The 57,509-nt window shown below is 58.7% G+C and carries 49 protein-coding genes and 1 pseudogene; 21 read left to right on the plus strand and 29 right to left on the minus strand.

Features of this window, described 5'->3' with window-relative positions:
* Window positions 1-181 precede the first annotated feature (181 nt).
* A complete protein-coding gene (azu, locus tag EYC95_RS01775) occupies window positions 182-628 on the plus strand; it encodes an azurin (protein WP_131058829.1) in 447 nt (148 codons plus the stop codon).
* A gap of 166 nt (window positions 629-794) precedes the next feature.
* Here azu and nadE read toward each other — a convergent pair whose 3' ends face one another.
* From nadE to EYC95_RS01795, 4 genes are all read right to left on the minus strand, one after another.
* Window positions 795-1,622 carry an ammonia-dependent NAD(+) synthetase gene (gene nadE, locus EYC95_RS01780; RefSeq protein ID WP_131058830.1) on the minus strand — a complete coding sequence of 276 codons (828 nt, stop codon included), beginning with the start codon at window positions 1,620-1,622 and terminating at the stop codon, window positions 795-797.
* Between the two features lie 4 nt (window positions 1,623-1,626).
* Window positions 1,627-2,862 carry a nicotinate phosphoribosyltransferase gene (pncB, locus tag EYC95_RS01785; RefSeq protein ID WP_131058831.1) on the minus strand — a complete coding sequence of 412 codons (1,236 nt, stop codon included), beginning with the start codon at window positions 2,860-2,862 and terminating at the stop codon, window positions 1,627-1,629.
* A gap of 383 nt (window positions 2,863-3,245) precedes the next feature.
* Complete coding sequence (locus tag EYC95_RS01790; protein ID WP_256656897.1) at window positions 3,246-3,431, minus strand: hypothetical protein; 186 nt, start codon at window positions 3,429-3,431, stop codon at window positions 3,246-3,248.
* 131 nt (window positions 3,432-3,562) lie between these two features.
* Window positions 3,563-5,023, minus strand: coding sequence for a sodium:alanine symporter family protein (locus tag EYC95_RS01795; RefSeq protein WP_131058832.1), 1,461 nt, complete (start codon window positions 5,021-5,023; stop codon window positions 3,563-3,565).
* Between the two features lie 170 nt (window positions 5,024-5,193).
* On the opposite strand from EYC95_RS01795, the gene EYC95_RS01800 reads away from it, so the two are divergent.
* Complete coding sequence (locus EYC95_RS01800) at window positions 5,194-6,003, plus strand: helix-turn-helix transcriptional regulator (protein ID WP_131058833.1); 810 nt, start codon at window positions 5,194-5,196, stop codon at window positions 6,001-6,003.
* A 199-nt stretch (window positions 6,004-6,202) separates the two neighbouring features.
* Here EYC95_RS01800 and EYC95_RS01805 read toward each other — a convergent pair whose 3' ends face one another.
* A complete protein-coding gene (locus tag EYC95_RS01805; protein ID WP_131058834.1) occupies window positions 6,203-7,114 on the minus strand; it encodes a LysR family transcriptional regulator in 912 nt (303 codons plus the stop codon).
* 175 nt (window positions 7,115-7,289) lie between these two features.
* Between EYC95_RS01805 and EYC95_RS01810 the strand changes: the two genes are divergently transcribed.
* The 8 genes from EYC95_RS01810 to EYC95_RS01850 all read left to right on the plus strand — a co-directional run bounded on the left by EYC95_RS01810 (window position 7,290) and on the right by EYC95_RS01850 (window position 17,261).
* Window positions 7,290-8,780, plus strand: a complete 1,491-nt coding sequence (locus tag EYC95_RS01810; protein WP_131058835.1) for an aldehyde dehydrogenase family protein — start codon at window positions 7,290-7,292, stop codon at window positions 8,778-8,780.
* Between the two features lie 127 nt (window positions 8,781-8,907).
* Window positions 8,908-10,191, plus strand: coding sequence for an FAD-binding oxidoreductase (locus EYC95_RS01815; protein WP_131058836.1), 1,284 nt, complete (start codon window positions 8,908-8,910; stop codon window positions 10,189-10,191).
* 365 nt (window positions 10,192-10,556) lie between these two features.
* Window positions 10,557-11,690: an ABC transporter substrate-binding protein gene (locus EYC95_RS01820; protein WP_131058837.1), complete on the plus strand. Its 1,134-nt coding sequence runs from the start codon at window positions 10,557-10,559 to the stop codon at window positions 11,688-11,690.
* Window positions 11,691-11,862: 172 nt separating this feature from the next.
* Window positions 11,863-12,777, plus strand: coding sequence for a branched-chain amino acid ABC transporter permease LivH (locus tag EYC95_RS01825; protein ID WP_131058838.1), 915 nt, complete (start codon window positions 11,863-11,865; stop codon window positions 12,775-12,777).
* 3 nt (window positions 12,778-12,780) lie between these two features.
* Window positions 12,781-14,064 carry a high-affinity branched-chain amino acid ABC transporter permease LivM gene (gene livM / locus EYC95_RS01830; RefSeq protein WP_131058839.1) on the plus strand — a complete coding sequence of 428 codons (1,284 nt, stop codon included), beginning with the start codon at window positions 12,781-12,783 and terminating at the stop codon, window positions 14,062-14,064.
* On the plus strand, window positions 14,061-14,936 hold the full coding sequence (locus tag EYC95_RS01835) for an ABC transporter ATP-binding protein (protein WP_131058840.1): 876 nt from the start codon (window positions 14,061-14,063) through the stop codon (window positions 14,934-14,936). Before livM ends, EYC95_RS01835 begins: the two co-directional genes overlap by 4 nt.
* Entirely contained in the window at window positions 14,933-15,649 is a 717-nt protein-coding gene (locus EYC95_RS01840; protein WP_131058841.1) for an ABC transporter ATP-binding protein, read from the plus strand. The genes EYC95_RS01835 and EYC95_RS01840 overlap by 4 nt, the downstream gene beginning before the upstream one ends.
* Window positions 15,650-16,490: 841 nt before the next feature.
* On the plus strand, window positions 16,491-17,261 hold the full coding sequence (locus tag EYC95_RS01850) for an SDR family oxidoreductase (RefSeq protein ID WP_131058842.1): 771 nt from the start codon (window positions 16,491-16,493) through the stop codon (window positions 17,259-17,261).
* 119 nt (window positions 17,262-17,380) lie between these two features.
* Here EYC95_RS01850 and EYC95_RS01860 read toward each other — a convergent pair whose 3' ends face one another.
* From EYC95_RS01860 to EYC95_RS01890, 7 genes are all read right to left on the minus strand, one after another.
* Entirely contained in the window at window positions 17,381-18,508 is a 1,128-nt protein-coding gene (locus EYC95_RS01860; RefSeq protein ID WP_131058844.1) for an AGE family epimerase/isomerase, read from the minus strand.
* Window positions 18,509-18,689: 181 nt separating this feature from the next.
* Window positions 18,690-19,262: a HupE/UreJ family protein gene (locus EYC95_RS01865; protein ID WP_131058845.1), complete on the minus strand. Its 573-nt coding sequence runs from the start codon at window positions 19,260-19,262 to the stop codon at window positions 18,690-18,692.
* A 29-nt stretch (window positions 19,263-19,291) separates the two neighbouring features.
* Window positions 19,292-19,906 carry an urease accessory protein UreG gene (ureG, locus tag EYC95_RS01870; RefSeq protein ID WP_131058846.1) on the minus strand — a complete coding sequence of 205 codons (615 nt, stop codon included), beginning with the start codon at window positions 19,904-19,906 and terminating at the stop codon, window positions 19,292-19,294.
* Window positions 19,907-19,929: 23 nt separating this feature from the next.
* Window positions 19,930-20,604 carry an urease accessory protein UreF gene (locus EYC95_RS01875; protein ID WP_131058847.1) on the minus strand — a complete coding sequence of 225 codons (675 nt, stop codon included), beginning with the start codon at window positions 20,602-20,604 and terminating at the stop codon, window positions 19,930-19,932.
* Window positions 20,601-21,101, minus strand: a complete 501-nt coding sequence (ureE, locus tag EYC95_RS01880) for an urease accessory protein UreE (protein WP_131058848.1) — start codon at window positions 21,099-21,101, stop codon at window positions 20,601-20,603. The genes EYC95_RS01875 and ureE overlap by 4 nt, the downstream gene beginning before the upstream one ends.
* 267 nt (window positions 21,102-21,368) lie before the next feature.
* Entirely contained in the window at window positions 21,369-22,001 is a 633-nt protein-coding gene (locus EYC95_RS01885; RefSeq protein WP_010464134.1) for a TetR family transcriptional regulator, read from the minus strand.
* A gap of 172 nt (window positions 22,002-22,173) precedes the next feature.
* On the minus strand, window positions 22,174-22,560 hold the full coding sequence (locus tag EYC95_RS01890) for a hypothetical protein (protein ID WP_131058950.1): 387 nt from the start codon (window positions 22,558-22,560) through the stop codon (window positions 22,174-22,176).
* 385 nt (window positions 22,561-22,945) lie between these two features.
* On the opposite strand from EYC95_RS01890, the gene EYC95_RS01895 reads away from it, so the two are divergent.
* A complete protein-coding gene (locus EYC95_RS01895; protein ID WP_131058849.1) occupies window positions 22,946-25,021 on the plus strand; it encodes an AsmA family protein in 2,076 nt (691 codons plus the stop codon).
* Window positions 25,022-25,124: 103 nt separating this feature from the next.
* Here the strand turns inward: EYC95_RS01895 and EYC95_RS01900 are convergent.
* Both EYC95_RS01900 and EYC95_RS01905 read right to left on the minus strand, forming a co-directional pair.
* Window positions 25,125-25,514: pseudogene (locus EYC95_RS01900) on the minus strand (bacterioferritin); the annotation flags it as partial.
* 14 nt (window positions 25,515-25,528) lie between these two features.
* Window positions 25,529-26,431 carry a LysR substrate-binding domain-containing protein gene (locus tag EYC95_RS01905; RefSeq protein WP_131058850.1) on the minus strand — a complete coding sequence of 301 codons (903 nt, stop codon included), beginning with the start codon at window positions 26,429-26,431 and terminating at the stop codon, window positions 25,529-25,531.
* Window positions 26,432-26,554: 123 nt separating this feature from the next.
* On the opposite strand from EYC95_RS01905, the gene EYC95_RS01910 reads away from it, so the two are divergent.
* From EYC95_RS01910 to EYC95_RS01920, 3 genes are all read left to right on the plus strand, one after another.
* Complete coding sequence (locus tag EYC95_RS01910) at window positions 26,555-27,193, plus strand: FMN-dependent NADH-azoreductase (RefSeq protein ID WP_131058851.1); 639 nt, start codon at window positions 26,555-26,557, stop codon at window positions 27,191-27,193.
* Window positions 27,194-27,499, plus strand: coding sequence for a multidrug efflux SMR transporter (locus tag EYC95_RS01915; protein WP_007947555.1), 306 nt, complete (start codon window positions 27,194-27,196; stop codon window positions 27,497-27,499).
* Between the two features lie 108 nt (window positions 27,500-27,607).
* A complete protein-coding gene (locus EYC95_RS01920; RefSeq protein WP_131058852.1) occupies window positions 27,608-28,498 on the plus strand; it encodes a triacylglycerol lipase in 891 nt (296 codons plus the stop codon).
* Between the two features lie 126 nt (window positions 28,499-28,624).
* On the opposite strand, the gene EYC95_RS01925 is transcribed toward EYC95_RS01920, so the two are convergent.
* Window positions 28,625-29,512 carry a DMT family transporter gene (locus tag EYC95_RS01925; protein WP_131058853.1) on the minus strand — a complete coding sequence of 296 codons (888 nt, stop codon included), beginning with the start codon at window positions 29,510-29,512 and terminating at the stop codon, window positions 28,625-28,627.
* A gap of 99 nt (window positions 29,513-29,611) precedes the next feature.
* On the opposite strand from EYC95_RS01925, the gene EYC95_RS01930 reads away from it, so the two are divergent.
* The 4 genes from EYC95_RS01930 to EYC95_RS01945 all read left to right on the plus strand — a co-directional run bounded on the left by EYC95_RS01930 (window position 29,612) and on the right by EYC95_RS01945 (window position 36,624).
* Window positions 29,612-30,394: a helix-turn-helix transcriptional regulator gene (locus EYC95_RS01930; protein ID WP_178083811.1), complete on the plus strand. Its 783-nt coding sequence runs from the start codon at window positions 29,612-29,614 to the stop codon at window positions 30,392-30,394.
* A gap of 147 nt (window positions 30,395-30,541) precedes the next feature.
* The gene (locus EYC95_RS01935; RefSeq protein WP_256656898.1) at window positions 30,542-34,960 is read left to right on the plus strand and encodes a dermonecrotic toxin domain-containing protein; all 4,419 of its coding nucleotides are present in this window, start codon (window positions 30,542-30,544) and stop codon (window positions 34,958-34,960) included.
* A 98-nt stretch (window positions 34,961-35,058) separates the two neighbouring features.
* Complete coding sequence (locus tag EYC95_RS01940) at window positions 35,059-35,364, plus strand: PsiF family protein (protein ID WP_131058855.1); 306 nt, start codon at window positions 35,059-35,061, stop codon at window positions 35,362-35,364.
* Between the two features lie 246 nt (window positions 35,365-35,610).
* A complete protein-coding gene (locus EYC95_RS01945) occupies window positions 35,611-36,624 on the plus strand; it encodes an AI-2E family transporter (RefSeq protein ID WP_131058856.1) in 1,014 nt (337 codons plus the stop codon).
* Between the two features lie 135 nt (window positions 36,625-36,759).
* Here EYC95_RS01945 and EYC95_RS01950 read toward each other — a convergent pair whose 3' ends face one another.
* Window positions 36,760-38,034, minus strand: coding sequence for an Hsp70 family protein (locus EYC95_RS01950; RefSeq protein WP_033055595.1), 1,275 nt, complete (start codon window positions 38,032-38,034; stop codon window positions 36,760-36,762).
* 297 nt (window positions 38,035-38,331) lie between these two features.
* On the opposite strand from EYC95_RS01950, the gene EYC95_RS01955 reads away from it, so the two are divergent.
* Window positions 38,332-39,282, plus strand: a complete 951-nt coding sequence (locus EYC95_RS01955; protein WP_131058857.1) for a DnaJ C-terminal domain-containing protein — start codon at window positions 38,332-38,334, stop codon at window positions 39,280-39,282.
* A 23-nt stretch (window positions 39,283-39,305) separates the two neighbouring features.
* Window positions 39,306-39,611: a chaperone modulator CbpM gene (locus EYC95_RS01960; protein WP_131058858.1), complete on the plus strand. Its 306-nt coding sequence runs from the start codon at window positions 39,306-39,308 to the stop codon at window positions 39,609-39,611.
* Window positions 39,612-39,768: 157 nt separating this feature from the next.
* Here EYC95_RS01960 and EYC95_RS01965 read toward each other — a convergent pair whose 3' ends face one another.
* Window positions 39,769-40,896 carry a sensor histidine kinase KdpD gene (locus EYC95_RS01965; protein WP_131058859.1) on the minus strand — a complete coding sequence of 376 codons (1,128 nt, stop codon included), beginning with the start codon at window positions 40,894-40,896 and terminating at the stop codon, window positions 39,769-39,771.
* Between the two features lie 236 nt (window positions 40,897-41,132).
* Here EYC95_RS01965 and EYC95_RS01970 point away from each other — a divergent pair, with 236 nt between their 5' ends.
* On the plus strand, window positions 41,133-46,421 hold the full coding sequence (locus EYC95_RS01970; protein WP_131058860.1) for a dermonecrotic toxin domain-containing protein: 5,289 nt from the start codon (window positions 41,133-41,135) through the stop codon (window positions 46,419-46,421).
* Between the two features lie 48 nt (window positions 46,422-46,469).
* Here the strand turns inward: EYC95_RS01970 and ureC are convergent, their stop codons facing one another.
* The 12 genes from ureC to EYC95_RS02040 form a co-directional block, all read right to left on the minus strand.
* A complete protein-coding gene (gene ureC / locus EYC95_RS01975; RefSeq protein WP_131058861.1) occupies window positions 46,470-48,170 on the minus strand; it encodes an urease subunit alpha in 1,701 nt (566 codons plus the stop codon).
* A 141-nt stretch (window positions 48,171-48,311) separates the two neighbouring features.
* On the minus strand, window positions 48,312-48,617 hold the full coding sequence (locus EYC95_RS01980) for an urease subunit beta (protein WP_008146494.1): 306 nt from the start codon (window positions 48,615-48,617) through the stop codon (window positions 48,312-48,314).
* Window positions 48,617-49,150 carry a GNAT family N-acetyltransferase gene (locus tag EYC95_RS01985; protein WP_131058862.1) on the minus strand — a complete coding sequence of 178 codons (534 nt, stop codon included), beginning with the start codon at window positions 49,148-49,150 and terminating at the stop codon, window positions 48,617-48,619. The genes EYC95_RS01980 and EYC95_RS01985 overlap by 1 nt, the downstream gene beginning before the upstream one ends.
* A 6-nt stretch (window positions 49,151-49,156) precedes the next feature.
* Window positions 49,157-49,690, minus strand: coding sequence for a GNAT family N-acetyltransferase (locus EYC95_RS01990; RefSeq protein WP_131058863.1), 534 nt, complete (start codon window positions 49,688-49,690; stop codon window positions 49,157-49,159).
* Window positions 49,691-49,699: 9 nt separating this feature from the next.
* A complete protein-coding gene (gene ureA, locus EYC95_RS01995) occupies window positions 49,700-50,002 on the minus strand; it encodes an urease subunit gamma (RefSeq protein ID WP_131058864.1) in 303 nt (100 codons plus the stop codon).
* Between the two features lie 138 nt (window positions 50,003-50,140).
* The gene (locus EYC95_RS02000) at window positions 50,141-50,980 is read right to left on the minus strand and encodes an urease accessory protein UreD (protein WP_131058865.1); all 840 of its coding nucleotides are present in this window, start codon (window positions 50,978-50,980) and stop codon (window positions 50,141-50,143) included.
* Between the two features lie 30 nt (window positions 50,981-51,010).
* Window positions 51,011-51,709 carry an urea ABC transporter ATP-binding subunit UrtE gene (gene urtE, locus EYC95_RS02005; RefSeq protein WP_131058866.1) on the minus strand — a complete coding sequence of 233 codons (699 nt, stop codon included), beginning with the start codon at window positions 51,707-51,709 and terminating at the stop codon, window positions 51,011-51,013.
* Between the two features lie 133 nt (window positions 51,710-51,842).
* Window positions 51,843-52,712, minus strand: coding sequence for an urea ABC transporter ATP-binding protein UrtD (gene urtD / locus EYC95_RS02015; RefSeq protein WP_131058952.1), 870 nt, complete (start codon window positions 52,710-52,712; stop codon window positions 51,843-51,845).
* Window positions 52,712-53,788: an urea ABC transporter permease subunit UrtC gene (gene urtC / locus EYC95_RS02020; RefSeq protein WP_131058868.1), complete on the minus strand. Its 1,077-nt coding sequence runs from the start codon at window positions 53,786-53,788 to the stop codon at window positions 52,712-52,714. Before urtC ends, urtD begins: the two co-directional genes overlap by 1 nt.
* Window positions 53,788-55,290 (minus strand): urea ABC transporter permease subunit UrtB, encoded by a 1,503-nt coding sequence (urtB, locus tag EYC95_RS02025; RefSeq protein ID WP_131058869.1) that lies wholly within the window; start codon window positions 55,288-55,290, stop codon window positions 53,788-53,790. The genes urtC and urtB overlap by 1 nt, the downstream gene beginning before the upstream one ends.
* A gap of 180 nt (window positions 55,291-55,470) precedes the next feature.
* Window positions 55,471-56,736 carry an urea ABC transporter substrate-binding protein gene (gene urtA / locus EYC95_RS02035; RefSeq protein ID WP_131058871.1) on the minus strand — a complete coding sequence of 422 codons (1,266 nt, stop codon included), beginning with the start codon at window positions 56,734-56,736 and terminating at the stop codon, window positions 55,471-55,473.
* A 254-nt stretch (window positions 56,737-56,990) separates the two neighbouring features.
* Entirely contained in the window at window positions 56,991-57,362 is a 372-nt protein-coding gene (locus EYC95_RS02040) for a DUF6124 family protein (protein WP_131058872.1), read from the minus strand.
* Between the last annotated feature and the right edge of the window lie 147 nt (window positions 57,363-57,509).

Consider the following 57,509-nt stretch of genomic DNA (forward strand, 5'->3'; position numbering starts at 1 on the left):
GATGAGGGATGACGCCCTGATGATAGGGCCGGGCCAGACGTCTGGCTGGTAGATTGTTTCGATAGGTGTCATAGCCCGAAAGTTGTATACAATTTTTGATTCAGGTCATAGGAACTTGCGAAGTTTTCAGGCAGTCTTCTGTCCATTCGCACTTTTGTTAACCCTGCCTTGGAGATTCACCATGTTTGCCAAACTTGTTGCGGTATCCCTGCTGACACTGGCCAGCAGCCAACTGATGGCTGCCGAATGCAAGGTCACTGTCGACTCCACCGATCAGATGTCCTTCAACACCAAGGCCATCGAAATCGACAAAAGCTGCAAGACGTTCACCGTTGAACTGACTCACTCCGGCAGCTTGCCGAAGAACGTCATGGGCCATAACTGGGTGCTGAGCAAAGAAGCTGATATGCAGCCGATCGCCACCGCGGGCCTGGCCGCTGGCATCGACAAGCAATACTTGCCGGAAGGTGATGCTCGCATCATCGCCCACACCAAAATCATTGGTGCCAAGGAAACCGATTCGGTGACCTTCGACGTGTCGAAGCTCGATGCCAACGAGAAGTACGGCTTCTTCTGCTCATTCCCGGGCCACATCTCGATGATGAAAGGTACGGTTACCCTGAAATAATCGATTCGAGCTCATAAAAAAGCGTCCCGATCGGGACGCTTTTTTTGTGCCTGATATTTGACCGTGTCATTGTTCTTCGCGGGCAAGCCTCGCTCCTACAAGGACAGCGCTGTACCTGTAGGAGCGAGGCTTGCCCGCGAAGGCGTCGGTACAGACGCCACCGCCCTTATGGCGCGAACGGCATCACCCGCTTGTGATGCGTCTTTTTATACGTATCACAAATAATCTTGAACGCTTCCTCCCGCACCGGCTGGCCGTGCAGGAATGCGTCGATCTCGGCGTAGGTCACGCCGTGGGACGCTTCGTCCGGTTTGCCCGGTGAAAGGTCTTCAAGGTCGGCCGTCGGGATTTTTTCCACTAGCGATTCCGGCGCGCCGAAACTGCGGGCGATGTCTCGAACCTGGTTTTTCACCAGACCGCTCAACGGGGCCAGGTCGCAGGCACCATCACCGAACTTGGTGAAGAAACCCATCACCGCTTCCGCCGCGTGGTCGGTTCCGATCACCAGGCCCTGTGCCGCGCCGGCGATGGTGTACTGGGCGACCATGCGCATCCGCGCCTTGGTGTTGCCGAGTACGAAATCCACCGAGACCGCGTGCTTGCCTTCGAAGGCCGCCACTTCATTGGCCAGGTATTTCACTGCCGGGCCGATGTTCACGGTGTGACGTTCGTCCGGGGCGATGAAATCCACCGAGGCCTGGGCGTCGTGTTCGTCGAACTGGGTTTCGTACGGCAGACGCACGGCGATGAATTTGTAGCTTTTGTCGCTGGTTTGCTCGCGCAGTTCACGCATGGCGCGTTGGGCCAGCAGGCCGGCGGTCAGGGAGTCGACGCCGCCGCTGATGCCGAGGACCAGGGTCTTGAGCCCGGAATTGACCAGGCAATCCTGAATGAAGCTGATACGCCGGGCGACTTCGGCCTCGAGGGCGGCATGGTCGGCGAACGGCGGTTGAACGTTAAGCTGCTCAGCAATCTCACGCTGTACGGCTTGCATGAATTCACTCCTTGCTAGTTGTGCCAAATGTGCTGGAAAGGGCGGCAGGTACTTTGAAAACGTGTCGCAAATAGGCGACGAAATTCGGGTCTTTGCAGTGAGTCTTGCCAGGCTCATCGGAAATCTTTGCCACGGGCTGGCCGTTGCAGGCCGCCATTTTAAGCACGATGCTCATCGGTTCGACACCCGGAATATCGCACGTCAGGTTAGTCCCGATACCGAAACTGACATTGATCCGCCCGCGCAACGCCCGGAATATTTCCAGAGATTTGGGCAGTGTCAGGCTGTCGGAGAACACCAGCGTCTTGCTCATCGGGTCGATGCCGAGCTTGTGGTAGTGAGCGATGGCCTTTTCCGCCCAGATCACCGGGTCGCCGGAATCGTGGCGCAAACCGTCAAAAAGCTTGGCGAAATACAGGTCGAAATCGTTGAGGAAAGCATCCGTGGTAATGCAGTCGGTGAGGGCGATCCCCAGCAGGCCGCGGTACTCGCGGACCCAGCAATCGAGGGCGGCAATCTGGCTGTCGATCAGCCGAGGGCCGAGTTGCTGGTGCGCCATGATCCATTCGTGGGCCATGGTGCCCAAAGGCTTCATGTCCAGCTCCCGTGACAGATGCACGTTGCTGGTGCCGACGAAACGCCCGGGGAAATCATGCTTGAGCACGTTCACCACTTCTTCCTGCACGCGGTACGAAAAGCGCCGACGGGTGCCGAAATCGGCTACCTGCAATTCGGATAATTCGTCCGCACTGGCGTTGGCGGTGAGCCAGTCGAACTTGCGGTAGAGCTGCTCGCGGGCCTGTTCCAGAACGATTTCGCGGTAGCGATAGCGGTTGCGCACTTCGCTGACGATGGACAGCAGCGGCACTTCAAACAGGATCACATGCAGCCATGGCCCGCGCAGACGGATGAACAGCTCGCCGTTTTCAATCCCGGTGTGAACGTAGCGCAGGTTGAAGCGGAACAGCCCGAGAAAACGCAAGAAGTCCGGCTTCATGAAGCTGATGCGCTCCATGAAACTCAACTGGTCGGCGCTCAGGCTCAACTCGGCCAGCCGCTCGATCTGGAAGCGGATCTCCGCCAGATACGGACGCAGATCCTCACTGTTGCGGCAACGAAACTCCCATTCGACGTCCACGTTCGGGTAGTTGTGCAGCACCGCCTGCATCATCGTCAGTTTGTAGAAGTCGGTGTCGAGCAGGTTCTGCACGATGCGATCGCCAAACACGCTCTCGCTCATAACGCGGTTCTCCAGACGGGCCGCGCGTTGCGCGGTATCAATCAATGGCGCTAGTGGCGCATATCCCACGTGAAGATTGCCAGCGATTTTTTGTTTTGCGCCGGCTCTTGCCTCTGACGCCATCTATGCTTTGCTGCCAGAAGCCTCGTCCGTTTCGGTATACCCATCAAGCGCGGCTTGAATGACGGCCTCAAGACGCTCCCAGCTGTTCAATACTCTGCGAGCAGGGAATGGCGAGGAACGAGGTTTGTTTCAACCGCTTTGATCATTGCTGCCCTGAGCATTTCATAAGTTGCTGTTTCAGGCATGGGTGAACTTCCCCTTGAAGGTGATTTGCTCCATTGCGTCCACTCCATCCTGAAGTAACACATAAACGGGAAGTATCAGCGATACAGATCCGAGTCGTTGGTGTGCTTGATGGTTACGGACGTCAACGTGTCCAGAAGGCCGACAGCCGCGCGAATTCTGAAAAAGGCATCTTCGAATAACTGGTTGGGTGCGGCATGTGAGTCTATGAAGTAAGTGGGTGTATCGGTCGCATTGGTTTTAAGTGGGAAATAGCGATTCATGTCGAGACATCCTCAAGATTTTTTTGACGTCATAAATCAAAGAACGGTTTGTTCTTCAATAAGAGTTGATAGGGGGCATTTACTAAGTTGCTGAGCCATTACTGAAACGAATGGCTCAGCAGTCGGCTAACTCAAGCAGATTGCGTGCTTGCTCCGCTGGAAACCGGCGTTGCACTGCGATTTGCCATGTGTGGAGCTCCTGACTGCGGGGGCCACGCCAGAGGATCGAGGTCCAGATCAAGAAACTTGCTGGAATCGAAGATCGGCGTCTTTATCCCGGCGCGACGCTGATTGTCGTAATCTCGCAAGATTCGCATGCAAATTTTAAACAGCAGCGCCATGGCTACAAGATTGACCAGCGCCAGCAAAGTCATGGTGATGTCGGCGAAAGCGAGTACGGTCGAAAGATCTTCGACCGATCCCCAGAACACCAAGACCAACACCATCGAGCGATATAACAACAATGTTTTTCGAGGGGTGCCAAACATAAACCGGAGGCTGTTCTCCCCCAGGTAATAGTTGTAAAGCATTGCCGTGAATACGAACAATGCCAGCACCACGCTGATGAACATGCGCCCCCATTCACCGACCACTGCAGCCAACGAATTTTGTGCCAGCGCGACTCCGTCGCCTTCAAATCCCGGTGAGTAGAAACCTGAAAGCAAAATGAGTAATGCAGTGCAGGTGCAGATCACGAATGTGTCGACGAACACGCTGAATGCTTGCACCACACCTTGTGCTGCCGGATGGTCGATTTTCGCCACCGAAGCAACATTGGGAGCGCTACCTAGTCCCGCCTCGTTGGAAAACACACCACGCCTTACACCCATGATGATTGCGCTCCCGAGCAATCCACCAAAAACCTGATCCAGACCGAATGCGCTTCTTATGATAGTCATCAGCATTGCGGGAACCTGATCAAACTGCAGCACGATCACGTACCCCGTCACTCCGATGTAAGCGAGCACCTTCAGGGGGACTAACAAGTCGGCCACCGAAGCTATTCGCTTTATCCCTCCAATAAAAACTGCTCCGAGCAGCAACGACAACGCGAGCCCCGACCACATGGGCGCCAAGCCGAAAGCGTCTTTGAGGGAGTGCGATACTGCATGAGATTCAAGACCATTGATTGCAAATCCAAACGTCACCAACAGTAGAAGCGCTGCAATGATTCCGAGCCCGCGTTTGTTTAGCCCGTGCTGGATGTACCAGGAGGGTCCACCTCGATACAGGCCATTTCCATCGCTGCGTTTGTAGAGCTGGCCCAGCGTACATTCGAAGAAGCTGCTCGACATGCCTAGCAAGGCTGTCATCCACATCCAGAACACCGCGCCGGGCCCGCCCATGCTCACGGCAATCCCGACCCCGACGATATTGCCGGTACCCACCCGCCCGGCAAGACTGAGGGTCAATGCCTGAAACGCGCTCAAATGATGGCCACCGGTGCGCCAACTGCCCTGCAGGACAGAGAACGCATGCAGGAAGTATCTGAACTGGACGAATCTTGATCGTATGGTGAAGTAGCTACCCAGTCCGAGGACTACAGGAATCAAAACCTTTCCCGAGAGAAAGTCGTTGATGACGTCTAGCATTCAAAGCTCCTTGCTAAGTGCTGGCGAGTTGTTGGCATAGCCAAATCCCGAAGCCTTTCGGGACCCGTAATATCCAGCCATATTTCCCTGAGCGCAATTTCGCTAGTTGCTTAAAAGTGATGCGAGTTGCTGCTATGGTTGCGCCTTCTCAACCTGTTTCAAGGATATTTATGGGGGAGTTTCTTCCTGCCAACTTAAAGCTTCTGTGTAGTCACTACAGATCTGTCGCAGAAGTCTGTAGGAAGATTCGAATTAATCGTGGTCAATTTAATAAGTACCTTTGTGGGAATAGCGTTCCTACACCTTTTAATCTGAAACGTATCTGTGATTTCTTTGGGGTTGAGGCGTTTGAAATAACACTTCCAACCGAGCAATTCATCACGTTGATTGGTGTGAAATCGAGGAAGACCAGCCACTCTGGTGAGGGCACGGAATCACAGAAAATGCTCGAACACCTGCGTCGAAAATCCTCTCCAGAACTCAAGGCCCACATCGGTTATTACTATGAGTACTATCACGCAATGACGGAGCCCGGCTCCATCTTGTGCTCGTTGGTGCATGTCCGTGTAGACGGACCGGACGTGGTCTACGAGCGAAACGAGCGCTTGCAGATTGCCGGGGTGGAAGGCGAATTTGAGCGGTATCGATACGTCGGCACTGCTTATTATCTGCGAGATCGCCTGTTTCTCATCGATTACGAGTCACTGACCTCAAACGAAATCAGCCAAACCATTCTCATACCGAGCTTCAAAAGCTGCATCACACGGCTTAATGGCCTGAAGATGGGCGTTTCGGCCGCAGATCATCGAGCCCCCGCATGCTCGAGAGTTGTTTGGGAGTATCTGGGGCAGGAAATCAACCGGAGCGATGCCTATCGACGGGTGCGTCTGTATGACGTTAATGACCCGGCTATCGATGAAGACCTGCGTGCACGACTCGCTCAAGCCATGGTTGTCCATGGGCTGTTTGTTATTGCGTGACGGATGTTGTTTGGGAACGCTGCGCAATCCTGCAAATCGGCTTTTGTAGCTGTCGAGTTATTGCCAGCGATTTTTTGGACAGTGCACATTCCTGTGGGAGCGGGCTTGCTCGCGAAAGCGTAATGCCAGCCAACATTGATGTTGAATGTACTGGCGCCTTCGCGAGCAAGCCCGCTCCCACAGGGAGTTGTGTGAAGCTTCAAATGGGTGGCGTGTCCGGGCTATCAATCTGCTCCAGCATCCACTTCACAAAATCCCGCACTTTTGGCACTTCCGCCGAATGCTCGGGATATGCCAGGTAATAGGCATCGGTGCTGGGCATTGCGTGCTGCCAGGGTATGACCAGTTTGCCGTCGGCCAATTCCTCTTCCACCAGGAAGCGCGGCAACAACGCCACGCCGCAGCCGACCTGGGCTGCGCGGATGCACATGTAAAAGGTTTCGAAGCGTGGGCCGTGGTAGCTGTGTTCGGTGTGGTAGCCCTGACTGTCGAACCAGTCGTGCCAGGCCTGGGGCCGCGAGGCGTTTTGCAGCAGGACCAGGTCGGTGAGTTGTGTAGGATCGGTGAACGGCGTGTCCGGCAGACTGCCGGGGGCGCAGACCGGCACCAGCTCCTCGCCAAACAGCTTCAGGCATTCGGTGCCGGGCCGCGAGCCCTGGCCGAAGTAGAACGCCAGGTCGCTGCGACCTTGCAGCAAGTCATCGGCTTCCTGCTCGCTGCACAGGTCCAGATGGATTGAGGGATGGCGCAGACGCCAACCTTTCAAGCGTGGCACCAGCCAGCGTGCGCCGAAGGTCGGAGGCGTTGAAACGCGCAAGACTTCGGTCTCGCCGCCGTAGGAACGCAGGTAATGGGTCGACATCTCGACCTGTGTGAGGATTTTTCGTACCTCCACCAGGTACAAATCACCGGCCGGAGTCATTTGCAGGCGTCGGCGCACCCGGCGAAACAACAGGTGCTGCAGCAACTCTTCAAGTTGCGCGACCTGTTTGCTGACGGCGCTCTGGGTCAGGTTCAGCTCTTCGGCGGCCCGGGTGAAGCTCAAATGCCGGGTGACGGCCTCGAAACACTGCAGTGCGGTGATCGATGGCAAGTAGCGTTTATTCAGCATGGACGGTCCTTTTTCTTGTTTCTTTTACTGCCAGCAATTCAAAGCATGAATAAACGGAATGATATCTCTCTTAAAGGTCGTTTGTTGGGTAACCTCCGGGGAGCTAAAACTACAGGTCTGATCAGCCGTGAATATCCGGCTGTACGTTTTCTGTTTTTTGCTTGAGGAGTGACCCATGGTTGCCGCATTGCTTGATCGTCTTGGTGTGAACCCGGCCCTGTACCAGAACGGCAAAGTGCCGGTGCATTCGCCGATCGATGGCAGCCGGATCGCCGCCGTGAACTGGGAAGGCGCCGCTGAAGTCGAGCAGCACATCAGTCGTGCAGATCATGCGTTCGAATTGTGGCGCAAGGTCCCGGCCCCGCGCCGTGGCGAACTGGTGCGCCAGCTGGGTGACATCCTGCGCGAATACAAGGCCGACCTCGGCGAGCTGGTGTCCTGGGAAGCGGGCAAGATCACTCAGGAAGGCCTGGGTGAAGTTCAGGAAATGATCGACATCTGCGATTTCGCCGTCGGCCTGTCCCGTCAACTGTACGGTTTGACCATCGCTTCCGAGCGTCCTGGCCACCACATGCGCGAAACCTGGCACCCGCTGGGCATCGTCGGTGTGATCAGTGCGTTCAACTTCCCGGTCGCGGTCTGGGCCTGGAACACCACGCTGGCGCTGGTCTGCGGCAACCCGGTGATCTGGAAACCGTCGGAGAAAACCCCGCTGACCGCACTGGCCTGCCAGGCGCTGTTCGACCGCGTACTGAAGAACTTCAGCGACGCCCCTCCACACCTGAGCCAGGTGATCATTGGCGGCCGCGATGCCGGTGAGGCCCTGGTCGATGACCCGCGTGTCGCGCTGATCAGCGCCACCGGCAGCACCCGCATGGGCCGTGAAGTAGCGCCGAAAATTGCCGCACGTTTCGCCCGCAGCATTCTGGAGCTGGGCGGCAACAATGCCATGATCCTCGCCCCAAGCGCCGACCTCGACATGGCCGTTCGCGCCATCCTGTTCAGCGCTGTCGGCACCGCCGGTCAGCGTTGCACCACCCTGCGTCGTCTGATTGCCCATGAGTCGGTGAAGGAAGAAATCGTCACCCGCCTCAAGGCTGCCTACTCCAAAGTGCGCATCGGCAATCCGCTTGAGGGCAACCTGATCGGTCCGCTGATCGACAAACACAGCTTCGACAACATGCAGGACGCGCTGGGACAAGCCTTGAGCGAAGGCGGCCGGGTGTTTGGCGGCAAGCGTCAGCTGGAAGACAAATTTCCTAACGCTTACTACGTCTCGCCGGCCATCGTTGAAATGCCGGAGCAGAGCGATGTGGTCTGCAACGAAACCTTCGCGCCGATCCTGTACGTAGTCAGTTACAAGGACTTCGACGAAGCCCTGCGCCTGAACAACTCGGTGCCACAAGGCCTGTCCTCGTGCATCTTCACCACCGACGTGCGTGAAGCCGAGCAGTTCATGTCGGCTGTGGGCAGTGACTGCGGCATCGCCAACGTCAACATTGGCCCGAGCGGCGCGGAAATTGGCGGCGCGTTTGGGGGTGAGAAAGAAACGGGCGGTGGTCGTGAGTCCGGTTCCGATGCATGGCGCGGCTACATGCGCCGTCAGACCAACACCGTGAACTATTCGCTGGAGTTGCCGTTGGCTCAGGGCATTACGTTCGACTGATAGGCCCCTTCGCGGGCAAGCCTCGCTCCTACAGTGACGGTGCGGTATGACACCGAATCTGTAGGAGCGAGGCTTGCCCGCGAAGCTTTTGCTTTGTTGTTTGTTAGGTTTCTGTTGGAGTCTGGCAATGCCGTTACGCGAAGAGTGTCTGTGGGAAAAACTGACGCCGCAAAGGCCTGACAACGCGGCGCTCAAAGGCGAAGTGAAGGTCGATGTCTGCGTCATCGGCGCCGGCTTCACCGGTCTGTCGGCGGCGGTGCATCTGCTGGAAAAAGGTAAAACGGTCTGCGTGCTGGAAGCCCATCGCGCTGGTCATGGCGGTTCGGGACGCAACGTCGGGCTGGTCAACGCCGGGATGTGGATTCCACCGGACGAGATCGAAGCCGGGTTCGGCGAAGTGGTCGGCAGTCAGCTCAATCGCATGCTGGGTGCGGCGCCGTCCCTGGTGTTCAGCCTTGTGGACAAATACAACATCGATTGCCAGTTGCGCCGCGAGGGCACGCTGCACATGGCGCACAACGCCCGTGGCGAAGCCGATCTGCGCAGTCGTGAAGAACAATGGAAACGTCGCGGGGCGCCGGTCGAACTGCTGACCGGACAAGCTTGCGAGCAAGCGACGGGCACCAAAAAGATCGCTGCCGCGTTGCTCGACAAGCGTGCCGGCACGATCAACCCGATGGCTTACACCACGGGGCTGGCCATCGCGGCCATCAGCCTCGGCGGTCAACTGTTCGATCATTCTGCGGTCTCCCGACTCGAACGTCAGGGCCAACGCTGGTCGGTACAAACCGCTCAGGGCTCGGTGCTCGCCGAGCAAGTGGTCATCGCCTCCAACGCTTACACCGAAGGCGACTGGACCGAGCTGCGGCGCAATTTCTTCCCCGGTTATTACTATCAGGTGGCTTCGGTCCCGCTGACCGAAGACGCCGCGCAGCAAATCCTGCCCGGCGGCCAGGGTTCCTGGGACACTCGCCAGGTACTCAGCAGTATTCGTCGCGATAAGGACGGTCGCCTGTTACTCGGCAGTCTCGGCAATGGCAATCAGAAACCGGCCTGGTTTCTCAAGGCCTGGGCGGATCGGGTTCAGCAGCACTATTTTCCCTATCTCAAACCCGTGGAATGGGAATGCACCTGGACCGGTTGCATTGCGTTTACCCCTGACCACTTGATGCGTTTGTTCGAACCGGCGCCCGGTTTAGTGGCAGTCACAGGTTATAACGGTCGGGGCGTGACGACGGGGACGGTGGTCGGTAAAGCCTTTGCCGATTATCTGTGTAACGGAAATCCTCAGGCGCTGCCGATACCCTTCGCCCCTATGCAGCCACTGGCGGGGGTGGGTTTGCGCAGTTGTCTGTACGAGGCAGGTTTCTCGCTGTATCACGCAGGCCAGTGCTTGCGGATCGTTATTTGATTGTTGAAATTTGTTGCTGGAAGCGGCGCTTTTTCGCGCAGCGACTAGCCTGTAAAAGGTGCGGGTTGTAGCAGTACCGCACCAGCAGTGTGCACTTCGGTGACGCACGTTGTTACAGGCTGGTTGCACGTCGTTTGGCGCCGCGGTTGCAATGATGGCGCGTGCGGGTTGCGCCTTTAAAAATAAATGGTTTCACCTTCCGCGGTTTAGACGGTTGCACGCCCAATGAAAATGGGATCGAAACAGTCGAAATAACAATAAAGCAGCGACTTTTTTCAGAATAAAAAACCGATGGCACGGCCCTTGCTCTGAGCATTTAGAGAAGTCGCAGTGCCAACTAAAAAAAAACCTTGGAGCACCACCTCATGTCCCAGACGTTTTACAAGAAAGGCTTTCTGGCCCTCGCAGTGGCAACTGCTTTGGGTGTTTCTGCGTTTGCACAGGCTGATGTGAAAATCGGTGTGGCGGGTCCGATGACAGGTGCCAACGCGGCATTTGGCGAGCAGTACATGAAGGGTGCACAGGCTGCAGCCGACGCGATCAACGCTGCGGGCGGCGTCAACGGGGAAAAAATCGTACTGGTGAAGGGCGATGACGCCTGCGAACCGAAACAGGCTGTGACGGTCGCCAAGGACCTGACCAACCAGAAAGTCGCCGGCGTGGTCGGTCACTTCTGCTCCTCGTCGACCATCCCGGCCTCCGAGATCTACGACGAAGCGGGCATCATTGCAATCACCCCTGGTTCCACCAACCCGGCGGTTACCGAACGCGGCCTGAGCGCCATGTTCCGTATGTGCGGGCGTGACGATCAGCAAGGCATCGTGGCCGGTGACTACATCGTCGACGTGCTCAAGGGCAAAAAAGTTGTCGTCCTGCACGACAAGGACACCTACGGTCAGGGCCTGGCGGATGCAACCAAGGCCCAGCTGGAAAAACGCGGCGTGAAGCCGGTGCTGTATGAAGGCCTGACCCGTGGCGAGAAAGACTTCAGCACCATCGTCACCAAAATCCGCGGCGCTGGCGCCGATGTCGTCTACTTCGGCGGTCTGCACCCGGAAGCCGGTCCCCTGGTTCGTCAACTGCGTGAGCAAGGTCTCAAAGACGTCAAGTTCATGTCCGATGACGGCATCGTGACCGACGAACTGGTGACCACCGCTGGCGGCCCGCAATTCGTGGACGGCGTGCTGATGACCTTCGGCGCCGACCCACGCATGCTGCCAGACAGCAAAACCGTGGTAGACGCGTTCCGCAAGGCCGGTACCGAGCCTGAAGGCTACACCCTCTACGCGTACGCTTCGGTCCAGACTCTGGCCGCAGCCTTCAACGGCGCCAAGTCCAACAGTGGCGAGAAAGCCGCCGAGTGGCTGAAGAAAAATCCGGTCAAAACCGTGATGGGCGAGAAGACTTGGGACGCCAAGGGCGACCTGAAAGTCTCCGACTACGTGGTTTACCAGTGGGACAAGGACGGCAAATACCACCAGCTGGAAAAACAGAAGTGATATGAACTGCTGATTTGCCCGGTGCCTTGTGCGCCGGGCAGATCAAAGAACATGTCCGTGCAGTACCTGTCTTTTCTCGTAGAGCTGCACACAACCGAGTTGCGCCGGCGGCTGAACCCCGGTCCGTTGCACCCGGCTTCTGTGCAGTCTCTCAAATGCGTGAGATTGCGTTATGGATGGTATTTTCCTGCAGCAACTGGTCAACGGCCTGACCCTCGGGTCGGTCTATGGCCTGATCGCCATCGGCTACACAATGGTCTATGGCATCATCGGCATGATCAACTTCGCCCACGGCGAGGTTTATATGATTTCCGCTTACCTCGCGGCAATCAGTCTGGCTCTGCTGGCATACTTCGGTATTGAATCCTTCCCGCTGCTGATGCTCGGCACCTTGATCTTCACCATCGTGGTTACGGCGGTGTATGGCTGGGTCATCGAGCGTGTCGCCTACAAACCCCTGCGCAACTCCACCCGACTGGCACCGCTGATCAGCGCCATCGGGATTTCGCTGATCTTGCAAAACTATGCCCAGATCGCCCAAGGCGCCAAGCAACAAGGTGTTCCGACCTTGCTGACGGGAGCCTGGCGCGTCGAAATCGGCACCGGCTTCGTGCAGTTGACCTACACCAAGGTGTTTATCCTGATTGCCGCATTCGCCGGTATGGCCCTGCTGACCTACATCATCAAGTACACCAAGCTCGGTCGCATGTGCCGTGCCACCCAGCAAGACCGCAAGATGGCCTCGATTCTGGGGATCAACACCGACCGCGTGATTTCCTACGTGTTCATCATCGGTGCAGCGATGGCGGCCCTGGCCGGCGTGCTGATTACCATGAACTACGGCACGTTCGACTTCTATGCCGGCTTCATCATCGGCATCAAGGCGTTCACCGCCGCAGTGCTCGGCGGTATTGGCTCGCTGCCTGGCGCGATGCTTGGCGGGATCATTCTCGGGATCTCCGAGTCGCTGTTCTCAGGTTTGGTCAACTCGGACTACAAAGACGTTTTCAGCTTCTCGCTGCTCGTTATCGTTCTGGTCTTTCGGCCCCAAGGCCTGCTCGGCCGTCCTCTTGTGTCGAAGGTGTAAGCGATGTCTTCAACCACTAAAAAAACCATTGATCTCAAAAGAAGCCTGGTTGACGCGATTCTTGCCGGCCTTGTCGCCCTGATTGTGTTCGGCCCGATTGTCGGCGTGGTCCTCGACGGCTACGGCTTCAATCTGGAAACGACCCGGGTGGCATGGATTGTCGCCATCGTCATGGCTGGCCGATTTGCTCTGAGCCTGTTTCTGCAAACCCCCAAGGGCCTGAAAATTCTTGAAGGCTTTGAAAGCACCGGCTCCGGGGTTCATGTACTGCCGCCAGATTACAAATCCCGGTTACGCTGGATCATCCCGCTGGTGATCGTCGTTGCCGTGGTGTTCCCGTTTTTCTCCAACTCCTACCTGCTGGGCGTGGTTATCCTGGGGCTGATCTACGTATTGCTGGGCCTGGGCCTGAATATCGTGGTTGGTCTGGCCGGCCTGCTCGACTTGGGTTATGTAGCGTTCTACGCCATCGGTGCCTACGGACTGGCGCTGGGTTATCAATACCTCGGACTGGGTTTCTGGACGGTGTTGCCGCTGGCGGCCATTACCGCGGGCCTTGCCGGTTGCATCCTAGGGTTTCCGGTGTTGCGGCTGCACGGTGACTACCTGGCGATCGTGACCCTGGGTTTCGGCGAAATCATTCGCTTGATCCTTAACAACTGGCTGTCCCTGACCGGTGGCCCGAATGGCATGGCGGCTCCGTTGCCGACCTTCTTCGGCCTCGAGTTCGGCAAGCGTGCGAAGGAGGGCGGTGTCCCGTTCCATGAGTTCTTCGGCATCGCCTATAACCCGGACGTGAAGTATTACTTCATTTACGCGGTGTTGTTTCTGGTGGTGCTGGCCGTGCTGTACATCAAGCATCGTCTGGTCAAGATGCCGGTCGGTCGCGCGTGGGAAGCCTTGCGTGAAGACGAAATCGCCTGTCGCTCCATGGGCCTGAACCACGTACTGGTCAAGCTCTCGGCGTTCACCATCGGTGCATCGACGGCCGGCCTGGCCGGGGTGTTCTTCGCCACCTATCAAGGCTTCGTCAACCCGACCTCGTTCACGTTCTTCGAGTCGGCACTGATCCTTGCCATCGTGGTACTTGGCGGCATGGGCTCGACCATCGGTGTAGTGATTGCAGCGTTCGTGCTGACCGTGGCACCGGAACTGCTGCGTGGCTTCGCGGAATACCGCGTGCTGCTGTTCGGCATCCTGATGGTGTTGATGATGATCTGGCGACCGCGCGGCCTGATTCGGATCAGCCGTACCGGTGTGACCCCGCGTAAAGGAGTAGCGCCATGAGCGAAGTCGTACTCTCGGTCGAGAAGCTGATGATGCACTTCGGCGGCATCAAGGCGTTGAGTGATGTCAGCCTCAAGGTGCATCGCAACTCGATCTTCGCCCTGATCGGCCCCAACGGCGCCGGTAAGACCACCGTGTTCAACTGCCTGACCGGGTTCTACAAGGCGTCCGGCGGTAAGATCGAACTCAATACACGTGGCCAGCGCACCGATGTCATCCAGCTGCTGGGTGAATCGTTCAAAGCTACCGATTTCGTTTCGCCGAAAAGCTTCATCACCCGGCTCCGCTACAAGATGTTCGGCGGCACCCACCTGGTGAACCGCGCCGGCCTGGCGCGGACATTCCAGAACATTCGCCTGTTCAAGGAAATGTCGGTGCTGGAAAACCTGCTGGTGGCCCAGCACATGTGGGTCAATCGCAACATGTTGGCCGGCATCCTAAACACCAAGGGCTACCGCAAGGCCGAAAGCGATGCGCTGGACCATGCCTTCTACTGGCTGGAAGTCGTGGACCTGGTGGACTGCGCCAACCGTCTGGCCGGTGAGTTGTCCTACGGCCAACAGCGCCGTCTGGAAATCGCCCGGGCGATGTGCACCCGGCCGCAGATCATCTGCCTCGACGAACCGGCTGCGGGCCTCAACCCTCAGGAAACCGAAGCGCTGAGCGCGATGATCCGTCTGCTGCGCGACGAGCACGATCTGACCGTGGTGCTGATCGAACACGACATGGGCATGGTAATGAGCATTTCCGACCACATCGTGGTGCTGGACCACGGCATCGTCATCGCCGAGGGTGGACCTGAAGCGATTCGTAACGACCCGAAAGTGATTGCGGCCTACCTGGGCGCTGATGAAGAGGAAGTGGTGCTATGAGCCAACCCATCCTCGAACTCAAGGATCTGGATGTGTTTTACGGGCCGATTCAGGCCCTGAAAAAAGTCTCGCTGCATATCAACGAAGGTGAAACCGTCAGCCTGATCGGCTCCAACGGCGCCGGTAAATCGACCCTGCTGATGTCGATCTTCGGCCAGCCGCGAGCGGCTGACGGGCAGATCATCTATCAGGGCGTGGACATCACCCACAAGTCGTCGCACTACATCGCGTCCAACGGCATTGCTCAGTCGCCTGAAGGCCGGCGCGTGTTCCCCGACATGACCGTCGAGGAAAACCTGCTGATGGGCACCATCCCTATTGGTGACAAGTACGCCAAGGAAGACATGCAGCGCATGTTCGAGCTGTTTCCGCGGCTCGAAGAACGGCGTACCCAGCGGGCCATGACCATGTCCGGCGGCGAGCAGCAGATGCTCGCCATCGCCCGTGCGCTGATGAGTCGGCCCAAGCTGTTGTTGCTCGATGAACCAAGCCTGGGGCTGGCGCCGATCGTGGTGAAGCAGATCTTCGCGACCCTTCGGGAACTGGCGAGTACCGGCATGACCATCTTCCTGGTCGAGCAGAACGCCAACCATGCCCTCAAATTGTCGGACCGGGCGTACGTGATGGTCAACGGTGAGATTCGCCTCACTGGCACCGGCAAGGAGCTCCTGGTCAACGAGGAAGTGCGTAACGCTTATCTCGGCGGGCACTGACACGCTGCCGAAATATCCACAGCCCCGGCGAGCAATCGCCGGGGTTTTTTTACGCCATCAATACATCCCTAACCTCCCTGTGGGAGCGAGCCTGCTCACGATAGCCGAGTGTCAGTCGACAAGCTTTTTACTGATCCACCGCTATCGCGAGCAGGCTCACCCCCACAGGGCCGCATAGGCTTTCTGGAAATTGTGGAAAACAATATTCACAAGCTCTCAAAGCGCGACATAAAGCCGCTGCAAATAGTTGTTTTGTCACGGTTTTGACTTGTCCCCGTTTGCTGTGGAACTGGCTGTGAATAACGTGGGAGTAGCTGTCTGAGAGCCTTTGATTCCGTGGCTTGCAGCGATGTGGTTGTTTTTTGATCGGGCGTTTTTGCTGGACCCTGAACAGGCTTTGTCAACCTTTTTGTTGGCGACCAAACTGACTCGAAATGAGAAGGGCAAGCCTGTGGATAAGTCTGTGGTTAAACTCTGGAAAGACTCGGTTGAGGGCCGTAGTTACTGGCTTGGCGCCATCGTCGGTTTGATCGACCTATCGTGCAAAATGCTTTGAGCTACACAGCTGGCACCCGAGGGTCAAGCGAAAAACTTTGTAATCTGCCCGCAAAGCCTTGTGGATAGCGGCTTCCAGCTTTATCACTTGCCCCCGGAAACTGTGGAGCGGTCTGTGGATAAGGTGCGTGTACATGCCTACAAGCCACGGCGGCTATGGTGTTGGTGGAGTTGATCGTTTTTCGTACAACTTTTACGGTGGTTGCCGCTGTGGGCAAGGCCGGGCATGCTGCCTGCTGACTTTCTATTCCAATGGCTGTCGATCGGCCGAAGCAAGGAGAACACGATGTCCAACACCCTCTTTATTACCGGAGCGACCTCCGGTTTTGGTGAAGCCTGTGCCCGTCGTTTTGCCGATGCCGGCTGGAAACTGGTGCTGACTGGCCGTCGTGAAGAGCGCCTCAACGCCCTGTGCGCCGAGTTGTCGAAGCAGACCGAGGTTCATGGCCTGGTGCTCGACGTGCGTGATCGCAAGGCCATGGAGGAGGCGATCGCCAACCTGCCGCCGTCCTTTGCCAAGTTGCGCGGGCTGATCAACAACGCCGGTCTGGCGCTGGGCGTTGACCCGGCGCCGAAGTGCGACCTCGACGATTGGGACACCATGGTCGACACCAACATCAAAGGCCTGATATACAGCACTCGCCTGCTGTTGCCACGCCTGATCGCCCACGGTCGCGGTGCCGGTATCGTCAACCTCGGCTCCATCGCCGGCAACTACCCGTACCCGGGCAGCCACGTGTATGGCGCGAGCAAGGCTTTCGTTAGACAGTTCTCGCTGAACCTGCGCTGCGACCTGCAAGGCACTGGTGTGCGCGTCAGCAATATTGAGCCGGGCCTGTGCGAGAGTGAGTTCTCGCTGGTGCGTTTTGCGGGTGACCAGGAGCGTTACAACGCGACCTACGCCGGTGCCGAGCCGATCCAGCCGCAGGACATCGCCGAGACCATTTTCTGGGTGCTCAATGCGCCGGCGCACATCAACATCAACAGCCTTGAGCTGATGCCGGTGAGCCAGACGTGGGCCGGGTTTTCCATTGAGCGCAATGGTGGCAATGCTTAAGGCCGAGTAATGGCCATTCGCGGGCAAGCCTCGCTCCTACGGGTTTTGTGTCGTACGCCACTTTGCGATTCACGTTAAACCTGTAGGAGCGAGGCTTGCCCGCGAAGGCGGTCGACCAGTCATCCGAGATAATCGACCAACCCGCGATAGCAGGTCGCCAAGTGATAAGGCGTCGTCGAAGGCATGTCCTTGCGGCTGACTTCGCCCTGCTCATCGCGACATTCATACCATCCATCCACATGCAGAAAGCGTTGCTGCAGCGCCTGCAATTGGCGATGCACCGATGCTTCGCTGTCCGGACGCAAGGTCAGGGCGCGCAGGTATTCAGCCTGGGCCCAGATGCGTTGGGTGGCGTCCTTGGGGTGGCCGTCCAGATCGAGCGACGCCCGCACCGCAGCGGTTTGCGGATCGACGCCCAGTTGCTCGGTGAGCGCAAATGCACGCTCAAGCGAAGTATGCAGTTTTGAACCGCGCAGTAACGGCGAAGACTCCAGCAGGAAATACCACTCAAACTGATGCCCCGGTTCAAACCAGTTATCCACAGCCCCCAGCGGTTTCTCCATCAACACGCTGTGTTGCGGGTCGATAAAACGCTTCTGCATGGCTGTGCATAACTCGACAAGCGCGCGCTGCACGGCGATGTCTTCGCGCACTGACAGGGTCGCGAGGAAGGCTTCGGCCAGGTGCATCAGGGGATTTTGCAGCGGGCCGGAGTTGAGCGAGGACCAGTCACGGTCGAGGCTGGCTTCATACAGGCCGTCGCCCGTGGCAAAGCGCCGCGCCAGCACTTCGAGCGTGGCATTGAGGACCGATTCCACCAACGGTTCGCGAACCTTGCCCCAATAATGGGCGCACGCGAACAGGATGAAGGCATGGGTGTAGAGGTCTTTGCGCTGATCCAGTGGCGCGCCTTGCGGGTCGATGCTGTAGAACCAGCCGCCGTGTTCGGCGTCGTGGAAATGCTGTTGCAAGGAACGGAACAGCGCCGCTGCACGCTCCTCGGCGGCTGGCACCTGGCCGATCAGGCTGGAAAACAGATACAGCTGCCGCGCGCAGGCCATCGCCCGGTAGCGCTGGGGTGGCAACGGCTGATGCCCGGCGTCCAGCGCTTCATAAGGCAACGCCATGTCGGCATTCCAGCCGGGACCTTGCCAGAGCGGCACGATCACGTCCTGGAAATGCTGTTGCACCGAGGCGAACAGGGCGGTCAATTCAGGCTGGGAGGCGGAGCGGGAAACAAGCGGCATTGGCTGGCGTCGTCACGGCAGGTTGATTGCGCGACATGTTAGCAGGCCTGAGAGATGCGGTGTCTGTCAGGCCGTCTTCGCGGGCAAGCCTCGCTCCTACAGAAGGACATATGACCCTGTAGGAGCGAGCGGTTCGGCGTTCCGACTTGCCCGCGAAGAGGCCATGACAGGCGATAAAAAATCAGCCCGCCAACAACCAGGCCCCGGTCGCCGCCGAAGCCGCCCCAGCCAATCGAACCAACGGCGCCGCCGCTTGCGGCAATACGCGCACCACACCATAACCCGCGGCATGTAACGCCGCCGTCGCCGCCACAAACCCTGCCGCATAAGCCCAAGGGCTCGACATGTCCGGCAACTCCAGCCCATGCGCCACACCATGGAACAGCGCGAACAAAGCAGTCGCGCCCACCGCCACGCTCAACGGCGGACGCACCGCCAAGGCGACCGCCAAGCCCAACGCCAGCACCGATGCCGCAATTCCGCTTTCCAGTGCCGGCAGGTTCAGACCTTCAAAACCCAACAGCCCGCCGATCAGCATGGTGCCAACGAACGTGCACGGCAGCGCCCAGCGCGCGGCGCCTTTCTGTTGCGCTGCCCACAGACCGACTGCAATCATCGCCAGCAAGTGATCGAGGCCGCCAATCGGGTGGCTGATGCCGGCGAGCAAACCGTTGTCGCCATGGCCCGGGTGGGCGAAGGCGATGGCCGGGGTCAGCAGCAGGGCCATGGCGCCCAGAATGCGTTTAAGTGTCATTGATAAGCTTCCTTGTTGATAAGTCGTGATCAGGCTGCGGTCAGCAAGCCCTGGCGTTCGATGAAGGCGATGATTTCTTCCAGGCCCAAACCGGTTTTCTGGTTGCTGAAGACAAACGGCTTGCCGTTGCGCATGCGTTGGGTGTCGCAGTCCATCATCTCCAGCGACGCGCCCACCAGTGGCGCGAGGTCGACCTTGTTGATCACCAGCAGGTCGGATTTGCAGATTCCCGGCCCGCCCTTGCGCGGCAGCTTGTCGCCGGCCGAGACGTCGATCACATAGATGGTCAGGTCGGACAGTTCCGGGCTGAAGGTCGCCGAGAGGTTATCGCCGCCGGACTCCACCAGAATCAGATCCAACCCCGGAAAGCGGCGGTTCAGTTGATCCACCGCTTCGAGGTTGATCGAGGCGTCTTCGCGGATCGCCGTGTGTGGGCAGCCGCCGGTTTCCACACCGATGATGCGCTCGGGCGCCAGGGCTTCGTTGCGCACCAGGAAATCGGCGTCTTCGCGGGTGTAGATGTCGTTGGTAACGACGGCCAGGTTGTAGCGGTCGCGCAGGGCCAGGCAAAGCGCCAATGTCAGAGCGGTTTTGCCGGAACCGACCGGGCCACCAATACCGACACGCAGGGGTTGTGTGTTCATGTGATTCTCCAAATTTAAAGGCCCTAGGAACGGAACAGACGGCTGTACTGGCGCTCATGGGCCATGCATGCCAGGGACAGGCCGAACGCGGCGCTGCCATAGTGTTCGGGGTTGATTCGGGTGGCGTCCTGCTGGGCTTGTTGCAGTAACGGCAGCAGTTCGCTGGTCAGGCGTTGAGCCGCTTGCTGGCCGAGCGGCAAGGTTTTCATCAGCACCGCCAATTGATTTTCCAGCCAGCTCCAGAGCCACGCCGCCAGCGCATCTTGCGGGCTGATTTTCCAGGCGCGAGCGGCCAGCGCCCAGCCGAGGGCCAGGTGCGGTTCCGGGCGCTGTTCTAGAAAGGCGCGGGCCGGCGCATCGAATTCCGGCAAGCCATTGAGCAGTTGCTGCAACGAATAGCCCATCTGCCGGCTTTCCTGATGCAGCTCGCGGGTTTCCCGACTGGCGCGGTGTTCTTCGCAGCGTTGCAGCAACTCAGCCCAGTTTTCTTCGGCGGCTGCGATGCAATGGGCGAGCAGCAGCGGCGCTTCGAAACGTGCCAGATTGAGCAGTAACTGATCACTGATCCAGCGTCGCGCGCTGTCTGCATCCTTCACCCGGTCGTTATCCACTGCCATTTCCAGGCCTTGCGAATAGCTGTAGCCGCCAATTGGCAGTTGTGGGCTGGCCAGGCGCAGCAGCGCCCAGGCCGGGTTCATAAACGGACGCCGAACTGGTGCAGTTTCGGCGGGTAGTTGAAGTCTTCATCACCGTGGCGCGAATGGTGGTGGCCGCCGCCATAGGCGCCGTGTTCCGGCTGGAACGGGGCTTCGATGTTTTCGACACGGGCATCCAACTGTTCGAGCATGGCCTTGAGCACGTAATCGTCGAGCAGGCGCAACCAGCCATCGCCGACTTGCAGGGCGACGTGGCGGTTGCCAAGGTGATACGCCGCGCGAGTCAGTTCGAAAGCATTGGCGCACGTGACGTGCAGCAGTTGCTCTGGTCGGGCGTAGACACGGACGATGCGTCCGTCCTCGGCTTGCAGGCATTCGCCGTCATGCAGCGGCGGCTGACCGCGCTCCAAAAACAACCCGACGTCCTCGCCTTCGGCACTGAAACAGCGCAAACGGCTTTTGCTCCGGGCTTCGAAAGTCAGGTGCAACTCGGCGGCCCAGACGGGTTGAGGGTCGATTCTGCGATGAATCACCAGCATCGGGAGGCTTCCAGCAATGGACAATGCTCAGGCTAGAGCAAGGGGCTTGCCAATCGGGCGATACGTAGGAAATACCTGTCGGAGCGTAGCGGGTGTTTCAGGATGTTGCAGAATTTTGAGCTGGAATGGTGCGAGGATATTTCAGTGGCACCAAATTGATGCCTTGAGTGGTTTTTGTGGGAGTGAGCCTGCTCGCGATGAAGGAGTGTCAGCCAACACATAGTTCTCTGACACGCCGCATCGCGAGCAGGCTCTCTCCTACAGGGGTTATTCGGTGCTGCCCAGACCTTGCCAATGCTTGAGCCCGATGAAGATGAAGCGCAGCTGCTGAGTGATTTTTGCCTGGGGCGTCAGGTGCTCGGGTAGAGCCTCGGCCGGCGGGTCGATGATGTCCGGCAAGGTCGCGAACACGCTTTTGACGATCAGATCAGCCATCACGCTCAAACCGGCGATATCCAGGTGCTGCAGTTTCGGCATTAAGGATAAGTCAGCTGCCAGGTCCGAGCTGATGTCTTCACGCAAACGTCCGATAGCCTGACGCACCGGTAGCGATCCGCCGTACTGCTCGCGGGCCAGGAACAGGAACTGCGAACGATTGGCCGAGACCACGTCGAGAAAGATCCGTACCGAAGCGTCGATGATGCCGCCCATGACGAACTCGTTATGGCGCACCAGGCGAATGGTTTCGCGAAAGGTCTGGCCGACCTCGCTTACCAGCACCAGGCCCAGTTCATCCATGTCGGCGAAATGCCGGTAGAAACCGGTGGGCACGATCCCGGCGGTTTTTGCGACTTCGCGCAGGCTCAGGCTGCCGAATCCTCGGCCACATTCCATCAGGTGACGGGCAGCGTCCATCAGGGCGTTGCGGGTTTGTTGTTTCTGTTCGGCGCGGGGCAGCATCGCAAGGGTGTTTTCTGGACAGGGACAGCGGCGCACTCTATCAAATCGGCTTCGCTGGCGTCGAACGACTATCGGGAGATCAAGCGGGGATGTGCAGCTTCAAAACGGTCAAACCCTATAAAGTCAAAAGCCCAATCCGGGGATTGGGCTTTTTTTCAGGGCCACCATGGGCTCAGCTCACAGAGCTGTTGCGTTCGATTACACGGTCACCACCACCTTCGGCAAGGGTTTGGCCTTGTGGAGTGCGATCGGAACCGTCGGCAGCCAGGGTTTGACCTTGTGGGGTGCGATCGGAGCCATCAGCGGCAAGGGTTTGGCCTTGTGGGGTACGATCTGAGCCATCCTGGGTGATCAAGCCTTTTTCTTTCAGGCGATCATTACCACCTTCGGCAAGGGTCTGGCCTTGTGGAGTGCGGTCGGAACCATCGGCAGCGACGGTTTGGCTAAACACCGAGTAGTTGGTTTTGACTTGCGGAGTGGCTTGGTCAGCAGCGGGCAGAGCAAAAGCGGTGCTGGCCAGCATTGAGAGGGTAAGGCTAAGCAGTAATTGGCGTTTCATGATGGGTTGCTCCTTGGGGGGCGATAAAGTGGGTACGAGGGCAATGCTACTCTCGATAAGTCGATATAAAAGTTCATAAACGCAATGGTAATAATCAACGGAATTGATTGTTCTGCCGCGGCGCTCTAGAACGGGCGTTTCCGGCGAACGTTTTTGCCCTGCGGTGGGTATTTTCAACCCACTCGTGCCGCACAAAAGTGCGGGGCCGGTAACGCCGGATTCGGGGGCAATGTGCCCCCGACCGATTATTTGAACGTTAAAAGGCTATTCGGTTAAACCTGAGCGCCATTTCCAAGTCCTAAATTCCATGGCAGGCCGGTTCTGGCCTAACGTTTCACACGTGCGTCGCAGTCAGGGCGCTCAGTCGTATCAGGAGCCCTGTGCAATGACGCGCACTCGTAAAATTGTTACCTGGACCTTCGCCAGCCTGATTGTCTTGCTGGCGGTATTGGTTCTGATCATCGTGTTCTTCGATTGGAACCGGATCAAACCGCCCCTTAATGCCAAGGTCTCTGAAGAGCTGCATCGTCCGTTCGCCATCAATGGCAACCTGGCGGTGGTCTGGCAGCGCGAGCCCGACGAAGGCGGTTGGCGGGCGTGGGTGCCGTGGCCGCACGTAGTGGCCGAAGACCTGAGCCTGGGTAACCCGGACTGGTCGAAGAAACCGCAGATGGTCACCCTCAAGCGGGTCGAGCTGCGCATTTCACCCTTGGCTTTGCTGGCGCAGCGGGTGGTTATCCCGCGCATTGACCTGTCTGAGCCGAATGCAGATTTGCAGCGCTTGGCCGACGGCCGCGCCAACTGGACGTTCAAATTCGACCCCAAAGATCCGAATGCCGAGCCTTCAAGCTGGGTGGTGGACATCGGTGCCATCGGCTTCGACAGGGGCCACGTCACTCTCGACGACCAGAACCTCAAGACTCAGCTCGATGTACTGATTGATCCGCTGGGCAAACCGATTCCGTTCAGCGATATCGTCGGCGACAAAGCAGCGAAAACCGCGCAGGAGAAAGGCGCAGCCCCGCAGGATTACGCGTTCGCGCTGAAGTTCAAAGGCCAATACCACAATCAGAAACTCGCGGGCGAAGGCAAGATCGGCGGGTTGTTGGCGTTCCAGGATGCGACCAGGCCGTTCCCGCTTCAGGCGCAAGTGAAAATCGCCGACACCAGTGTCGAGCTGGCCGGCACGCTGACCGATCCGCTGAACCTCGGCGCTCTGGACTTGCGCCTGAAACTGGCCGGCACCAGCCTGGGCAATCTCTATCCGCTGACCGGTGTGACGCTGCCGGATACACCGCCGTACGCGACCGACGGGCATTTGATCGCCAAACTGCATGAGTCTGGCGGCGCGGTGTTCCGCTATGAAGCGTTCAACGGCAAGATCGGCGAGAGCGACATCCACGGCAGCCTGGCCTATGTCGCCAGCCAGCCTCGGCCGAAACTCACTGGGTCGCTGGTTTCCAATCAACTGCTGTTCGCCGACCTCGCCCCGCTGATCGGCGCCGATTCCAACGCCAAGCAAAAGGCCCGGGGTGGTGAAAGCAAGCAGCCGACGGACAAGGTGTTGCCAGTCGAGGAGTTCAAGACCGAACGCTGGCGCGACATGGACGCCGATGTCGAATTCACCGGCAAGCGCATCGTCCACAGCGAAAAACTGCCGTTCAAGGATCTTTACACGCACCTGGTGCTGACCGACGGTGTCCTCAGCCTCGAGCCCCTGCGTTTCGGCGTGGCGGGCGGCACCCTGGATGCGCAGATACGCCTTAATGGCCGTACCGAACCCTTGGAAGGCCGGGCCAAACTTACCGCGCGCAAGTTCAAGCTCAAGCAGCTGTTCCCGACCTTTGAGCCGATGAAAACCAGTTTCGGCGAGCTCAATGGCGACGCCGACATCACCGGCCGTGGCAACTCGGTCGCCAAGCTGTTGGGCAGCGCCAATGGCAATCTGAAAATGCTGATCAACGACGGTGCCATCAGCCGCGAGTTGATGGAACTGGCCGGGCTCAACGTCGGCAACTACGTGGTGGGCAAGATCTTTGGCGACAAGGAAGTGAAGATCAATTGCGCGGCGGCGGACTTCGACATCAAGACCGGTTTGGCCACCACGCGATTGTTTGTCTTCGATACCGAGAACGCGATCATCTATGTCGATGGCACGGCGAACATGGCGACGGAGCAGCTGGACCTGACGATTACTCCGGAATCCAAGGGCTGGCGGTTGATTTCGCTACGGTCGCCGCTGTATGTGCGGGGCAAGTTCATCAAGCCTGATGCGGGCGTGAAGGCTGTGCCGCTGATTTTGCGTGGAGCGGGGATGGTTGCGTTGGGTCTGATTGCGGCGCCTGCGGCGGGGTTGCTGGCGTTGGTGGCACCGAGCGGGGGCGAGCCGAATCAGTGTGCGCCGTTGCTGGAGCAGATGAAGGCGGGCAAGGCGCCAGTGACCGTCAAACCCACGAAGTGATTTGCAGCGTCTGTGAAGACGCCTTCGCGGGCAAGCCTCGCTCCTACAGGGACGATGTAGCCCGTAGGAGCGAGGCTTGCCCGCGAAGGCTGATTAATAGGCGCTACAGGTCTTTCAGAATGTCAGCCATGTCATCCGCATGCTCTTCTTCCTGAGCCAGGATGTCTTCAAAGATGCGCCGCGTCGTCGGGTCTTTCTCGCCAATGTACTGAATGATCTCGCGGTAGCTGTCGATGGCGATTCGTTCGGCAACCAGGTCTTCGTAGACCATTTCCTTGAGTGAATTGCCCGCCACATATTGCGCGTGGGAGTTTTTCGACAGCAGGTCAGGGTTGAACTCCGGTTCGCCGCTCAACTGCACGATACGCTCGGCCAGTCGGTCGGCGTGCTCCGCCTCTTGAGTCGCGTGTTCGAGGAATTCATCGGCCGCGACGTTGGCTTTCAAGCCGCTGCCCATAAAGTAGTGACGCTTGTAGCGCAACACGCAGACCACAGTGGCCGAGCCGATCACGCCAGCGCATGCCCGGACAGCAACGCCTCCTCGCGTAACCACGCAAAGAACGCCCGCACCGGCGGATGTCGCTCGCGTCCAGGCACGCAAAGCGCGCTGTAGCCGGCGCCATCCACCTGAATCTCGCCCCGATAAGCCACCAGCAAACCGCTGGCCACGCTTTCCGACACCAGAATGTTGCTCGCCAGCACCAGGCCTTGCCCGGCGATCGCCGCTTGCAGGGCGTAATGCTCTTCATCGTACTCACGGACCGCCGGTTGTCCCGTCAGCCAGGCCTCGCCGGACTGCGCGCACCAGGCCGCCCAGCCGTGGGCGTACAGTTTGGAGTTGTGCCAGCGCACGCTGATCAGCGTGGGCACCCGATCAACTGCCAGAGCCACTTGCCCGGGCGAGCCATAGACGCCGAACGATTCGTCGAACAGGCACAGCCCATAAAGGTTCGGGTAGTCACCCAGGCTGTAGCGCACCACCAGATCGACGCTGGCGTCCTGATGCAGATCGATGACCTCGCAATGAGTATCCAGGCGCAGGCTGATGTTCGGATGACGGGCGTAGAACCGGCCCAGCCGCGGCACCAGCCACAGCGCCGCGAAGGCTGCCGTGGTGGAAATCGTCAGGCTTGCGCCGCTGCGTTGCGGGCGCAGGGTGTCGACACTCTGTGCCACCTCCAGCAACGCGCCGTGCAGGCTGCGGAACAGCCGTTCGCCGCAGTCAGTCAGGCGAACTTGCCGTGGTAGCCGCTCGAACAACGGCACGCCGAGCCAATTCTCCAGGGAGCGAATCTGATGGGACACCGCCGTCGGCGTCACTGAGAGTTCTTCGGCGGCAGCCTTGAAACTCAGCAGGCGCGAGGCGGATTCGAAAGCGCGCAGGGCGGTCAGCGGCAACGAGGCAAACATTCAAACACTCCATGGATGAAATGGATTCATCCAGACTGATTTCTACTCAGTTGAAGATGGGCGGCTACGCGCTTCAAGCTGCAAGCCACAAGCAGTTTGAGTTTAGCCCTGAAGGAGATTCAGATGAGTAAGATTCTTGCAGTTCACGCCAGCCCGCGCGGCGAGCGTTCGCACTCCCGGCGTTTGGCCGAAGTGTTTCTGTCTGCCTGGCAGGCGCGGCATCCGCAGTTGCAGCTGACTCGCCGGGAAGTCGGTCGGGCTTTGATACCGCCGGTCAACGAAGCCTTTGTGGTCGCGGCGTTTTACCCCGAACCTAACGCGCGACCCTTGTCGATGCAGGCCGACCTGGCGTTCAGCGATGAACTGGTCGGCGAGTTGCTCGGCCACGATCTGCTGGTGATTTCCACGCCGATGCACAACTTCAGCGTGCCCAGCGGCCTCAAGGCCTGGATCGATCAGATTGTGCGGCTCGGGCTGACGTTCAATCACACGCTGGACAATGGCGTGGCCCAGTACGAGCCGCTGGTGCGAGGCAAAAAAGCCCTGATCGTCACCAGTCGCGGCGGCTTCGGTTTCGGGCCGGGCGGTGAGCTGGAGGCGATGAACCATGCCGATCCGTTGCTGCGCACCGCGCTGGGATTCATCGGTATCACCGACATCACCGTGGTTGCCGCCGAAGGCGAAGAGTCCGCCGCGCGTACTTTCGAGATTTCGGCGGCCGAGGCCGAGCAGCGTTTGCTGACGCTTGCCCGGGAGTTCTAGATGGCCTGGTTGTTTCTGCTGATCGCCGCCGGGTTCGAAGTCACCTTCGCCATGGGCATGAAGTACGCCGAAGGCTTCACCCGGCTTTGGCCATCGCTGATCACGGTGGTGGCCGCTGTCGGCGGGATTTACTTCCTGACCCTGGCCATGCGCGAGTTGCCGGTGAGCATCGCCTACCCGATCTGGACTGCCATCGGTTCATTGGGCACGGTGTTTCTCGGCTTTGCGCTGCTGGGTGAAAGCCTGACGGCGATCAAACTGGTGTCAGTGGGGCTGATCGTGGCGGGCGTGGTGGGGCTGAAGTAGGGTGGATGTCATAGACTGGTCGTCGAGTTGTCATCTTGGGTGACGATGCTTGGCTGATGTCTTGCATCGCGCCTTGCTTCATCTCACCGATCACAAGGATGTTCGCCCATGTCGCAAGGTTCCGCTACGCGCTACCCGTTGGTGCTTGTCCCGGGAATGCTCGGGTTTATCCGTCTGGTGTTGTATCCGTACTGGTACGGGATCATTTCAGCGTTGCGCCGGGGTGGGGCGACAGTGATTGCGGTGCAGGTCTCGCCGCTCAATTCCAGCGAAGTGCGCGGCGAGCAGTTGCTGGCGCGGATCGAAGAAATCCTGCGGGAAACCGGGGCCGAGAAGGTCAACCTGATCGGCCACAGTCAGGGTTCGCTCACGGCCCGATACGCGGCGGCCAAACGCCCGGATCGCGTGGCGTCCGTGACTTCAGTCGCAGGGCCGAATCATGGCTCTGAGCTGGCGGATTATCTGGAAAAACACTACCCGGCCGACACGTTTAAAGGGCGGGTTCTCAGCGTGTTGCTGCGCTGGATCGGCGCATTGATGAGCCTGCTCGAAACCGGCTATCGCGGGCCGAAATTGCCTGTGGATATCCCGGCTTCGCACCATTCGCTGACGACTCAAGGCGTGGCGCTGTTCAATCAGCGTTATCCACAGGGCCTGCCTGAAACCTGGGGCGGTCACGGGCCTGAAGAGGTCAACGGCGTGCGCTATTACTCCTGGTCCGGGACGTTGCAGCCGGGCAAGACGGATCGCGGGGGCAACCTGTTCGACGGGACGAATCGCAGTTGCCGGCTGTTTGCCAGAACCTTTGTGCGCGAAACCGGGCATTGCGACGGGATGGTCGGGCGTTACAGCTCGCACCTTGGGACGGTGATTGGCGATGAGTATCCGATGGATCACTTCGACATCGTCAATCAGTCGCTGGGGCTGGTGGGGAAGGGGGCTGATCCGGTGCGCTTGTTTGTCGAGCATGCGGCGCGGTTGAAAGCGGCAGGCGTGTAAACGTCAGTCAGACCGAGTCATCGTTCTTCGCGGGCAAGCCTCGCTCCTACAGGTTTTGTGTCGGTCGCCGGTAATCGGCACGACGCCAACCCTGTAGGAGCGAGACTTGCCCGCGAAGACGTCGGGTCAGGCAACACTGACCTTACGGCCAAGCACCGTGGTCCACCGCTCCGAAAGCACCACCCCACCCAACGTCAATACCCCGCCCACCAAGTGGTACATCGCCAGTTGTTCATGCAGCACCACCGCCGCAATCAGCGCAGTAATCAACGGCAGCAAATTGAAAAACAGCGTGGTCCGGCTCGGCCCCAGACGCACCACGGCCTGCATCCACGCCAACGGCGCCAGCATCGAAGCCAGCAAGCAGGCATAAAGCACCAGCGGAATATTCTGCAAGGTCGGGCCAACCTTCGGTGAAGCGACAAACAGCGCAAACAGCACCACCACCGCCACCAGCACCTGCAAATACAACAACACCAGCGGCGGCAAGCGCAGCTGCCATTTCTTCAGCAGGGTGCTGTAAATCGCATAGGCCAGCGTGGCGATCAGCATCATCGCATCACCCAGGTTCACGCCATGCTCCAACAGCGCGCCTAGGCTGCCGGACGACACCACCACCAACACCCCGGCAAACGACAGCACCGCGCCGGCCAGTGCGCCTGCCGTCAAACGCTGGCCGAGGCTGACAATCGCCATGGCCAGCGACATCAATGGCATCAGCGACAAAATGATCCCCATGTTGGTGGCCGACGTCAGCGTCGCGGCGAAGTACGCCAGGCTCTGATAAACCGCCATGCCGAGCACGCCAAGGATGAAAATCTTGCCCAGGTTCGGGCGAATCAGCGGCCAATGAGCGATTACCGGTTTGAGCATGAACGGCGTGAACAGAATCCCGGCCAGCAGCCAGCGGTAGAAGCCGATTTCCGCAGGGAAGATCGCGCCGACCGCCAGTTTGTTAATCACGGTGTTGCCAGCCCAAATGAAAATGGCCAGCAGGGGATAAGCGTATTGCATCAGAAAAAACCAGAAACGTAAGTGAGGGGGCAATTATCCGCGTGTCTGGATACAAGCCTATACTTCGATCCAGACAACCTGCCCTTGATGACGGACAGCATGAACAGTAAACACATCGACCTGCTCGACTTCGCGGAACTGCCGTCCCCGGTGTACTTCCGTTATGCCGACTTCGATACCCACGAATATGCTTCGACCCATCGTCACCCGTGGGGCACCCTCGAGTATTCGGCCAATGGTGTGCTGCACATGGAAATCGGCAGCCGCCGCTTTATGTCGCCGCCGCAATACGCCGTGTGGGTGCCGCCCGAGACCGAGCACAGTTTCTACAGCAATCAACCGATCAACTATCGCGCGGTCTGCCTGGTGCCGAGGTTGTGCCGCACGTTGCCCCAGGAAGCCTGCACGCTGGCAATCAGCGACATTCTCAAGGCGATCCTCAAGGACTTCGCCGCCCGCGACGTGAAAATTCCCGAGCAGGAAGCGGACACACGTCTGGCGCAAGTGCTGGTGGACCAACTGCAACAGGCGCCCGTCCACGAGTGTTATTTGCCATACGCCAGCAGTTCGGGATTGCTTGGGATACTTGAGGCCCTGCAAGCCGAGCCTGGGGACAATCGGCCATTGGCGCATTGGGCCGCGCAGATCCATGTCAGCGAACGCACATTGGCCCGGCAGTTTGTCCGCGAGTTGGGCATGAGTTTCGGCGAATGGCGGCAACGATTGCGATTTCTCGCGGCGATCGAAGCGCTGGACAGTCAGCGCAGCATTCAGAACATTGCCTTCGACATGGGTTACAGCACGGGCTCGGCATTTATCGCGATGTTTCAACGTCAGGCCGGGTGTACGCCGGAGCAGTATCGGCGACAACGAGTTATCTGAGTTAGTTCGTAAGAACAGTTTTAAAAGTTGTGGCGGAGACGTTTCTTACAGATTAATCAGAAAAGCACTTCATTGGGTCGCAGGATTAACGTTGTACGCTGTTTGCATAAGCTGTTCCTGTTTAACTTACTTGTGCAGAGTGTGAATGTGACCACTGTTATTCCGATCCGTGAAGTGCTGATGTCCGCGCCGCAAGAAAAAAGCGTTCATCACGAGTTTATGAAAAATGCTATTCCAGAGTGGATCAACCAGGCTTCGCCACACAGAATAAGCGCATTAAAAGGCGCCATTGCCCCACTTCCGGAATGGACTAAAACGGCCTCATCGATCGAGCATGGACTTCTCAAAAGTGCCATCGAGGAAAGTTGGCGTGCGCAAAATGATGTCGACCACATACTGCGCGAAGCGCAAGATGTGCACGCCTTTGCCGAACCTCTGCTCCGTCAGGCACTGAAAAATCAATATGGCGTTGACGTCAATGTCAAAGAAACTTTTTTACAGGTGTTTTCGCCAGTCCATTTATCTCCTTGGGCCAACAACTTCAATAACGGGGTAGCGTCCCGTGTTGTGTCGCTGCTTGATGCGGCATTGCATAATTTTTCCGATAAGGAAGTATTAACTTCCGACTCGCAATTCATTACTCGGCCCGACAAATCGAATCAATTCGACATAACCGATGTCCGCAACAAAATGAGTATTGAACAGTACAAGGCGCTTTGTCGCAGCCTGGACATCGGTGCCCAATATAAGGCTTTTCTTGAAAGCTATGTGCGTCCCGCCGATGGGGTGGCGCGTGGCATGTTGCAACGCAAAGTTATCAGAAGCCAAAAAGCTGCCCTGAACGCAGCCTTGTCTCTGGCTATGCTGAAAAAAGATATCTCGTTTGAGGGCTATCTGGCTGTAAAAAGCCTGCTCAAGGATATTAAAGAGTCGAAGTTGGGGGGGCTTCCCGTTCGTTACTATCAGCTGAAAATGCTCGATGTTCAGTTAAGAGGGATCGTGCTGATCGCGCCCGATCTTTATATTAACAACGACGCTGCCCGGCGAGTCATTGCCTATGTGCCGCACGATCCGGAACATCCACTGAAAGAGTACGCTTCAAAAGCCGAATTCGCCCGCGAGCTCACTCGCCAGTTACGTGACACTGCAAAGGACCCAGCGGATTCCACTACCAGCTATCAGCAGTTCTTCAGCCGTTTTGTCGACCATCAGCAACGGGGCCACTTTTTTGCAGCACTCAACGCCGCGCTGGTAGAAATAACCCAGCACGACAAAGTCCGGGGCGTCGATCAGCCAGTATGGCGCGAAACGCCCGTGGAGAATCCGCGCCTGTACTTCGACCACGTTCGGTTCGAGTACGACATCGATACAATATTTACTGGCGACCCTTGGCTATATCTCTATCAGCAACAGCAAAACAAAATCCTCAACGATGCCCGGGAGATGGTCATCTCGACGCAAGATGCAGACCGCATGGAGCGCTGGGCGTGGTTCGACAATCTGGAAAAAATGCTCTCCGATATCTTCAATGTTGCGTTGATGGTTGTGGGTCCGTTCATACCCGGTGTGGGCGAGATAATGATGGGTTACATGGTTTATCAGTTGGTCAATGAGGTCGTCGAAGGCATCGTGGATCTGGCTGAAGGTCTGTACCTGGAAGGGGCCGAGCACATCATTGGTTTTGTCGAAAGCGTCATCCAGTTAGTGGCATTCGCCGCCGGCATGAAAATCGGAGGGGAGGTGGTATTGCCCAAACTGTCATCGTTCATCGAGTCGACAAAACCGGTCACGCTTCCCAGCGGTGCAAAACGCCTGTGGAGCCAGGACCTCGAACCCTATCAGAAACATAACCTGACCCTCGCTGCGGATTCGAAGCCTGATGAAACCTGGCTGCACCAGCATGAAGGCAAGCCGATTCTCAAACTGGACAGCAAGCACTTCGAGCTCACGAAAGATCGGCAGACCGGCAAACACAGGGTTAAACATCCGAACCGTCCAGACGCCTATCAGCCCGAGTTGAACAGCAACGGCGAAGGTGCATTCGTGATTGAAGGCGAGCAGCCTCACACCTGGGATGACACGACCTTGATGGCGCGACTCTCTCCGGACATGGGTGAACTAGCCCAATCCTACGGGGACATCCGCGTGGTCAGTCAGACCGATGCCAATGCGATCCGCCGAATGTATGCCGACAATGAACGGCCCCTGCCTCTACTCAGCGATACCGTGACCCGGTTCCGTATCGACCGCGACATTCAAACCTTCATCGAGCAGTTGGGCAGCGAACAGGCGCAAGACTATTCATGCGCCGATCCCGACATGCAATTTCAGCTGCTCGACGGCGTGTGGCCCGGCAAGGCGATTGAACTGGTAGACGCCAGTGGTGAAGTACTTAGAGTCATTGGTCGCGCGGGCGGGTCACGTATCCGGATAAACAGCAATCGTCTGTCCGGCGTCGATCTGGTCAAGACGCTGTTATCGCACCTTGATGATGCGCAACTGAACACCTTGTTGAACGTCGAATTTCGCATTGAAGTCAGCACACCCGAAACGAACGCCAAAAATCTGCGAGCAGAATTGGTAAAGCTGGCCAAGAGCAAGCGCACATCCCTGTTCGACGCGCGTTATCGTCGTATCGAGGTCGCCACGAGTGGCAACGCAAAAACGATCCAGACCAAAGTGCCGGGCCTGCCTGGCACTGTCGCCCGCGAGTTGCTGTCAATCGCCACACGTTCAGAAGTTAAGGCGATTGAGCGCGGGCAGTTGCCCGCGAGACTCGAAAACCTCGCACGTTGGGGCCTTCGAGATGTGCGGATCAGTCGCGCTTATGAGGGTTTTTACCTGGACTCGGTCGACAGTTCCGACATGGACAGACTGGCGCTGCACTCGCTTGAGAATCTTCGCGGATGGAATCCCGATGTCCGCATTGAAGTCCGGCGGTTCGAGTACGGTGGTAGCCTGCTCGACAGTATCGGCAAGAGCGACGCGGGGATTCAGCGCACGCTCGTCGAGCTTCAGGATTCGACGTTCGTTGCGTATGACGAAGACGGCAACGCTCTGCATTCAGGCATGGATTTGTTTTCCTCCATTTTGCAGGCGTTGCCGGATGCCGAGCGTAATGCGCTGAAGATCCATATCGGCCAAGGGCCAAAATTGAAGCTGGCCTTGCGGGACAATGCGTTGAGGCCCTATCAGTTGCTGAAGGTGCTGGACGATCTCCCGGTTCTTGACCGCATCACTTACGATCCTCGATTCATGCGCCTGCGCGGTGGTGTGCCGAACGCTGGCGGCGAGCGTGTTGCCTTGGAAGAGATTGGCAATCTATACGGGGAGCTGATTGACCTTGCGTTTCACCCTTCCATTTCAACGTTCAAACGGTTCGATTACCTGCGTGGCCTGAAACTGATGCACGAGCGCTTTGCGCAGGATTACTTCTACGATCTGGGGGATGCACTGAACGCAGCCAATGCTACCGGCGAGGCCGGGCCGGGCCTGGAAATCGTTCAAAGTATTGAGGCGTTGCCTGATTTGCAGAAGCTGATGCTGCCTGAACAGTTCAACTCTTTAACCGGGCGTCTATTTACCGAAGAAGGCCTGGTGCCGCTCACGGAGTCGGAACGAAACCTGGGCATGAATGCGCGGAATCTGGAACAGACCGGGCGCGCAAATGAATACCAGGCGCTGTTTCGCTCAGTCCGGGAGAACGCTGTAACGCCAAGTCCGGAGCTAGCCGATTTCAGTAGCTATGGAGAGTGGTTGTCCCAAGCCGTAGCCACGAACGAACAGCCGATTCAGGTTTCGGCTCAAACCATGGCCAACTTGAAAATGGCACAGGAAGCGATCTATCGAGCCAAGGAACTCTTGCCCTTGTCGGGCAATCAGTTGCCGAGCATCTGGGAAAACGGCGGTTCGGCAATCGCGAAAATAAAAGGTCTCAGAGGGCTGGACCTGGAGGACGGCGGGTTCACCGCAAAACTGACCACTGCCGAAGCCGCTCGCAAAGCCATCGAAATCAAGGGCGGCAACTGCTCGGAGAACTCGAAGGTAACGTTTTCGATCCTCGCCAGCCAACCCCGGACGTCCAGCATTCATATCGTCAAAGTCTCCGATTTTGATCATCAATATGTGGTGATTGGTGATGACTTTAACAATCTCAATGGACTGGTCGTTGCTGACTCCTGGCCGGAATTCCCCGCTGCGCACCTGGCCAGCAATGGCTACTTCCAGTTTGACAGAACGCCATTGATGACACTGCCACCCGGCCCCGCCGTGGCCGATTACAACTTTATCAATGAAGTACCGCCAGGCCCGGCGACATTGCCTGCGGTTTCCGAGGCGAACACGTACCGGCAGATAAAAATCGACAAGCTGTATAAGAAGGGAGCGGCGGCATACGCCCAATGGACGTCATTGGGTGAGCTTGGGCAAACCTATGCTGTCGAGGGTGGCACACCGGTTTCGTTCGAACGGATGCCCGCGTCGGTCATTGAAAACCGGGTTGATGCTTACAATCGATACCTGGACGCTTTCAAGGACATCCTGGACGCGCAAGCGGATGCCGATTGAGGGTCATATGAGGCTTCGGTTGATGAAGGTGTAACAGGGGTTGTCTACACTCCAGAATGAGGCCGCACCCCTCGGTGCGGCAACAAGGAGAAAACTCCATGAAGATGTTGCGTGTCCCTTTGTTGATGATCGGTTTGCTGCTTTGTGCCCAGGGCTTCGCCGCCACTGAGCAACAGAACAAGATGACCACTTGCAACGCTGACGCTACCGCAAAAAGCCTCAAGGGCGATGAGCGCAAAACTTTCATGAGCACCTGCCTCAAAGCGGCGCCGGCCGCCAATGACGCCAAAGCCCTAACCCCGCAGCAAGAGAAGATGAAAACCTGCAACGCCACCGCGGCTACCCAGGCTTTGAAAGGCGATGCGCGTAAAGCCTTCATGAGTGATTGCCTGAAGAAAAAGTAAACCGAGCGGTCTTTGTTGGGGCCGGGAAATTTGTGGCGATTGTGAAGGCCTCTTCGCGAGCAAGCCCGCTTGTGTCTTGCGCAGGATTTAGACTGAGGATGAGAGCGGGCTTGCTCGCGAAGGGGGCGGCATGGACGCTGCAAGAAGTCGCCAATGCCCACTAAGGTCGACCTACACAATCCCTAGTGCTGGCCTCCGAACGCTGGCAGACTGCCAATCCTTTTACGTCGTTCGTTTTGAGGCTGTATGCCAACGTTTTCTCAACGCCACGTTTTGCTGCTGATCAGTTGGGTCATCATTTTTGGTGGTTTGCTGCTGGTGATCCCGCTGCGGCTGCTGCCCAGCCTGCTGGCCGGGTTGCTGGTGTTCGAATTGGTCAACATGCTCACCCCGCAATTGCAGCGGCTGATCGAAGGTCGGCGGGCGCGCTGGCTGGCGGTGGCGTTATTGGGGACGCTAGTGGTCAGTGTGTTGACGCTGATCTTTGCCGGTGCCATCAGCTTTTTGCTGCACGAAGCGGAAAACCCCGGCGCATCTCTCGACAAATTCATGGTTGTGGTCGACCGTGCGCGCGGGCAATTGCCGCCGTTCATCGACGTCTATCTGCCCGCCAGCGCCGCCGAGTTCCGCGTGGCGATTGGCGAGTGGATGAGCAAGCACCTGAGCGACTTGCAACTGGTCGGCAAGGACGCGGCGCACATGTTTGTGACGCTGCTGATCGGCATGGTGCTGGGGGCGATCATTGCCTTGCAGCGCGTGCCGGACTTGACCAAGCGCAAGCCATTGGCCGCCGCGCTGTTCGACCGCTTGCACCTGCTGGTCCAGGCGTTTCGCAACATCGTGTTCGCCCAGATCAAGATTTCCCTGCTCAACACCTTCTTCACCGGGATTTTCCTGGCGGTGGTCCTGCCGATGTTCGGGATCAAGCTGCCGCTGACCAAAACCCTGATCGTGCTGACGTTCCTGTTAGGGCTGCTGCCGGTGATCGGCAACCTGATATCGAACACCCTGATCACCATCGTCGGCCTGTCGCTGTCGATCTGGGTGGCCGTGGCGGCGCTGGGCTATTTGATTGTCATCCACAAGCTTGAATACTTCCTCAACGCGCGCATTGTCGGCGGGCAGATCAGTGCCAAGTCGTGGGAGTTGCTGCTGGCGATGCTGGTGTTCGAGGCCGCGTTCGGCCTGCCGGGAGTGGTGGCAGGGCCGATTTATTACGCGTATCTGAAGAGCGAGTTGAAGCAGGTGGGGATGGTTTGATCCTGCATTTGTAGTGCCTGATAGGGCCTCTTCGCGAGCAAGCCCGCTCCCACATTCGACCGCATTCCATCTGGAGGAACTCGGTCAAATGTGGGAGCGGGCTTGCTCGCGAAGCAGGCGCCGCGGACTTTTGGATCAGTCCATCGTGCCGTAACGCTTCATCGCCTCGATCGCCAATCCGCTGCCGATGCTGCCAAAGATGTTCCCTTCCACATGCCGCGCATTCGGCAACATCGCCGACACACTGTTGCGCAGCGCCGGAATCCCGCTGGAGCCGCCGGTGAAGAACACCGTGTCGACCTGATCGACGCGCACGTTGGCGTCGTTCAGCAATTGCGTGACACTGTTGCGCACGCGCTCCAGCAGGTTGTCGATGGCCGATTCGAACAGCGCCCGGCTCAGCTCTACGCTCAAACCCGGCTCGATGCGGTCCAGCGGCACGTGGCGGCTGTCGGCGTGGGTTAGCTGGATCTTGGTTTCTTCCACTTCCATGGCCAGCCAGTGGCCGGCGCGCTGGTCGATCAGCTTGAACAGACGATCGATGCCACCCGTGTCTTCGATGTCGTAACGCATGCTGCCCAGGGCCAGGGTCGACTTCTGCGAGTACACCGAGTTGATGGTGTGCCAGGTCGCCAGGTTCATGTGGTGGCTGGTCGGCATGTAGGCGCCGCTCTTCATGCGGCTGCCGTAACCGAACAGCGGCATCAGGCCTTGCAGGCTCAGCTGCTTGTCAAAGTCGGTCCCACCGATGTGCACGCCGCCGGTGGCGAGGATGTCATCGTGACGGTTGTCGTGGGTGCGACGCTCGGGAGACAGGCGCACCAACGAGAAGTCGGACGTACCACCGCCGATGTCGACAATCAGTACCAGCTCTTCCTTTTCGATGGTCGACTCGTAGTCGAATGCCGCTGCAATCGGCTCGTACTGGAACGACACATCCTTGAAGCCGATGGCTCGCGCCACGTCCACCAAGGTGTTCTCGGCTTCCTGGTCGGCCATTTCGTCGTCATCGACGAAGAACACCGGACGACCCAGCACCACTTCATCGAACTCCCGACCGGCGGCGGTCTCGGCACGCTTTTTCAGCTGACCGATAAACAGACCGAGCAGGTCCTTGAACGGCATTGCCGTGCCGAGGACGCTGGTGTCGTGCTTGATCAGCTTGGAACCCAGCAGGCTCTTGAGCGAGCGCATCAACCGGCCTTCATAGCCTTCCAGGTACTCGTGCAGCGCCAGCCGGCCGTACACCGGGCGGCGTTCTTCCATATTGAAGAAGACCACCGAGGGCAGAGTGATCTTGTCGTCCTCCAGCGCGATCAGCGTTTCCATGCCGGGGCGCAACCAGCCGACGGTGGAGTTGGACGTGCCGAAGTCGATACCACAGGCACGGGCTGGAGATGCGTTTTTCATGTCTTTCGAATTCCGGTTAAAAAACGGCCGCGCAGTGTATGTCAGTGCGGCGAATATTCGAAGGCCGACTATCCGCTAAATCTCAGCTATTAACGCCTTGAAAGACTATCCTTTGCCCCAAACTTGTCTGCATTGGGCCTGGCAGCCACAGGACGGTCGCAAGAACCGCCCGCCGCTGCCGATAAACTTCTGATGCGCTGCCCGGTCAACAACTTGAGATCGGTCAACCTGGCGGCTGGCAATGAGCGCAGACTGCCGGTGGCGGCGCGATATCGATAACGGATGGTGATTCCCTCGATGGACTTCAAAGACTATTACAAGATTCTCGGTGTGGAGCCGACGGCTGACGATAAGGCGATCAAGGCCGCCTATCGCAAGCTGGCGCGCAAATACCACCCGGACGTCAGCAAGGAAAAGGACGCCGAGTCCAAGTTCAAGGACGCCTCGGAAGCCTATGAAGCGCTGAAAAGCGCCGACAAGCGCGCCGAATACGACGACTTGCGCAAATACGGCCAGCACGGCCAACCGTTCCAGGGGCCGCCGGGTTGGCAGGGTCGTGGTGGCGGTGGTTTTGGTGGTGGCGGTCAGGACACGGGCGATTTTTCGGACTTTTTCAGTTCGATCTTCGGCAACCGTGGCCCGGGCTTTGGTGGTGGACAGTCGGGACGCAGCGCCGGACGTCGAGGGCAAGACGTGGAAATGGAATTAGCGGTTTTTCTGGAAGAAACTCTCTCGAACGAGTCGAAGAAGGTCACCTTCCAGGTGCCGCAGTACAACGCTGCCGGCCAACACGTCAGCAACACCAGCAAAAGCCTGAACGTTAAAATCCCCGCCGGCGTGACCGACGGCGAGCGCATCCGCCTCAAGGGCCAGGGTGCGCCGGGTGTCGGTGGCGGCGCTAATGGTGACTTGTTCCTGATCATTCGCTTTGCGCCGCACCCCAAGTTTGACGTCGAAGGCGAGAACCTGATCATTACCTTGCCGCTGGCTCCATGGGAGTTGGCGCTGGGTACCGAAGTGGCAGTGCCTACACTGACAGGCAAGATCAACCTCAAGGTGCCGGCCGGCAGCCAGAATGGCCAGCGTATGCGCGCCAAGGGGCACGGTCTGCTGAACAAGGCGGGCGAGCGTGGCTACCTGTTCGTGCAATTGAAGGCGGTCATGCCCAAGACCTCGAGCGACGAGGTCAAGGCGCTGTGGCAGGAACTGGCGAAAAAAGCCGCTTTCGACCCGAGAGAAAATTTCTGATCCAAGAGACGGAGTAGCCGATCATGAGCAACCCCCTGATCGTTCAACTGGACATGGCAGAATTCTGTGAGGCGACCGACCTGTCGGACGTCTACGTGATCGAAATCGTCGAGCACGGCATCCTCGAACCTCAGGGCACGCAGCCCAAGGATTGGCGTTTCAACGATTATGAGCTGGCACTGGCCAAGCGCGCCGCGAAGCTGCGTCGCGAACTGGAACTGGAGTGGGAAGGCGTCGCCCTGGCGCTGGACCTGCTTGAGGAGGTCCAGCAACTGCGGGCCGAGAATCGCATGCTCAAGCAGCGGTTGGGGCGGTTGGTGGTTGAGTAGCTGACCTGATGGTTTTGCGTTGCCTGATATGGCCCCTTCGCGAGCAAGCCCGCTCCCACATTCGACCGTATTCCATCTGAAGGAACTCGGTTAATTGTGGGAGCGGGCTTGCTCCGGGCGGCGTTCCGACGAAGAACGATGACGCGGTCTCAAGCCGTCATACCTTCCGGGGCAACACCACGGTAAACATCGTGCCATCAGCCTCACTGGAGCTGACCTCAATCGTCCCACCGTGCGCATCCACCACTTCCTTGACGATAAACAACCCCAGGCCAAGGCTGGTGGATGGCTGGCCGAGCTCTTCGTCAACGCTGCGCACCATCGGATCGAAAATCGTGCCAATCGCGTCTTCGGAAATCGGAACGCCGTAGTTATGCACCGTGAGGCGAACCGTGTCTGGCTCGCCTGTAAGGGTCACCGTTACGTCACGTTTGTTCAATCCATGCTGCAACGCGTTGCCGATCAAGTTCTGCAACAGTTGACCTACCCGCCCGGCATCCCAGTTACCTCGGGTATCTCCCACTACGTTGACGGTCGGATCGCATTCCGGGTTACCGGCACAGGCTTCGGCAATCGCCGCATGGGCGGCATCGGCCAGGTCCATGGGCGCCGGTTCGATCGGCAGGCTTTTACCCAGGCGACTGCGCACCAGCTCCAGCAAATCGCTGACCATCACCGCCATGTGCCGCGCGCCCTGCTTGATATTGATCGCGCAGGCCAGTGCATCGCCTTCAAGCGTTACTTTGCGCATCAGCAATTCGGTGGACATGCTCACCGCTTGCAACGGTGCCCGCAGGTCATGCCCGAGTATTGCCAGAAAGATATCCCGCGAACGATTGACCTGCTCGGCGTAGGCCGCAGTGGATTCGGCGAGTGCTTCGTCAATGGCTTCGTTGAAACGGATCATGTCCTGGAAATAGGCCAGGTCCGGTGATTCCAGGCTGGCGACCCACAAACGGATGACACACGCGCGCAAATGACGGAACTCCGACGTCATCTGCACCAGATCAAACCCCGCGGTATGCCGCAACTCGCCATGACTGGCGGCGGCCTCGTCCAGGCTCGGGGTTTTTTCCGGGCCTTCGCCCTTGGCCTTGGCCATCTGTTCGCTGGAGGTTTGCGCGGTGGTCATGTCTCGCGCCGCGGCCAGCAAAATGGCCTTGGCGTGATCGCGCAAGGCGACCCTGTCCATGTGCTCGGCCGCCGGGGTGATGGTGCTGGCGAACTGCTCCCATTCATCGACGATACGGTCCACGTGTTGCCTGATGAATTCGGGTAGGCGCATGGCCGGTTTCCTGATGGGAAGTCTGGCGCATCTTAGCCCCTTTGCTGCCCGCTAAAAACTACCATTGCGCGGTGGGGCTCTTTTGGCTGCGTTCGGGTGGTATTTACCTGTTTTTCAGATTCTGAAATCGAATGCGTTCTCGATGTATTCCTGATTTCAGCACTGTTTTTTGATCTTTTGTTTTTGCAGCCAATCAATAATCTGGTCGCTCCTTTCATCGCATAAGGATTTGCGAAATGAACGAGCATTCGGATACTCCGGCGTTACAGATAATTACCGGGTATGTAGGAGCAGAGGGCGCGCGCGATGTTTATCGTGATTATCTTCTGAGCAAACTGCCCACGCCGATAAAAGACGCACCCGCCTCGCGCCTTGTCGCATTGGCCCATTCGAAACCGGAATTTCCTGAATGGTATTTGAATTCAAGCGCCATTGATCGCCAGTACCTCAAGGCGTTGATTGACGAGCACTGGCGCGTCCAGGGTTCATTGGACGATACGCTGGAGAATGTGCAGCAAAACATTCATGCCTTTGCCGAGCCCTTGCTTGTTCAGGCATTGAAAGAGCAATTGAATCTGGAACTGGACGTCAACGCGACGCTGATTCGACTGTACATCCCGGCCAAACTGGCTATTGGCATCGATACCAATGCCAGTCGACTCAGACAGTCCTCATTACTGGAAGCTGCATTGCATAATTTTGAACAGCCCGAAACGCAGGAGGGCGCGTTTCGCGAGGGTTCAGGCATCTTCATCAGGGGTAACGAAAATGAACTTCAGCGACATGCGCTGACGGTTGGAAGATTTGCTGCCCTGTGTCGGGCGCTCGATATCGGTGCGCAATATCAGCAGCACATCAAGGCATTACTGGAACCCGAAGAGGCCGCAGGCAAAGCGACAGTTGTGCGGCAATGTACGGTCAGTGAAAAAGCCGCTTTCAATGAGTCGGCGCTTATCGCTTATCTGAAAAAAGACATCACTTCCCATGGCTACGGGAAACTTCGGCAGATTCGTGACAATGAACCAGGCATTTTGATGGGGCGCCGTCCCTTGCAATGCCATCGGCTTTCGATCATGGGTTTCAGGCTGGCCGGAATTGTGTTGTTCAGCGCTGTAGCAGACCCTTCTAAAATCAAAAGAATTTACGACGATCTCATTCCACAGCATCAACGAACAATGCTGGATTGGTCGCGCCGTCTGACCCTGCTCCCGGGACAGGAGTTTGAACAGTTCAAGTTGCTCGAGGCGTTTTTCGCCAATGGCCCCAGTGGTCTCGTCGACGCCATGTTGCAAAAGAATGATGTTTATCAACAAAGTCGTCTCGACGGGACGTTGATTGTGTATGTCCCCGATGATCCTGAGCATCCCTTCAAAGAGTACGCGTCCTTCACTGATTTCATGAAAGAACTGACGGGCCAGTTGCGCTCACCCAGCTATCAAGAGTTTTTCAGCCGTTTTGTGGCGCAAAAAGACAAGGGCAGATTTTTTGCCCGGGTTCGCGAGCGCCTCTCGACGTACACCTGGCAACAGCGTGTACCCCTGGACATGGGGCCGTGGTGGCGAGAAGCCGCGGTCGAGAACCCCGATCCAGAGCCTGTCACTAATATCATCCCCGGCGATCTTTGGCTGCAAATGGGCCAGTGGCGCAGGGCGAAAGCGATTGCAGATGCGCGGCAAATCGCCGTGCCGACCGGCGATGAAGACGCCACCACCCGCTGGAATCGCCTGAACAGTTACCTGAACATCGGCTGGAACGTGTTCAACTTTGGCGCCATGTTGGTTCCCTACCTGGGCGAAGCGATGCTGGCCATTATGGTCGGGCAGATGCTCTTCGAAACCATGGAAGGCATCGAAGACTGGAGCAAGGGCGACAAGGAAGAAGCGGCGGCCCACCTTACCGGTGTCATGGTCAATTTCGCGCAGTTGGCAATCATGGCGGCCGGGCATGTCTTGCCCTCCGGTGCGGCTGCGTCTGTCAAACCATCGGCTTTTATCGACCAGTTGAAAAAGGTTGAGCGGCCTGACGGCAAGACGCGTCTGTGGAACCCGGACCTTTCGCCCTACGCGCACGACGTGGCGTTGCCCAATGAGGCGAAGCCGAACGAGCTGGGGCTGTTCCGGCACAGCGAAAAAGACATCCTCAAGCATGAAGACAAACACTTCGAAGTCATAAGTGATCCAGGCACTGGCCAGCCACGTTTGCGTCATCCGAACCGGCCGCAGGCTTATCAACCGAAACTGGAGCACAGCGGTGCCGGCGTGTGGAAGACAGAACTCGACCGCCCCCTCGAGTGGGACAAAACCACACTCATGCGGCGCATGGGGCCGACGGTCGAGGGTTTTCCCGATAACACGCTGGAGCAGATTCGTCTGGTCAGTGGACTGGAGGAGGACGAATTGCGCAGGTTGCATGTCGTCGGCGATCCGCCGCCAGCGTTGCTGAACGACACCATCGAGCGCTTCAGGATCTGGGCTGATGTGCAAAAGCTGCCCGGGCAGATAAGGCTCAATGAGGTGCCGGAAGCGTTCATCGAGCAGGTGCCCCGGTTGCTGGTTGAACTACCGAGATGGCCCGAGCAAAAAAGTATCGAACTCGTTGATGGCGCCGGGCACGGGGGAAGCTCAATAAAGTTTGGCAACATCGATGCGTTGCCGGCCAACACGCTGAAGGTAAGCCGTGCCGAGGTCCGTGCAGGAAAACTGCCAGAGCTTGCCGTGAAGTTTGCGAACGAGACCGACATCCACGCGATGCTCGGGCAGGGCATTTCAACTGACGCGAAAATCCGCATCGATGCCTTGAAAAACCAGCTTGCCGGGCGGGCAGGTATCCGGCGCGGGCCTCTGTTTGACGCGCTAAATCGTCGTCTGCAACAGACCAACAACCCGCAAGTGCTGGTGCTCCAGGACGCGTTCAGCGGACTCCCCACGGCGATTGCCCGGGAGTTGCTGGCCGACATCGAACCGCAAGACCTGGCGAACATCACCGAACCGTCACGCATCCCTTTGCAGCTCAAGGAACGTGTGAGAGTCACCTTACAGGCGATACGAACCGCGCGCGCTTATGAAGGGCTGTTCCTCGATTCGGTGTACGGAGTGGACACCGAACGGCTGGCGTTGCACTCGTTGCAAGCATTGCCCCACTGGCCCGAAAACGTTCGGATCGAAATCCGCGAATACTCATTCGACGGACCGTTGCGCAACAGCGTCGGCCCGGCAGATGCTGCCCAGCGCAGAATCCTGGTCAGCGAGGACGGTCAGTACCAGGCACGCGATGCCGATGATCTTCATTTGCACGGCGCCGATAATCTTTACGCCTCGGTGTTGCATGCCCTGCCTGATGCCGAACGAAACGCGCTGGGGTATCACATCAATCAAGGCGCCACGCTCAAGCACGCCATTCAAAAAGCGCCGTTGCCACGAGACACGTTCAGTGCCCTTCTCGCGGATAACCCTATACGCAAGCCGACGTACGACCCTGCCACGATGCGTCTACGTGGCGGCATGCGCGGGGTTTCGCAGGGGGTGCGTCAAGTCACCGGGGCAATGACGCCGCAAGAGCGAGTCCGTGTCGTGCGTCCCGGATGGACGGAGGACGAGGCCTTGGCTTATTTGCAGGCGGGTGGAAGCGACGTCAGTCTGGAGCAGAGGGCGAGCGCACTCGAAGCGGAGTTCGATCGGCTCAACGCCAATTTTCAACGCTGGCTGAACTCGCCGACCGCAGCGTTTCGCTTCACGCCTGCGGGCATCGCCGAATGGCAGTCCAGAAACGCGTTATACAAAGCGGTCAGGGAGTGCTGGCAGCACACCGGGTTGCGCGATGTGGATTCGTTCGGCGATTTGCAAGGCGCTGTGCTCGACCTGGAAAACTTTCCGCTGGGGCGTCATCTGGGCACCCTGCCCGCACTGGAGGGTAATTTCGATCACGTCACCCGCCTCAATCTGAACCGGACTCAACTGACCGATGCGCATGTTTCCTTCCTCGATCATTTCCCCCGTTTGCGTTCGCTCAACGTCAACGGCAATGCGCTCACCCGGTTTCCTCGTCCCGTCAGTTGGATGCGCAAACTGACAGAGTTGTCCCTGCGAGGAAACCGTATCGTTCTGGATGCGCGAGGGATAGCTGACCTGCGCAACCTGATACGGCTCGAGAGCCTGGATTTGCTCGGCAATCCTCTGGGGCAAGTCCCGGATATTGGCAGCATGATGATGCTACATACGCTGATCCTGGCGGACACGGGCATTCCTACCTGGCCGGATGGGTTGTTCGCACAACCGCGGTTTCGGCATTTTTACCTGGATTTGCAGGGTAACGAAATCACGCAGATCCCGACGGTGCCCCGAGGGTCCGTCCAGGCAGAACTGCTGGCCCGCACGGTGTTGAACCGGGAACCGCAGTGGTTGGCGGAGTCCAATCTGCAGTTGCTCAGGGAGTACATCGAATCCGTCGGTATGGACCCGGACCGTCCGTATCCGCCTCGTGGCGTGCGCGACAGTCTCGACTGGGAGGCCGGCTTGACCCGGCCGGAGTGGGTGGCGAAACAAAAGGTCTGGAACAGCGTCGAGGATGAGATCGGCTCGGTCGGGTTTTTCAATGAAATTCGTAAACTCACCGAGTCGGGGCATTTCAAGCGCGACCCTGGGTTCCGTGTCGATGTAACTGCCAAGGTCTGGCGAATGCTCGAGGCCATGGCCAAAAATACCGAGCTGCGCCAAAAACTCTTCACGATGTCCACCGTGCCCACGGCGTGCGTCGATGCCGGCGCGCAGCTGTTCAACGCCATGGGGATGGAGGTGCTGATTCATGAGGCCTATGAACTGGCAAATCCCGCGTTGGTCGAGGGTGAGCTGGTGTCGCTGGCGCGGGGCAAGTCACGTCTGGATGAATTGAGCAGGATCGCCCGCAAAACGATTGCCGAGCGCGAGGCGCAGGGCGAGCAGTTCAGGCGCCTTGATGCGACGGGCGAGGTGACGGGCACGATTGATGAGGTTGAAGTTCACCTGGCATTCATGACGGATCTTGCCGATCAGCTGGATCTGCCCTGGCAGTCTCGGAAAATGCAGTTCAGAAAGATCGCCGGCGTCACGCCCGCGATGATCGAGTCTGCGTACCGCCGTGTGCTGGACCTTGAGGAAGGTGAGCTGCTCGGTGATTTGCTCATCGAGCAGCCGTTCTGGTCTTCCTACGTCGAGGGTTCCAACCGAAGTGCTTTCAAAGGCATCAGGCGCCGGATCGATGCCACGACAGAGTTCTACATGGCGTTGGACGAACGCGCGACCGACACCACGCTTTCCCTTGAGCAAAAGGCTCGGTTGAAGGAAGAACTCCGGGTGCTCGGCGCTGAATTGAACAAGCCGGAAAGCGCGTTTGCGCCGGGACGGGTCATGACCGAAGCGGAATATGCCGCTGAGTTGAATGTCATCGATGAAGACAAAAAGGCATTGGTCAAAACCCTCACGCAGCAGGCGATCGACCGGGCAAAACTGCAACGGGAAGAAATCCCTTTTGCCGTGCAGCCGAACACCTGATCGCGGTTGTTTTCCGCAGGGGCCTGGCGTGTCAGGCCCCTCGAATGATCAAAACAGGAAGTAACGCTGAGCCATCGGCAGCACCTCCGCTGGCTCACACCACAACAAAACCCCATCAGCCTTGACCTGATAAGTCTGCGGGTCGACATCAATGTTCGGCAGGTAGTCGTTATGAATCAGGTCGGTTTTCTGCACGTCGCGGCAACCTTTGACCACCGCGATTTTCTTCTTCAAACCCAGGGCTTCAGGCAACCCGGCCGCCTGCGCTGCCTGACTGATAAAGGTCAGGCTGGTGGCGTGCAACGAGCCGCCGTAGCTGGCAAACATAGGACGGTAATGCACCGGTTGCGGTGTCGGAATTGACGCATTGGCATCGCCCATCAGGCTGGCCGCGATGGCGCCGCCCTTGAGGATCAAGGTCGGTTTGACGCCAAAAAACGCCGGACGCCACAGCACCAGATCCGCCCATTTTCCCACTTCGACCGAGCCCACTTCATGGCTGATGCCATGGGTGATCGCCGGGTTGATCGTGTACTTGGCGATGTAGCGTTTGGCGCGGAAGTTGTCGTTGCTCTCGCCATCACCGGGAAGCGGGCCGCGCTGCTTTTTCATCTTGTCGGCGGTCTGCCAGGTGCGCGTAATCACTTCACCGACGCGGCCCATGGCCTGGCTGTCGGAGCTGATCATCGAGAACGCGCCGAGGTCGTGCAGGATGTCTTCGGCGGCAATGGTTTCACGGCGGATGCGGCTTTCGGCGAAGGCCACGTCTTCGGCAATGCTCGGGTCCAGGTGGTGGCAGACCATCAGCATGTCGAGGTGTTCGTCGATGGTGTTGTGGGTGAACGGCCGGGTCGGGTTGGTCGAACTCGGCAGCACGTTGGCGAAGCCGCAGGCCTTGATAATGTCCGGGGCATGACCGCCCCCCGCGCCTTCGGTGTGATAGGTGTGGATGGTGCGACCCTTGAAGGCAGCGAGGGTGGTTTCGACGAAGCCCGATTCGTTGAGGGTGTCGGTGTGGATCGCGACCTGCACGTCGTATTGGTCGGCGACGGTCAGGCAGTTGTCGATACTCGCCGGGGTGGTGCCCCAGTCTTCGTGCAGCTTGAGTCCGATGGCGCCGGCCTTGACCTGTTCGATCAACGGCTCCGGCAGGCTGGCGTTGCCCTTGCCGGTGAGGCCGATGTTCATCGGGAACGCATCCGCCGCTTGAAGCATTCGCGCCAGATGCCACGGACCGGACGTGCAGGTAGTTGCGTTGGTGCCGGTGGCAGGGCCGGTGCCGCCGCCGATCATGGTGGTGACGCCGCTCATCAGCGCTTCTTCGATCTGTTGCGGGCAGATGAAGTGGATGTGCGTGTCGATACCGCCAGCGGTGAGGATCATGCCTTCACCGGCAATGACTTCGGTGCTGGCGCCGACCGCGATGGTCACGTTCGGCTGGATGTCCGGGTTGCCGGCCTTGCCAATGCCGGTAATGCGACCGTCCTTGAGGCCGACATCGGCTTTGACGATGCCCCAGTGGTCGATGATCAGCGCGTTGGTGATCAGGGTGTCGACGACTTCGGCGGCCAGGAGTTGGCTTTGGCCCTGGCCGTCGCGGATGACTTTGCCGCCGCCGAATTTCACTTCTTCGCCGTAGGTGGTGAAGTCTTTTTCCACCTCGATCCACAGCTCGGTATCGGCCAGGCGGACCTTGTCACCGACGGTGGGGCCGAACATGTCGGCGTAGGCTTGTCTTGAGATTTTCATGGGCATGCCTTGAGATTCAATTGGATTTGAGACCGCTCGCATAGCTCGCTATCGCGGGCAAGCCTCGCTCCTACAGGGGTAGGCGATCAATTGTAGGAGCGAGGCTTGCCCGCGAAGGGGCCAGAACAGACACCACTTTTGTTAGAGGTCACCCATGATCCGTCCGGCAAACCCGAACACCCGGCGATGCCCGGCCAGGTCCACCAACTCAACCTCACGACTCTGCCCCGGCTCGAAGCGCACGGCGGTGCCGGCGGGGATGTTCAGGCGCATGCCGCGACTGGCCGCGCGGTCGAAGGTCAGGGCGTCGTTGGTTTCGAAGAAGTGGTAATGCGAGCCGACCTGGATCGGCCGGTCGCCGCTGTTGGCCACTTTCAGGCTGACAGTGCGGCGGCCCACATTGAGTTCGATGTCGCCGGGCTGGATCTGGTATTCACCGGGAATCATCAGTGGGCCCCCTGGAGAATCTTGTAGTAGAGGGCGGTCGGTTTGTACTGGCCGGTCGGGTCGCAGGCATAGTCGGGGATTTCACCGGCTTTGGTGTAACCCAGGGCTTTGTAGAAATCTTCAGCGGGGGAGCCGGCCTCGGTGTCGAGGTAAAGCATGCCGCGCTTGTGCTGGAGCGCGGCCTGTTCCAGCGCGCTCATCAACTGTTGGCCCAGACCCCGACGGCGCGCATGTTCACGCACCAGCAGCTTCTGCACTTCGGCACGGTTCAGGCCATTGGCCTTCTGGCACAGGGTCAATTGCACACTGGCCTGCACTTGCTCGTCCTTGACCACCACCCACAGCAGCACGTTGCCCTTGTTCAGGTTGTCCTGAACGTCATCGAAATGGGCGCGGGCCGCAGCGGCGTCCAGATTGGCCATGAACCCGACACTGGCGCCATAGCCGACGGCGTCGAGCAGCAGGTCAATCAAACCCTGACGATAGTGCGCAAAGCTTTCAACATTGACGCGGCGCAGTTGAGCGGCGTTCATCGGGAGTTACTCCTTGTTGGCGGGTGGCGGCTCCGCGCCAGGATTGAGGGTCAGTTGCATGAAAGTCAGGTCCAGCCAGCGGCCGAATTTGGTGCCCACTTGCGGCATCTCACCGGTGATCACGAAACCGGCCCGTTCATGCAAACGAATGGAAGCAGCGTTGCCGCTTTCGATGGCTGCGACCATTACATGTTTACCGCAGCCTTTGGCGCGCTCGATCAGCGCCGTCATCAATTGCGGGCCGAGACCGTTGCCACGCTGATCACCGCGTACGTAGACCGAGTGCTCGACGGTGTGGCGGAAACCGTCGAACGGCCGCCAGTCGCCAAATGAAGCGTAGCCCAGCACGCTGTTATCGCCGTCGACAATCACCAGGATCGGATAACCCTGGGCTTGCCGTGCGCTGAACCAGGCCTGGCGGTTGCCCAGGTCCACGGCCTGTTCGTTCCAGATGGCCGTGGTGTTGAGCACGGCGTCGTTGTAGATGTCGCGGATCGCCGGCAAGTCGGCATGCGCTGCATTGCGAATGGAGTAATTCATGGCGCGGCCTCAAGCGATCGGTTGGTGAACGGTGACCAGTTTGGTGCCGTCGGGAAAGGTCGCTTCAACCTGGATCTCCGGAATCATTTCCGAGATGCCTTCCATCACTTGTTCGCGGCTGAGCAGGGTGGTGCCGTAGTGCATCAGGTCGGCCACGGTCTGGCCGTCACGCGCACCTTCGAGCAGCGCTGCGGATATGTAGGCCATGGCTTCCGGGTAATTGAGTTTCACGCCGCGCGCCAAACGCCGCTCGGCCACGAGGCCGGCGGTGAAGATCAGCAGCTTGTCTTTTTCGCGTGGGGTCAGGTCCATCGTTTGGAATCCATAATCGGCAGTTAAAAAAGCTTTCTGTAGGAGCGAGGCTTGCCCGCGAAGGGTGCGCCTCGGTTTAACAGGGAGACCGCGTTATCGTTCTTCGCGGGCAAGCCTCGCTCCTACAGGAATCGTATTTCAGGTGCTCCATATTCTTGGGGGCAAGGCTTCGCGGCCGAGCAACGCAGGCCTGAGCAAACGCCACAAATCAATCAACCAGCCCCGCGCCAACAACGCTTCACTGGCCAGACACCGCGCCACCAAAAGCCCCGGCAATTGCGTCAAATCCCCGCGCACGTCATTGGGCAGCGAGCGACAGGTTTCCAGCAGCTCGCGATCAATCTCCCCCGTCACCAGCAACGTCGCAAACACCGGTTGCCCATCCAGGCCAATCGGCGAGTCGAGCAGACTGTCATCCCCGACAATGCGCTGGCGTTCGTGCCAGAGCAACTGGCCGTCGCGGCGGATATCCAGTTGCGCCTGAAAGTGACCGAGGTCGAAGCGCTCGCCACTGGCCGGGCGGCCCAGTGCCACAACGTCCCAGTAAAACAACCGTGCGTCGCCCTCCAGATCAATGGAGGTGCTGAGCTCGGCCTGAGCGCCGCTGAAGATAATCGTCTCTTGTGGCAGCCATTCCAGTGTCGCACCGGGCGCCACTTTCAATGTCAGCCGCTGATAGGCGGGCCCCGCCGCGCGATACCACTTGGCGGCACCCGGGCTGGTGATTTGCGCCCAGGCGTGCGTGCCGACGCTGGCCGAGATATCCAGTCGATCCCCGCCCGCAATACCCCCGGGCGGATGGACGATGATGTGTTGGCACACCTCGGGGCCTTCGGCATACAAATGCTTTTGCACCCGCAATGGACCTTTGTGTCGGCGCAGGACCGGGCGTGTGCTGTCGCCGAAACGGGCGTAGCCCAGTTCCAGCTCGGCGTGCCAGCTGGGGGTGAACAGGACAGTGGGTACAGGTAAATTCATATTTTCTAATTATCGTCAGGACGTTACAGACTAGATCGTAACCAGACCGCGTACACCCTCGGCTTCCATGTTTTCGCCGAGACCTTGCTGCACGATCTCGCCCCGGGACATCACCAGGTATTGATCGGCCAGTTCGGCGGCGAAATCGTAGAATTGCTCCACCAACAGAATCGCCATGTCACCCTGGGCCGCAAGCTTCTTGATCACCACGCCGATCTCCTTGATCACCGACGGCTGGATGCCTTCGGTGGGCTCATCGAGAATCAGCAACCGTGGACGGCTCGCCAGTGCGCGACCAATCGCCAATTGCTGCTGTTGGCCACCGGACAAGTCGCCGCCGCGTCGTTGCTTCATTTGCAGCAGCACCGGGAACAGCTCGTAGATGAACGCCGGGACTTCCTTGGCCTCGCTGCCGGGAAATCGCGACAGGCCCATCAGCAGGTTTTCTTCCACGGTCAGCCGGCCGAAAATTTCCCGACCCTGAGGCACATAAGCGATCCCGGCATGCACCCGCTGGTGTGGCTTGAACGTGGTGATCGGTTTGCCTTCCCAATTCACCGCGCCTTCTTTGGCCGGCAGCAAACCCATCAGGCATTTGAGCAGCGTGGTCTTGCCCACCCCATTGCGCCCGAGCAGGCAGGTGACTTCACCGACCTTCACCTCAAACGTCAGGCCCCGCAGGATGTGGCTACCGCCGTAATACTGGTGCAGCTTGTCGACTTGCAGCATGTTCGAATTCTCCTCATATCCCCTGTGGGAGCGGGCTTGCTCGCGAATGCGGTGGGTCATCCAACATTGATGCATGCTGACCCACCGCTTTCGCGAGCAAGCCCGCTCCCACATTGGATAGGTGTTTGCAGGTCTAGCGGCCGAGGTAGACCTCGATCACGCGCTCGTTTTCCTGCACCTGCTCCAGCGAGCCTTCGGCCAGCACGCTGCCCTGGTGCAACACGGTGACGTGGTCGGCGATGGAGCCGACGAAGCCCATGTCGTGTTCCACCACCATCAACGAATGCTTGCCGGCCAGGCTTTTGAACAGCTCGGCGGTGAACTCGGTCTCGGCGTCGGTCATGCCCGCCACCGGCTCGTCGAGCAGCAGCAATTGCGGGTCTTGCATGAGCAGCATGCCGATTTCCAGAAACTGCTTCTGACCGTGAGACAACAACCCCGCCGGGCGATTGACCGAGGCCGTCAGGCGAATGGTTTCCAGCAACTCGCTGATGCGGTCTTTCTGTTCGCCACTGAGGCGAGCCCGCAGGCTGGCCCACACCGACTTGTCGGTTTTCTGCGCCAGTTCCAGGTTCTCGAAAACGCTCAAGGCTTCGAACACTGTTGGCTTCTGGAACTTGCGACCGATGCCGGCCTGGGCGATTTGCACTTCGCTCATCGACGTCAGGTCCAGGGTTTCACCGAACCAGGCCTTGCCGTGACTGGGGCGAGTCTTGCCGGTAATCACGTCCATCAGCGTGGTTTTGCCGGCGCCGTTGGGGCCGATGATGCAGCGCAGTTCGCCGACGCCGATGTACAGGTTCAGATCGTTGAGGGCCTTGAAGCCATCGAAGCTGACGCTGATGTCTTCAAGCGTCAGGATCGTGCCGTGGCGCGTATTCAGGCCGGGGCCGACACGTTGCCCGAGGCCGATGGCATCGCGGCTGCTGCCGGCGTCCTTGTTGGGTTCCACTGGGAAAAACGCCGGTTCGAGCATGAATTCAGCTGTCGCAGTGACTCTCATCATTCACCTCTCTTTTTCAGCAGACCGATCACGCCTTTGGGCATATACAAGGTCACGACAATGAACAATGCGCCGAGGAAGAACAGCCAGTATTCGGGGAACGCCACGGTGAACCAGCTCTTCATCCCGTTGACCACCCCCGCGCCGAGCAGCGGACCGATTAGTGTGCCGCGACCGCCTAGCGCCACCCAGACGGCGGCCTCAATGGAGTTGGTCGGCGACATTTCACTCGGGTTGATGATCCCGACCTGTGGCACGTACAACGCACCGGCCAAGCCACACAGCACCGCGCTCAACACCCAGACAAACAGCTTGAAACCCCGCGGGTCGTAGCCGCAGAACATCAGGCGGTTTTCCGCATCGCGCAGCGCGGTCAACACCCGGCCAAACTTGCTTTGCGCCAGGCGCCAGCCGATAAACAGGCTTGCTACCAGCAACACCACCGTGGCGAAAAACAGCACCGCACGGGTGCCCGGCTCGGTGATGCCAAACCCGAGAATGGTGCGGAAGTTGGTGAAGCCGTTGTTGCCGCCAAATCCGGTTTCGTTGCGGAAAAACAGCAGCATCCCGGCGAAGGTCAGGGCCTGGGTCATGATCGAGAAATACACGCCCTTGATCCGCGAACGGAAGGCGAAAAAACCGAAGACCAACGCCAGCAAACCCGGCGCCAACACCACCAGGCACATTGACCACAGAAAGCTGCTGGTGCCGGTCCAGTACCACGGCAATTCGGTCCACGACAGGAAGGTCATGAACGCCGGCAAGCCATCGCCCGACGCCTGGCGCATCAGGTACATGCCCATCGCATAACCGCCGAGGGCGAAGAACAGGCCGTGGCCGAGGGACAGCAGACCGGCGTAACCCCAGACCAGATCCAGCGCCAGGGCGACGATGGCGTAGCACAGAATCTTGCCCACCAGCGTCAGGGTGTAGGCCGAGACGTGAAACACGCTGTCGGGTGATAGCAACGACAACAGCGGTAACGCCAACAGCAAAACGAGGATCACCGCACCGACAGCGATCGTGACTTTGGGGCCGGCCTTTTGCGTGGCCGTGAGCATCAGAGGCTGGTTCATCAGTCGATCACCCGTCCTTTCAGTGCGAAGAGGCCTTGCGGACGCTTCTGGATGAACAGAATGATCAGCGCGAGGATCAGAATCTTGCCGAGTACGGCGCCGATCTGCGGTTCGAGAATTTTGTTGGCGATGCCCAGGCCGAACGCGGCCAGGACGGCACCGGCCAACTGACCGACACCACCGAGCACCACCACCAGGAACGAGTCGATGATGTAGCTCTGGCCGAGGTCCGGGCCGACGTTGCCGATCTGGCTGAGCGCCACACCGCCGAGGCCGGCAATGCCTGACCCGAGGCCGAAGGCGAGCATGTCGACCCGCCCGGTGGGCACGCCGCAGCAGGCGGCCATGTTGCGGTTCTGGGTGACGGCGCGCACGTTCAAACCGAGGCGCGTCTTGTTCAACAGCAGCCAGGTCAGCACCACCACAAACAAGGCGAAGGCGATGATTACGATGCGGTTGTACGGCAGCACGAGGTTGGGCAGCACTTGAATTCCGCCCGAGAGCCACGCCGGGTTGGCCACTTCAACGTTCTGCGCGCCGAACAGCAACCGGACAAGCTGAATCAGCATGAGACTGATGCCCCAGGTCGCCAGCAGGGTTTCCAGCGGGCGGCCGTAGAGGTGACGAATCACCGTGCGTTCCAGCGCCATGCCGATCGCGGCGGTGACGAAAAACGCCACCGGCAACGCGATCAGCGGGTAGAACTCGATGGCTTGCGGGGCGAAGCGCTGGAACATCAGCTGCACCACGTAGGTCGAGTAGGCGCCGAGCATCAGCATCTCGCCGTGGGCCATATTAATCACGCCGAGCAGGCCGAAGGTGATCGCCAGACCCAATGCCGCGAGCAGCAGAATCGAACCCAGCGACATGCCGCTGAACGCCTGACCGAGGATCTCGCCGATCAGCAGTTTGCGTTTGACTTGCGCCAGGCTGGTTTCGGCGGCGGTGCGCACGTTGGCGTCGGCTTCGATGCCCGGCTCCAGCAGGCTTTCGAGGCGAGTGCGCGCCAGTGGATCGCCGGTTTCGCCAAGCAGACGCACCGCCGCGAGGCGCACGGCCGGGGCGATGTCGACCAGTTGCAGGTTGGCCAGGGCCAGGCTCAGGGCGGCGTGAACGGTTTCGTCTTGTTCGCCTGCCAGTTGCTGGTCGAGAAATTTCAGCTGTGCCGGTTTGGCGCTTTTCTGCAATTGCTGGGCGGCGGCCAGACGGATTTTGGCGTCGGTGGCGAGCAATTGGTGGCTGGCCAGCGCGGTGTCGATCAGGCCCCGCAGGCGATTGTTCAGGCGCAGGGTTTTCGGTTGGCCGTCGATGGTCAACTCGCCTTGTTGCAAGGCGTTGATCAATTCGACACGGGCCGGATCGGGCTGCGCGGCCCACGATTCGAGAAGCTTGGCTTGCTGCACGGGATTGGCGGCGACGAAGTCTTCGGCGTCGCCAGAATGCGCGGCCATCGGTAACAGCAGCGCGAGCGCGAGGATCAAGCGGTAAAGGGCGGTGGGCATAGAAAGTCGCCTTGCACGGACTAAATGTGGGAGCGGGCTTGCTCGCGAATGCGGTGTGTCAGGCGACTCAGATGTTGAATGTGAGTCCGCATTCGCGAGCAAGTCGAATCGTCGCACCGCCGCTCCCACAGGGAGTTGTGTCGGCCCTGAGATTTGAACTCAAGCCCGACACCCAGTGGCTTAGTTGCTCTTCACCGCATAATCCGGCTTCTTGTCGTTACCCGAGATATACGGGCTCCAAGGCTCTGCACGGATTGGCCCTTCAGTCTGCCACACCACGTTGAACTGACCGTCCGCCTGAATCTCGCCGATCATCACAGGCTTGTGCAAATGGTGGTTGGTCTTGTCCATGGTCAGCGTGTAACCCGACGGCGCGGCAAAGGTCTGGCCGGCGAGGGCTTCGCGGACTTTGTCGACGTCGGTGGACTTGGCTTTTTCAGCCGCTTGCGCCCACATGTGGATGCCCACGTACGTGGCTTCCATCGGGTCGTTGGTCACCGCTTTGTCGGCGCCCGGCAGGTTGTGTTTCTTGGCGTAGGCTTTCCAGTCGGCGACGAATTTCTTGTTCGCCGGGTTCTCGACCGACTCGAAGTAGTTCCATGCCGCGAGGTTGCCCACCAGCGGTTTGGTGTCGATGCCGCGCAGTTCTTCTTCGCCGACCGAGAACGCCACGACTGGAACGTCGGTGGCTTTCAGGCCCTGGTTGGCCAGCTCTTTATAGAACGGCACGTTGGAGTCGCCGTTGACGGTGGAGATGACCGCTGTCTTGCCGGCGGCCGAGAATTTCTTGATGTTGGCCACGATGGTTTGATAGTCGCTGTGACCGAACGGGGTGTAGACCTCTTCGATGTCCTTGTCCGCCACGCCTTTGGAATGCAGGAACGAGCGCAGAATCTTGTTGGTGGTGCGCGGGTAAACGTAGTCAGTGCCCAGCAGGAAGTAACGCTTGGCGCTGCCGCCTTCTTCGCTCATCAGGTATTCCACCGCCGGGATGGCCTGCTGGTTCGGCGCCGCGCCGGTGTAGAACACGTTCGGCGACATCTCTTCGCCTTCGTATTGCACCGGATAGAACAGCAAGCCATTGAGTTCTTCGAACACCGGCAACACCGATTTGCGCGACACCGACGTCCAGCAACCGAACACCACGGCAACCTTGTCCTGAGTCAGCAGCTGACGACCCTTTTCCGCGAACAGTGGCCAGTTCGACGCGGGGTCGACCACCACCGGTTCCAGCATCTTGCCGTTCACGCCGCCCTTGGCGTTGATCTCGTCGATGGTCATCAACGCCATGTCTTTGAGCGAGGTTTCGGAGATCGCCATGGTCCCGGACAACGAATGCAGAATACCGACCTTGATGGTCTCGGCGGCCTGGACGGTCCAGGTCATGCCCATCGCGGCAATACTTGCCGTGAGTGTGAAAGCCTTGATCAAGCTGCGACGCTTCATTGTGCGATCTCCATGAACTTATGAGTTTTCTTGGTTGGCAGATGCGGACTACTGAAGGCTGTTGTGCAAAGGCTGTGCCCGGTCGGTAAAAGGCAGGGAAATGTCGTATTAGAGCGGTTGCGCCGGTTGGGCAACGCACCATGAAGGATCGCGTCTGGCACGTTGGTGCGAGGAGGTGCGCCACATTGGGGCGAGCAACGGTAATCTCCTGTGGGAGCGAGCAGGCTCGCTCCCACAGTTTTGTTGCTGTGTTTCTAGGTGGGAGCGACGTTGTCCACCGCGCGGTTCACGGCCAGTTCCGCGAGCATGATGATTTGCTGGATTGCCATCGCCTTATGGCGTTGCGGGCCGATCAGGTCGGCGGCGAAATCGCTGGCCATCACGCTGGCGGATGCCAAGGATTCACAGGCATTGACCAACAGGCTTTCGGTGTCGTTGTCCGGGGCAATCATGAACATGGTGCTGGGGTGGCGGGGTTTTTCGGCGTAGTGGGCCGGGGGATCGAGGTAGTAGTCGAGGGCGCGTTTTATGGCTTCGCGGTCTCTGAGCAGTTCGTCGTCGCGCGATGTTTCGGGATCGGGAGTGGTGGTGTCGATGGGTGGATCGGGTACGATTTTCTTAGTCATTTGGGGAGTCAACTCAATTTGAGCCACTCCTTGTCGTTTCTCACGCGACGAAGAGGTGGCAGCTATGTGCGGAGTGAGAAACCGGTGACCCCAAATCCGGCCGGACCGAGGTCCGCCCGCACACAGCCGCCATAGTGCATTACAGGC

It is taken from the genome of Pseudomonas sp. BGI-2 (genome assembly GCF_004310295.1).
Taxonomy (GTDB): domain Bacteria; phylum Pseudomonadota; class Gammaproteobacteria; order Pseudomonadales; family Pseudomonadaceae; genus Aquipseudomonas.

Bases quoted from the DNA above. Each gene is read 5' to 3' on its own strand.
- EYC95_RS01850 (WP_131058842.1), top strand. From the start codon at position 16,491: ATGTCCAACACCCTCTTTATTACCGGAGCGACCTCCGGTTTTGGTGAA.
- EYC95_RS02000 (WP_131058865.1), bottom strand. From the start codon at position 50,980: ATGAATTTACCTGTACCCACTGTCCTGTTCACCCCCAGCTGGCACGCC.
- urtD (WP_131058952.1), bottom strand. From the start codon at position 52,712: ATGAGAGTCACTGCGACAGCTGAATTCATGCTCGAACCGGCGTTTTTC.
- EYC95_RS01875 (WP_131058847.1), bottom strand. From the start codon at position 20,604: ATGAACCCGGCCTGGGCGCTGCTGCGCCTGGCCAGCCCACAACTGCCA.
- EYC95_RS01805 (WP_131058834.1), bottom strand. From the start codon at position 7,114: ATGCTGAATAAACGCTACTTGCCATCGATCACCGCACTGCAGTGTTTC.
- EYC95_RS01800 (WP_131058833.1), top strand. From the start codon at position 5,194: ATGGGGGAGTTTCTTCCTGCCAACTTAAAGCTTCTGTGTAGTCACTAC.
- EYC95_RS01925 (WP_131058853.1), bottom strand. From the start codon at position 29,512: ATGCAATACGCTTATCCCCTGCTGGCCATTTTCATTTGGGCTGGCAAC.
- EYC95_RS01940 (WP_131058855.1), top strand. From the start codon at position 35,059: ATGAAGATGTTGCGTGTCCCTTTGTTGATGATCGGTTTGCTGCTTTGT.
- EYC95_RS01965 (WP_131058859.1), bottom strand. From the start codon at position 40,896: ATGCGCCTACCCGAATTCATCAGGCAACACGTGGACCGTATCGTCGAT.
- EYC95_RS01970 (WP_131058860.1), top strand. From the start codon at position 41,133: ATGAACGAGCATTCGGATACTCCGGCGTTACAGATAATTACCGGGTAT.
- EYC95_RS01795 (WP_131058832.1), bottom strand. From the start codon at position 5,023: ATGCTAGACGTCATCAACGACTTTCTCTCGGGAAAGGTTTTGATTCCT.
- nadE (WP_131058830.1), bottom strand. From the start codon at position 1,622: ATGCAAGCCGTACAGCGTGAGATTGCTGAGCAGCTTAACGTTCAACCG.
- EYC95_RS01920 (WP_131058852.1), top strand. From the start codon at position 27,608: ATGTCGCAAGGTTCCGCTACGCGCTACCCGTTGGTGCTTGTCCCGGGA.
- EYC95_RS01885 (WP_010464134.1), bottom strand. From the start codon at position 22,001: ATGCTGCCCCGCGCCGAACAGAAACAACAAACCCGCAACGCCCTGATG.
- EYC95_RS01820 (WP_131058837.1), top strand. From the start codon at position 10,557: ATGTCCCAGACGTTTTACAAGAAAGGCTTTCTGGCCCTCGCAGTGGCA.
- urtB (WP_131058869.1), bottom strand. From the start codon at position 55,290: ATGCCCACCGCCCTTTACCGCTTGATCCTCGCGCTCGCGCTGCTGTTA.
- EYC95_RS01910 (WP_131058851.1), top strand. From the start codon at position 26,555: ATGAGTAAGATTCTTGCAGTTCACGCCAGCCCGCGCGGCGAGCGTTCG.
- ureG (WP_131058846.1), bottom strand. From the start codon at position 19,906: ATGAACACACAACCCCTGCGTGTCGGTATTGGTGGCCCGGTCGGTTCC.
- EYC95_RS02040 (WP_131058872.1), bottom strand. From the start codon at position 57,362: ATGACTAAGAAAATCGTACCCGATCCACCCATCGACACCACCACTCCC.
- EYC95_RS01980 (WP_008146494.1), bottom strand. From the start codon at position 48,617: ATGATTCCCGGTGAATACCAGATCCAGCCCGGCGACATCGAACTCAAT.
- EYC95_RS01825 (WP_131058838.1), top strand. From the start codon at position 11,863: ATGGATGGTATTTTCCTGCAGCAACTGGTCAACGGCCTGACCCTCGGG.
- ureE (WP_131058848.1), bottom strand. From the start codon at position 21,101: ATGCTGGTGATTCATCGCAGAATCGACCCTCAACCCGTCTGGGCCGCC.
- EYC95_RS01930 (WP_178083811.1), top strand. From the start codon at position 29,612: ATGAACAGTAAACACATCGACCTGCTCGACTTCGCGGAACTGCCGTCC.
- livM (WP_131058839.1), top strand. From the start codon at position 12,781: ATGTCTTCAACCACTAAAAAAACCATTGATCTCAAAAGAAGCCTGGTT.
- pncB (WP_131058831.1), bottom strand. From the start codon at position 2,862: ATGAGCGAGAGCGTGTTTGGCGATCGCATCGTGCAGAACCTGCTCGAC.
- EYC95_RS01890 (WP_131058950.1), bottom strand. From the start codon at position 22,560: ATGAAACGCCAATTACTGCTTAGCCTTACCCTCTCAATGCTGGCCAGC.
- EYC95_RS01960 (WP_131058858.1), top strand. From the start codon at position 39,306: ATGAGCAACCCCCTGATCGTTCAACTGGACATGGCAGAATTCTGTGAG.
- EYC95_RS01905 (WP_131058850.1), bottom strand. From the start codon at position 26,431: ATGTTTGCCTCGTTGCCGCTGACCGCCCTGCGCGCTTTCGAATCCGCC.
- EYC95_RS01990 (WP_131058863.1), bottom strand. From the start codon at position 49,690: ATGAATTACTCCATTCGCAATGCAGCGCATGCCGACTTGCCGGCGATC.
- urtC (WP_131058868.1), bottom strand. From the start codon at position 53,788: ATGAACCAGCCTCTGATGCTCACGGCCACGCAAAAGGCCGGCCCCAAA.
- ureA (WP_131058864.1), bottom strand. From the start codon at position 50,002: ATGGACCTGACCCCACGCGAAAAAGACAAGCTGCTGATCTTCACCGCC.
- EYC95_RS01985 (WP_131058862.1), bottom strand. From the start codon at position 49,150: ATGAACGCCGCTCAACTGCGCCGCGTCAATGTTGAAAGCTTTGCGCAC.
- urtE (WP_131058866.1), bottom strand. From the start codon at position 51,709: ATGCTGCAAGTCGACAAGCTGCACCAGTATTACGGCGGTAGCCACATC.
- EYC95_RS01865 (WP_131058845.1), bottom strand. From the start codon at position 19,262: ATGACACTTAAACGCATTCTGGGCGCCATGGCCCTGCTGCTGACCCCG.
- EYC95_RS01915 (WP_007947555.1), top strand. From the start codon at position 27,194: ATGGCCTGGTTGTTTCTGCTGATCGCCGCCGGGTTCGAAGTCACCTTC.
- EYC95_RS01840 (WP_131058841.1), top strand. From the start codon at position 14,933: ATGAGCCAACCCATCCTCGAACTCAAGGATCTGGATGTGTTTTACGGG.
- EYC95_RS01815 (WP_131058836.1), top strand. From the start codon at position 8,908: ATGCCGTTACGCGAAGAGTGTCTGTGGGAAAAACTGACGCCGCAAAGG.
- EYC95_RS01945 (WP_131058856.1), top strand. From the start codon at position 35,611: ATGCCAACGTTTTCTCAACGCCACGTTTTGCTGCTGATCAGTTGGGTC.
- urtA (WP_131058871.1), bottom strand. From the start codon at position 56,736: ATGAAGCGTCGCAGCTTGATCAAGGCTTTCACACTCACGGCAAGTATT.
- azu (WP_131058829.1), top strand. From the start codon at position 182: ATGTTTGCCAAACTTGTTGCGGTATCCCTGCTGACACTGGCCAGCAGC.
- EYC95_RS01860 (WP_131058844.1), bottom strand. From the start codon at position 18,508: ATGCCGCTTGTTTCCCGCTCCGCCTCCCAGCCTGAATTGACCGCCCTG.
- EYC95_RS01950 (WP_033055595.1), bottom strand. From the start codon at position 38,034: ATGAAAAACGCATCTCCAGCCCGTGCCTGTGGTATCGACTTCGGCACG.
- EYC95_RS01835 (WP_131058840.1), top strand. From the start codon at position 14,061: ATGAGCGAAGTCGTACTCTCGGTCGAGAAGCTGATGATGCACTTCGGC.
- ureC (WP_131058861.1), bottom strand. From the start codon at position 48,170: ATGAAAATCTCAAGACAAGCCTACGCCGACATGTTCGGCCCCACCGTC.
- EYC95_RS01955 (WP_131058857.1), top strand. From the start codon at position 38,332: ATGGACTTCAAAGACTATTACAAGATTCTCGGTGTGGAGCCGACGGCT.
- EYC95_RS01790 (WP_256656897.1), bottom strand. From the start codon at position 3,431: ATGAATCGCTATTTCCCACTTAAAACCAATGCGACCGATACACCCACT.
- EYC95_RS01895 (WP_131058849.1), top strand. From the start codon at position 22,946: ATGACGCGCACTCGTAAAATTGTTACCTGGACCTTCGCCAGCCTGATT.
- EYC95_RS01810 (WP_131058835.1), top strand. From the start codon at position 7,290: ATGGTTGCCGCATTGCTTGATCGTCTTGGTGTGAACCCGGCCCTGTAC.